Below are 54,509 nucleotides of genomic sequence, written 5' to 3' on the forward strand. Positions count from 1 at the left end.
AACAGCTTTGTCCAATTGATTCTGGTGTCCGGACGAACCGAAGAGGAGCTGATCCGATGTGCGCCGCGCACCGGCGAATCGATCCTGCTCTGATCGAGCAGCTCGGCACGGCGCCGCAGCACTTCGAGTTTTTCCAGGCTGTTCGAATGCTCGAACACTGGATGTCGTCCTCGGAAGGGCGGCGGCCGGCCGACCCTGTCTCGGAGCAAATCCGCTTTCGGAATTCCTTGTCGCTGGGGTTTGCGCCCAGCGACATTGAACACTTGGAGATGCCGGTCTCGGCTCCCGACGAAGATGCAAGCGCCGCGCCACCCCGTATCGAGCTGACACCGCGCTTTATCGGTTTGCTTGGCCTGCATGGTGGTTTGCCGATCCATTACTCCGAGCGACTTGCAAGTCTGGACCGGGCGCAGCGAGACGAGGGCGCGCATGCGTTTTTCGATCTACTGTCCAATCGTGCGGTGGGGCACTTCTACCGCGCCTGGAAGAAGTACCGCTTACCGATCCAGTATGAAACCGATCGAAAAAATCGTTTTCTGCCACTGATCCTCAGCCTGACGGGGCTCGGTTTTGATGCACTGCGCGATCGCCTGCACGACACGCCCGGATCGATTGATGACGAATCGGTTGCCCATTTTGCCGGCCTGTTGCGGCAACGTCCGCTCTCGGCGGCGGCGCTGCAATCGATGTTGTCGGATTACTTTCGCGTCCCGATCCGTATTGAGCAGTTTGTTGGCAAGTGGTACGCGTTGCCGCATGCACAGCGTTCTGTGCTGGGCGGCAAGAACGCTGCCCTGGGAAAATCCTGCCTGGTCGGCGAGCGCGTCTGGCAGCGCAACCTGCGTGTGCGTGTGCATATTGGCCCCCTGGCGCATGCGCGCTACCGGCAGTTTCTGCCCGACGGTGAGTTGGCGGCAGTGCTCGACAAACTCCTGACGCTGGCAACAGGCACGCAGTTTGAATACGAGATCCGCCCCGTGTTGCGCGCGGCGGATGTCCAGCCCGTCTGTCTCGGCGGCGCCCCGGGTGCCCGACTCGGATTCGACAGCTTCATGCTCACGCGTGCGGCCACGGAAGATCGCAGCGACACCGTATTTGAATTGCACGCCACCCATTGAACCTTACGACTCCCCACCGGTAAGCCATGAGTACCTCTCTCAAGACCCTGATCACCAAGCTCAATTCTCCCTGTCGAAAAGCCGCTGAACGCGCCGCCAGCATCTGCATGTCGCGCGGCCACTATGAGGTCGACCTTGAGCATCTATTCCTCAGTTTGCTGGAGCAAGCCGATTGCGATTTTGCGGTGATTGCGACGCGCTGTGGTGTCAGCCCGAGCGGGCTCGAACGCGATCTGACGAGCGAAATCAGTCGTTTCAAAACCGGCAACAGCCGCACGCCGGTGTTCTCGGCGCATGTGCCGAAGCTGCTCGAGCAGGCTTGGCTGATCGCCTCGCTGGATGCCCGGTTGCCGCGCATCCGTTCGGGCCATCTGTTGCTCGCTTTGCTGACCGACTCTGACCTTGCCCAACTCGCCGCGCGCGCCTCGACGCTTTTCAAGCGGATCAAGCTTGAGCAGCTCAAACACGATTTCGATGCCCTGACGGCCGGCTCGGCAGAGGCAAAAGAGGCCGCCAGCGCCGATGCCGGCGCGGATGAGGGCGCAGCGACGGAGGCCGATTCGACACCCGAGACCGCTGTCGTCAGCAAGACCCCCGCACTGGATCAATTCACCACCAATCTGACCCGGCGCGCGGCTGACGGGAAGATCGACCCGGTGATTGGGCGGGACGCAGAGATCCGTCAGTTGATTGACATCCTCATGCGTCGGCGCCAAAACAATCCCATTCTTACCGGCGAGGCCGGGGTCGGCAAAACCGCTGTGGTCGAGGGCATGGCGCTGCGCATTGCGCTCGGCGACGTCCCGCCGCCACTCAAAAACGTGAGCCTGCATGTGCTCGATCTCGGCTTGCTTCATGCGGGCGCCAGCGTCAAAGGCGAATTCGAGAACCGTCTCAAGAATGTGATCGACGAGGTCAAGCAGAGTCCGACGCCGGTCATCCTGTTCATCGACGAGGCGCACACCATGATCGGCGCGGGCGGTCAGAGCGGCCAGAACGACGCGGCCAATCTGCTCAAGCCGGCGCTGGCACGTGGCGAATTGCGCACCATTGCCGCCACGACCTGGGCGGAGTACAAAAAATATTTCGAAAAGGACGCGGCGCTTGCCCGGCGCTTTCAGGTGGTGAAGGTTGACGAACCCACCGAACCGCTGGCTGCCGCCATGTTGCGCGCCATGGTGCCCTTGATGGAGTCGCACTTCGGGGTGCGTGTGCTCGACGACGCGGTGACCGAGGCGGTCCGTCTGTCGCACCGATACATCAGCGCGCGGCAGTTGCCAGACAAGGCGGTGAGCGTGCTCGATACCGCTTGCGCCAAAGTCGCGCTGGGCCAGAGCGCCACGCCGGCGCTGATTGATGACGCGGAGAAGCGATTGCAGCGCGAGCGTGCTGAACTCACGGCGTTGGAACGCGAGGCCGCCACCCACACCGGCCACCAGTCTCGAATCGCCGAACTCGTGACTTCGATGGCGCAAATCGAAGCCGCGCTGACCGAACTGCGCGCCCGATGCGAGGAGGAGGGCGAGATCGTGTCGCGCTTGCTGGCGTTGCATCAGCAGCTTGAGCGTCGTGGCCAGTCTGATGCACTCGTTGAGGGTGAAGAGGACGACGTGGCATGTGCGGAGCTTGCGTCGCTGACGACCCGCTTGCGCACCCTGCAAGGCGACAGCCCGATGGTGCCGCTTCAAGTCGATGGCGTGGTAGTGGCCGAAATCGTATCCGCCTGGACGGGGATTCCCCTGGGCAAGATGCTCAAGAATGAGATCAATACGGTCCTGAATCTCAAATTGCTGCTCAACGCGCGGGTGATTGGGCAAGACCATGCGCTTGAAGCAATTGCGCAGCGGGTCCGCACCGCGCGGGCGAATCTGGATGATCCCAACAAACCGAAAGGCGTGTTTCTGTTCGTCGGTCCCTCGGGGGTGGGTAAAACCGAAACCGCGCTTGCGCTGGCCGATGTGCTCTACGGCGGCGAGCGCAAGTTGGTCACCATCAACATGAGCGAATACCAGGAGGCGCATTCGGTCTCCGGCCTCAAGGGCTCGCCACCGGGCTACGTCGGCTACGGCGAAGGCGGTGTGCTGACCGAAGCCGTGCGACGCAACCCCTACAGCGTCGTGTTGCTCGACGAAATCGAAAAAGCCCATCCCGACGTCCTCGAGCTCTTCTTTCAGGTGTTCGACAAGGGCGTTCTCGACGATGCCGAGGGGCGGGAGATCGACTTCCGCAACACCCTCATCATTCTCACCAGCAACGTCGGGTCCAGTCAGATCATGCAGGCCTGCCTCAACAAGACGGCGGCCGAACTGCCAAGTGCCGATGCGTTGGCGGAGGCCTTGCGCCCGGCGCTGTATACCGCGTTCAAGCCGGCCTTTTTGGGGCGCATGAAGGTCATTCCCTACTACCCGATTTCCGATGATGTCTTGCTCAGCATCATTCAGCTCAAGCTCGAGCGGATTCGTGATCGCGTCAGCGCCAACCACAAAGCGGTGTTCGGCTGGGACGCGAAGTTGGTGGATACCGTTCTGGCGCGGTGCACCGAGGTCGACTCTGGCGCGCGAAACGTCGATCACATTCTCAACGGGAGTTTGCTCCCCGAGATGGCCGAAGCCGTGCTCACCCGCATGGCCGACGGCGCGGCAATCGCCCGCATCAAGGTCAGCGCGACCAAGAGCGGCGACTTCCGCTACGCCATCAAATAGGGCGGCTTCACTTCGGAGGGCAACCCTCCGGTTCTTACCGGTCCTCAGATGCCGTGGTCATGCTGCAAGGGCCAGCTTTTGCTTCGGGGTGATGCCGCCAAGGGCCGTGCTGGGACGTTTGTGATTGCAGGTCCAGATTCATCGCGTTGCAGGCGCCTGGACTGGTGGGATGGATTCGAACAGAGAATGACTGAGCCAGTCTTGGCGCACGCTGCGGTTGATCGTTCGATGCTGGCGTTCTGCTGTGGGTTTCCGGAGCCAGGTCACGCGAGCCGGTCTGTGGCTCATGTGCTTGAGTGCTTTCTCGACAAGTGCGTCGGTCCGCCTCGCCCTGTGCATCTATCGGTTGCGAACAGCAGGGTTCGTGTTGCAAGCGCTAGCGCCGCGCCAGGTTTAGCCGTTCGTGGCGGCAAGCCATCGGAATCCCGACAGTAGATCGGATCTCGCCAAGCCGGTATGATCGGCGTTAATGACAAATAATTATTTATCGGCATCTCTCGCATCAGATGCCAGTGCCAACTTTGGCCGAATCGAATGGGTTCTTCAGGGGCTGATCATATTGAGTCTCCTGGCGTTTGCGCTGGAAACGCTGCCTGATCTGTCACCGCTTCAGTTGCAAGCGTTGCATGGCTTTGAAGTGTTTGCGACGGTGGTGTTCACGGTCGAGTATGTTGCGCGTGTCTGGCTGACGCGCCCGTGGCGGCGCTATGTGTTCAGCTTCTACGGTTTGATCGACATGCTCGCGATAGCGCCGTTCTACCTGTCGCTTGGGGTCGGGAGCGAGTCGCTGCGATCGCTCAGGCTGTTGCGTCTGTTTCGCATTCTCAAGCTGGCGCGCTACAACGTGGCGATGTTGCGCTTCTATCGCGCCCTGGTGATTGCGCGCGAGGAGTTGATCCTGTTTGGCGCCATGGCTTTGATTCTGTTGTATCTGGCGGGCGTGGGCGTGTATCAGTTTGAGCATGTCGCTCAGCCGGAGGCGTTTCGCTCGGTGTTTGATGGTTTGTGGTGGGCGCTGTGTACCTTGACGACGGTCGGCTACGGCGATGTGTATCCGGTTACCGCGGGCGGCAAGCTGTTCACTTTTGCGATTCTGGTGGTTGGTCTGGGGGTCATCGCCGTACCGGTGGGGTTGGTCGCATCGGCGCTGACGTTGGCGCGGGAGGAAATTGAACGCGCTACGGGGCAGGGAATGCAGAACCCGTCTGCCCGCCCAATGGTTAGCAGTGACGATTGATATCGATGGGCTAGATGCCCAAAAAACAAAAAAGCCCGCATTGGCGGGCTGTCTTGCGAGTGGTGGGCGGTACTGGGATCGAACCAGTGACCCCTGCCGTGTGAAGGCAGTGCTCTACCGCTGAGCTAACCGCCCACTCGAGAAGAGCGCGCATTTTAGGCGGCGTTTGGGCAGACGTCAAGTCGCCTGCGATCTTTCTGAATTGACGTAGAATACGCGCTCGATTTTCATTGCTTAGATCAGCCCATGGCCACCCCTGTTCGCACCCGTTTTGCCCCGAGCCCGACCGGCTTTCTTCACATTGGTGGTGCGCGCACTGCCTTGTTTTCATGGGCGTTTGCCCGGCATCACGGTGGTGAGTTCGTGCTGCGGATCGAGGATACCGACGTCGAGCGCTCGACGCCCGAGGCGGTCCAGGCGATTCTCGATGGCATGAAGTGGCTGGCGCTGGATTGGGACGAAGGCCCGTTCTACCAGATGCAGCGTATGGATCGCTATCGCGAAGTGGTGGCCGAACTGCTGGCCAAGGGCTTGGCTTATCCGTGTTATGCGAGCCCGGCGGAATTGGATGAGATGCGCGAGGCGCAGCGCGCCCGCGGCGAGAAGCCGCGCTACGACGGTCGTTGGCGTCCGGCGCCTGACAAGACCTTGCCTATGCCGCCGGCGGGTGTTGATCCTGTGATTCGCTTCTGCAATCCGACCGAAGGCGCGGTGGCGTGGGATGACCTCGTCAAGGGGCGCATCGAGATCGCCAACGCCGAGATGGATGACCTGATTATCGCGCGGCCGGACGGCACGCCGACCTATAACTTCTGCGTGGTGGTGGATGACTGGGACATGAAGATCACCCATGTCATTCGTGGTGATGACCATGTGAACAACACGCCGCGGCAGATCAATATTCTGCGCGCGCTGGGCGCGGAAGTGCCGGCCTATGCGCATCTGTCGATGATCCTGGGCGACGATGGCCAGAAGCTGTCGAAGCGCCATGGCGCGGTCAGCGTGATGCAGTATCACGAAGATGGTTATCTCACCGAGGCAGTCATCAACTATCTGGCCCGCCTGGGCTGGAGCCACGGTAACGACGAGGTGTTCTCGCGCGATCAAATGATCAATTGGTTCGATCTGGACCACATCACGCCGTCGGCGGCGCAGTTCAATACCGAGAAGCTCAACTGGCTGAACGCGCATTACATCAAGGCCACCGACGACAACGTGCTGGCAGCCGACACCGCCAGTCGCTTGGCGCGGCGTCAGGTCAATCCCGAAAATGGCCCGGCGCTTGATACGCTGGTGGCCTTGTACAAGGAGCGGGTGTCGACGCTGAACGAGTTGGCCGATGCGGTCGAGGCTTTTTATGTTGATGTGCGGCCATCGGAAGAATTGCTGAATCAGCACCTCAATGATGCCGCGCGCGCAGCCTTGGCTGATCTGGCCGGCGAGTTCGATGCGTGTGACTGGCAGCGCGAGGCAATCAGCGCGGCGATCAAGACGACCATGAAAGCCCACGGGCTCAAGATGCCTCAGGTGGCGATTCCCTTGCGGGTGTTGCTGGTGGGGCAGCCGCAGACGCCGGCGATTGACGCGGTGGTCGAGGCCATGGGGCGGGAGACCGTGATGGCGCGTTTGCGACGCTATCTTTGATGGCGTGTTGCGACAGAAACCCCGCTGAGGCGGGGTTTTTTATTGCTCCTGCTGGGCTTGACTGAGGTCGGTCTCGGCTTCGATCCAATAGCTTTGTTTGTGGCCTAGCGCTTCGAGGCGAATGCGTTCGCTGTCGGCTTGCGGGTAGCTGAGGTGGCGCAGCATCACGAAGCGCTTGCCGTTGTCGTCGAGCCGGCACAGGCGATAGATGGGTAGGGTCTGGCTGCGCTCGATGGCGTCGGGGACGGTGTCGCCAGACTGAAAGCCGGCGCGCTGGGCGAGCGTGTTGAGGTGCGACAGTCGGCCGTTGCGCCAGGTGTCCATGCCCTCGCCAATGCAGGCCGTGGTGTGGCCAACGGTGGCGGCGATGACGCCGACGCGCTCGATCACCGCCAAGGCGGCGATGCCGGCGTTGTGTTTGCCGACACCAGCATCGTTGAAGAACACCATGCGCGGTGGGTTGCCCTGCACGTAGTCGGCGGCGCTGAGGCCGCCGTGCGAGCCGCAGACGATGATCTGGCCACGATCATCGGGGCACAACTCGGCGATCGAGTCGAGGATGCGAACGTGGCCGAAGGGGAGGTCGATGCTTTGGCGCATGCCGTCGATTGTGGCGGAATTTTGCGTGCGCGTCTTCGGCCCGTTGCTGCGTTTAGAAGTTGGCCCGGCCGGATTCGGATAGACGACCGCCCTCGACTCGAACCCGATCCCCCGCCATCCAGGAGGGCGGCTCATCCTGATCGATGGTGCGCACGCTACCGTCGTTCATTTCCACCGTGATGCGATAGCGGGTGGTGGGCGTGACATTACGCTCGACGTTGTGGCCGGCGACGCCGCCGATCACTGCACCGGCGATGGTCGCCAGATCCTTGCCGCTGCCTTTGCCGACCTGGTTGCCGAGCAAACCGCCGACCACGCCACCGGCAATGGCACCGATACCGCTGCCTTTGCCGCGGCGGTCGAGGGTTTCAACCCGGGTGACGACACCGCAGTCGGGGCAGTAGCGTTCGACCGGCTGTACGACGGGGGATGGTTGCGGCGCCGGACGCGGCATTTGCGCGACCACTGGTGCTGGCACGGGTTTGGGCTTGACGACGACCGGGGCAGGCGCCGGCTTGGCGGCGGGTTCGATCACTTTAGTGGGCTCGGCGATCGCTTCATTTACCGGTGTCGGGTCGGCTTTGGGCATGGGCGAGACATCAGCAGGTGTCAGCACGGCGACCGGCGGCACCGGTTTTTCGGTGGTCAGCAGTTCCGGCTTGAGTGCCGCCTCGGAGCCAGGCAGCCAGCCCATGAAGGCGGCGGTGCCGGTCACGCAAAAAGCGGTGATGGCCGCGGCCATCAACCATTGCATGGGGTGAAGTGTTTTGCGCATGTTCGCGGTCCCGTCATTGAAAGTCATGCGCATTTAACGTGACAGCGCGTCGTGACGAGGACCGCGGAAAGAAAGCCTTACAAATGCGCCGTTCAGCCGTCGCTGGGGATACGATCGCGGCGTGCGCGCCGGAGCACGAAGCGGCCCGGGTCAATCGCATCCACCAGGTCGCGCTCCAGCGGCAGTGGGTCGCCATCGAGCTGGCTGGCCAGGGTTTCGGCGACGATGGTCGACCACACCAGGCCGCGCGCGCCAAAGCCTGAGATTGCATACAGGCCGGGCTCACGCACTACCTGCTCCAACGTGGCGTCGGCAGGATAACTGCCGGGTATGGCGATGGCGCCGATCATTGGCAGTCGGTCTGGTGAGGCGGGGCGAAAGCCGACGCGGCCGGCCATCGTGGTGTCATCGAGCGTGGTGCTGAAGCCCGGCAGGATGAAATCGAGCTTGGCCAGATTGTCGGCGTGTTCGCTTTCGCGTAGCGCGGGGTCATCGTCGTCGACAAGAAAAGTCGCGCCGGCACACCGCTGGCCGTCGATGGCTGGGCTCACATAGCCGAGCCGGCAGACCACGACTTTGGGCGCACTGCCTTCGGTGGCGGGCAAGTGGCTGACCTGGCCGCGGGCAGCGCGCACCGGCAGGGTTTGGGCGACGTCGAGGTGGCGGATGTCGGCGCCGTTGGCGAGAATCACACAGGCGGTTTCGGAGATCAACGCGTCGTTGGCGTCATGAAGCTGCCAGTATTCGGCGACGCGTGTCAGGCGGGCGACCGACGTGCCGTAGCGCACGGTCAGGGCGGTGCCTGCGGCGGCAATGTTGGCCGCGCACAGACTGGGCGGTTGTACCCAGCCGCTGCACGGAAACCACCAGCCGCCGGTAGCGAGTGGCCAGTCGGCCAGTGCGCTGGCTTCGGCCTGATCCACGTAGCGCAGGTAGTCGTCGGGCGGCCGCTGGCTATCGACGACGTCGCGCTGACGGGTTTCGTGTACGGGGTCGCGCGCCAGATGCAGCACGCCGGTGGGTGCCCAGCGCACCGCGTGGCCGGCGGCAGCCAAGGCGTTGAGATGGCGGATGCCGGCCAGCGTGCCGGCGCGGGTGAGGCGAGCCAGGCGGTTGTCGTCGAGACTCGGCAGCGGGCGCAAGACGCCGGCCAGATTGCCCGAGGCGCCTTGGCCGGGGCCGTTGGCGGCGTCGAGCAGTTGCACCGACCAGCCGCGTTTGACCAGGCGGTGTGCCAGTGAGGTGCCCGCCAGCCCGGCGCCGACGATGATCGCTTCGCGGGAGGGGTGCGCGGGGGGGCGTTCCGGCGCGCCAGCGATATGGCCGCGCAGCATTTCGCTCTTGCCGGTAAAGCCGCGCACCTTGTCGATACGGAAGCGCGCGTATTCCAGATGCTGACGGACTTCACGCGAGACTGACCAGGTGGCCAGGGTGGCCACCGGTGCAGCGAGCGCCGCGAGTTGGTGGCATATTTTTTCCGACCAGAGTTCGGGGTTTCGCGCGGGGGAGAAGCCGTCGAGGTAAAAGGCGTCGACGCGCGCGACGAGCTTGGCGAGCGCGGTGGAGGCGTCGCCGAATATCAAGGTGAGAGCGATGCGCCCGTCGTCGAGCCACAGGCGATGGATGCCGGGCGTGAGCGTGGGCCATTGTGTGCGCAGGCGCGCCGACAGCGCGGCGAATTCGGGCCAGCGTTGGTGCGCGGTGGCGAGATCGGTGGCGTTGAACGGGTGCTTTTCGATCGAGATGAAATGCAGGCGGTCACAGCGTTTCGGGTCGTCGCGCCAGGCTGCCCAGGTGGCGAGAAAATTCAGCCCGAGGCCAAAACCGGTTTCGAGAATGACGAAGCGCGACTTGCGCTGCCAGCGGTGCGGCAGCTGGTTGCCTTCGAGGAATACATGGCGGCTCTGACCGAGAGCGCCATGCTGAGTGTGATAGACGTCGTCAAACTGGCGCGAGAACGGCGTGCCGTCTTCGGCATATTCGAGCACCGCCGGGTCGATTTTCTCGTACATCAGTGAACAGTGGGCGGAACGTCGCTCGGCGTCGGCGTGGCAGCGTCGGGCAGGGGGAGCTTGTCGAGCGACAGATCCCACTCCGCCTTGGCGACGGTGCCACGGATCATGGCGCAGAGCGCCTGCATCAGGTTTTGATCGCAGTCGAAGCTGACCTGTCGGGCGCGGGTTTCGCCAAGCATGACGCGGCACAGCGGGCCTTCGATCGGCTCGAGCCGGCTCTCGGTGGCGAGCAGCGGTTCGGCGCCCAGCGGGTGACTGAGATTGTTGTCGTCGAAGGGGGCCTGGAAGCTGCCGGGTTCGGCGGCGTCCTTTGGCTTAGCCACGGGCATGCCCGGCGCCGCCTTCGCGAGATGGCTATTCAGCATGCGCTGCAGACCCGGCCACAGTGCCTTGATGAGTCGCCGGGTGAGCAGCACGTTGATGCCTTCGCGTTGCGCGGTGGCAATGCGCAGGAGCAGGCGATCTGCCCGCGCATCGTAGGCTACCTGAAGTTGCTGGATCTGCATCGTGCGCCGGCTTACTCCGGGCGCATCTGCGGAAACAGGATCACGTCACGAATGGCCGGGCTGTCGGTCAGCAGCATGACCAGACGGTCGATACCGATGCCGCAGCCGCCAGTGGGCGGCAGGCCGAATTCGAGCGCCCGGATGTAGTCGGCGTCGTAGTACATGGCTTCGTCGTCGCCGGCTTCTTTGGCTTCGGCCTGCGCGCGGAAGCGGGCCGCCTGGTCTTCCGGGTCGTTCAGCTCGGAGAAGCCGTTGGCAATTTCGCGGCCGACGATGAACAGCTCGAAGCGTTCCGTGACTTCCGGGTCGCTGTCGGAGGCGCGGGCCAGCGGGCTGACTTCGACCGGGTAGTCGATGATGTAGGTCGGCTCCCACAGCTCGGCTTCGGCGCAGGCTTCAAACAGCTGCAACTGCAGGCTGCCCAGACCGCCCGGTTTGACGCTCTCGCCGAAGGCATTGATCTTGGCCTTGAGCCATTCGGCGTCGGCCAGTTGCTCGACAGTGAAGCCCGGGTGGTATTTGCGGATGGCTTCGACGATGGTCAGGCGGTGGAAGGGCTTGGACAGGTCGAGCTCGCGGCCCTGATACTGGAAGACCTCGGTGCCCAGCGCTTCGCGCGCAGCGTGTCGGATGAGGCCTTCGGTGAAGTTCATCAGGCTTTGGTAGTTCGCGTAGGCCTCGTAGAACTCCATCATGGTGAATTCGGGGTTGTGACGCGGGCTGAGGCCTTCGTTGCGGAAGTTGCGATTGACCTCGAACACCTTCTCGAAACCGCCGACCACCAAGCGCTTGAGATAGAGCTCGGGGGCGATGCGCAGGAACAACTCCATGTCGAGCGCGTTGTGGTGGGTGGTGAAGGGCTTGGCCGAGGCGCCGCCGGGAATGGGGTGCATCATCGGCGTTTCGACCTCGAGGAAGCCGTGATTCATCATGTAGTTGCGGATCGACTGCACCATGCGGCTGCGTGCCACGAAGGTGAAGCGCGACTGCTCGTTCATGATCAGGTCGAGATAGCGCTGGCGGTATTTGGTTTCCTGGTCGGTCAGGCCGTGGAATTTTTCGGGCAGCGGGCGCAGGTTTTTGGACAGCAGGCGGATTTCGGCGCAATTGACGGTCAGCTCGCCAGTCTTGGTCTTGAACAGGGTGCCGACCGCGCCAACGATGTCACCGATATCCCAGTGCTTGAAATCGGCATGCACGTCTTCGCCGACGCCCTGATTGCTCACATACAGCTGAATACGACCGGAGAGATCCTGAATGGTGGCGAAGCTGGCTTTGCCCATGACGCGCTTGAGCATGATGCGGCCGGCCACGCGCACTTCGATCGGGGTCTGTTCGAGTTCTTCGCGGGTCTTTTCGCTGTATGTCTCGTCGAGTTTGCCGGCGGTGTTCTCGCGTGAGAAGTCGTTCGGGTAGGCGCGGCCGGATTCGCGCCACGTGCGCAGCTTTTCGCGGCGCTCGGCGATGAGGTGGTTTTCGTCGGCGGAAGGCGAGGCGTTTTGTTCTGACATGTGTGGCTCGTTTGAATGATGGCGAGTCCGGCGTTGCGTTGTTGCTATACGCGGGTGCCGAAAAACCGCAATTTTCTCATAACCGCCGCGAGAAGTCGCTCGCCAAGGGGCGTTCGTGCCCGGCGCCGGCGCATAAACCGTTTAATGATGGCGATTCGGTGCCGTAATACGAAAGACCTGTGGAAGACACGCATGCGAACACGGACTGGCGACTCTCTTCTGGCCTTGCTCAAGGCCGCGCAACATCTGACCTCACTGCATGTGAGAGAGACGCTGTTGCGCGCGTTCTGTGTTGGCGTCCAGCGCGCGCTGCGCGCAGAGCGTTGTGAGCTGCGGGTGCTAGGGCTGGGGCGTCGGCAGCTCAAAAGCATCGGCTGGTGCAACAAAGCGGGCGTTGGCGGCGATTGGGACGACGCTGCCGACGGCCTGGACGGTCAGGTGCAAGAGGGGTTTCTGGCGCAGGCGATCGACAATGGCGCGAATCTCACCCGAGCTCACGATTCGGATGGCTGGCGGATGGCGTTTCCGGTGTTGCACGCTGGTCGCGTCCGATGGATTCTCGATGTCCATGCCACCACGGCGATTGCCGCCGTCACCGTCGATGGCGTTCGGGCCTATGTTCATTGTTTTGAGCGCTTGATGGCGCACTGGGATTACGCCAATCTGGATACCTTGACCGGCTTGCTCAACCGCAAGACCTTCGATGAACAGTTTGACCAGTTGATTGCGGTCGCCGAGCGGGCACGGCGCCAGGACGGGGAGCGACGCGAAGATTCGGTGCTGCCCAGCCCAGCGTGGCTGGGGATTGTCGACATCGACCACTTCAAGCACATCAACGATACCTGGGGCCATCTGTTCGGCGACGAAGTCCTCATCCGCTTGGCTGATTGTATGCGCAGCGCGTTTCGCAGCTCCGACAAGCTGTTCCGTTTCGGTGGCGAGGAGTTCGTGGTGATGTTGCGCAATGTGCCGGCCGAGACCGTGACCAGTATTTTCGAGCGTTTCCGGATCGCGGTCGAAACGCATGATTTTCCGCAAGTCGGGACCGTCACCTGTTCGATCGGATTCGCCCAGGTTGATGACCGGCTGCCTCCCGCAGAACTGCTCGGTCGTGCCGATTCAGCGCTCTACTATGGCAAAGAGCATGGCCGGAACTGCGTCTGGGCCTACGAAGACCTGGTGGCAGCCGGCGAGCTGGTCTGCACCACAGCGACCAGTAGCGCGCAGCAAGACGCTGACGAATACTTCTGACCGGGCGGCGTCCGGCGGTCAGTCTCGCTGGCGCTGCAACACCCCGATCGGCGGTGCCCATTCTTCTGACGGCGGCTTCTTGCGCGTGACCAGCGTGAGCTGCGCCGGCGCAAATACATTGGCATTGTGCGTCACCGGCGTGGTGATCAGATATTGCGCGCGGGTCGCCCGCAGGAAGGCGCCGACGCGGTCGATGTTGGCCACATCCAGATGCGCGAAGGGCTCGTCGATGAAGACGAAGCCGCCCGGGCGGGTCTCGTCCATCAAGAGCGCAATCAGCAAAATCAACGACTTCATCACCTGCTGGCCGCCCGAGGCTTCGCCATCGTTCAGGCCGACCGCGCCCTTGCGGTCGAAGTCAAAGCGCACATCTAGGCCGGAGCGGTGCAGGGCGGTGTCATCGTTGTCCAGATGCGGTACCGGGCAGTCCACCTCGACATGCGCCAGTTCGCCCAGGGCTTTGAGGTTGCGGCTGTACTGGCGCACCGTGGCGCGCAGCTTGCCAATGTAGGCGCTGCGCGCTTCGTCGGTGTGGCGGCGTGCCGTGGCGCAGTAGCCCTGGCGGGCGGCGTAGTCGCGCTCGCGGCGGCCAAGGTCGTCAAGCAGACGGTCGCGCAGGGTGAGCACGGCGGGGTCTTGCACCCAGTCGCCTTGTTCAAGCCGCAGACGCAGGCGCTCGGATTCGGCACGCGCGCTGCGGGCATCGCCGTAGCGCTCGGTGAGTGCTTCGATGCCTTCGCCACGGCGCCATTCGGCGGGCATGCCGCGACGCAGCCGGCGCAGACGCTGCACGCGTTGGGCTTGTGATTGGCGACGTGGGCGGTCCTCGCTGTCGAGCAGGCCCAGACGTTGCTCGTGGGTGGCCAGTTCGCGGCGGCGGCGGTCGAGTTCGATCTGGATGCCGTTGAGCCGCTCGCCTATGCCGTCGAGCGTGGCCTGCAATTCGGTGCGCTCGGCGATGGCGTCGGTCAGCGCTTTTTTTGCCACCGGCAGGTCGGCCTCGGCCTCGGCAAAGGCTTGCGCGCGGGCGGCCAGTTGGGGTGCGGCGCTCAGGCCGAGTAGCTGACTGCGTAGGGTGTTGAGCCGGTCGCGCAGTGCGTCCATCTGCGGGCGCAGCGGGCTGAGCGCCTTGTCGAGCTCGCGCACATCGGCCGAGAGCGCATCGATGCGCGCCTGCCGTGCCAGCTCGCCAAAGTGGAATTCGCGCGGGCGGCCCAGGTGGCGGGCGCCGCGGCGCTCGCGGTGGTAGGCGTCGCGGGTGATCCACTCGGTATCGCGCGACAGGGCGCTGCCGGCGGCGGCGTCTTCGACGCGGGTGATGCGGTTCAGCAGGTCGGCCAGCCAGCGCGGCACGGGGCCGGCAAAGCGGACGACTTCGGCCAGCGTATCGCGCTGGGCCGGCGGGGCGTTTTCGCAGTCGGCCACGACGAAATGGCGGAAGCGCTCGCGCTCACCCAGCGCCCAGGCCTGATGACGATCGGCGGCGCGCTCGAGCAGCAACACGTGGCGATAGGGGCGCAGTACGGCTTCGATCGCGCCTTGCCAGGCGGCGTCGGTGATTTCGATGGATTCGCTGAGCGCGCTGTGTGCGATGCCGGCCTCGGTCAGTACGGCGCGGAAGGCGCGCACCTCGGGGTCGGAGGGCGGGCTGCTGCGCTCGTGGGCATGGGCGAGCGCGTCCTTGGCGGTTTCGAAACGGGCGACCAGCTCGCGTTCTTGTGCGCGCAGGGCCGTCAGCTCGGCTTCGACCGACTCGTGTTCGGCTTCGATGGCGACGGCGTCCTGACCCTCTTCGCGGGCCAGTAGCTCGCGCAGGGCGCTGCGCTCGGCCAACACACGTTCGAGATCGCGTACGCGGTCGTGGGCGCTCAGATGGCGTTGTTCGGTGTCCAGAAACTGGCTGCGGGCTTTGGCGCGGGCCTTTTCTTCGGCCAGACGCTCGGCGTCGACCTGGGCGATGCGCTGGCGGGCGGCCAGCAGGCCGGACTGGCGCTCGCGGCGCTCGCCATCCTGGGCGCGCAACTGGCTGCGTTCGGCACGGATGTCGCGGCGCAGCTCAAAGGCTTCGAGGCGCGGAATGATCTCGGCGTCGAGCGCCGAGCGTTCGTCGGTAATCTGCTTCCATTCCAGATAGCGGTCGGCTTCGAGGCGCTTGGCTTCAGCCTGGGCACGCAGGCGGTCGAGGTCGATCGACAGGCTGTCGAGCTCGCGCTCGGCGTTTTGCTGCTCTTCGCGCGCAACGTCGTAGTTGTCGAGCACTTCCTTGTCGCCAAAGACATCGAAGACCAGTTCGAGCAGGGCTTTGGGCGCGTATTCGCACAGCTTGTCGGTGTCGCCTTGTTCCAGCGCGAGCACTTTGGCGATGGCCGGGGTCAGGCCACCGGCGGCGAGGCGGCTTTGATAGTCGCGCAGGCCGATCCAGTCGTTGCTGGTGTCGAGCGCTTCAATTTCGATGTCGCCATCGACGATGGTGTAGTCGCGCGTCCATTCACCGCCCGCGCGGCGGATGCGGCAGGCCAGAGTGACCACGTCGTCGAGACAGGGGAAGAACGGCCGTCGGCCGGTGGCACCGGGCAGGTTGGCGACGGTGGCGCGAATCCAGGCGTGACTGCGGTTGGCGCGGCGCACATAGCGGCGGAAGTCGCGCTTGCCCGAGCAGCGCAGCGCAAACAGCGTGCGCAGGGCGTCGAGCAAGGTGGTCTTGCCTGAGCCGTTGGGGCCGACGATGGTGATGATCTGGGCGTCCAGCGGCAGCGTGAAGCGGCGCCAGAAGTCCCAGTGGACCAGTTCGATCTGTTTGATATGGAACATCGTTTTCGGCGTTGATCAGCGCAGGCTGCGGCCACAGCCGCCGTCGCGCATGCGTTGTTGGTAGCGCTGCTTGCTGTCGGTCAGGCGCTGGATGCGGCTGCGGTTGCCTTCGCGAGCGATGCTGGCGTTGAGCTTGGCGATGGCACTTTGATAGCGTGCGCAATTGCGGTCGCTTTGCACGGGTTGTGGACGATAGCTGCCGCTGCTGCTGTCATCGCCGCCGGCACGCGCGCTGCTCAGGGCGTGTGCTTGCGCTGAGGCGAGAACAACAAACAGTACGAAAAAGCTTTGGAAATAGCGTGTCATCAGAATATCTCGGAGCCGGGTTCAGGCATGTCGCCGTCGAATTCGTCTTCATCGTCGGCGCCGGCCAGGGCAAAGGCGTCGGCGGCGGGCGGCGGGTGGCCGGCGTCGGAGAGCACGCCGGCGAGGGTGCCGTGAATGATGCGGTCGGCCATCAGGCGGTAGTCGAGGGCGACGTCGAGCAGCGGGCCTTCAAGCAGCATGCCGCTGCGGCGCTCGATGAAGCCGAGGCGGGCGAGGCGGCCGAGCATGAAGTTGCGCACCTTGGTCTTGCCGCCCAGGCGCGGGCCGAAGTCGGCAATCAGCGAGGCTTCGGACACGCCGGCCGAGACCTCGGCGCCATGGGCGACAGGTTGCTCGGCGGCGAAGAGTTCTTCCTGACCTTCGTTGGCGAGGTTCTGGCGGGTCACCTGGCGTTCGCGCTTGGGCAGGATGATCAGTGCCCACAGCACCACCAGCAGCGCGATCTCGTCGCGGGTAAGCCCCATGTTGCTGGCCTGGTATTCGCGGCCGCTGCCGAAGGTGGGCTCGAGCGCGTCGGGGGTCAGGCCGACGGCCACATGGGCGGCGTAGGGGTTGTCGAGCAGGCGCAGGCCAACGCTGGCCAGTCGCTGGTCGATCTCGTGGCGGAAGGTTTCGTCGATGAGCGCGCGGCGCACCATCGGGTCTTTGCGTGGCAGCCAGCGCTGGGCAATGAGGCGCGCGGTGAGGGCGCGGATGTCGTGTTCCATGAGCGCGTCAGTCCGTGGTTTGGGGTCTCAGGCGGCGGATGCTGCCGGCGCTGATGCGAGCGATTTCGTGGTGGCCGACGTCGACCAGTGTGGCGTCGAACTCGACCTTGAGGGGCAGGCGCATGAAGGCGCCGATGGGGCCGTCGGCAGGGGCGCTGTCCTGACTGTCGGCCAGCAGGGCGAGCAGCGACAGGCGATAGGCCGCATGGCCGAAGCCGCCACCGGCGACCGCGTCGTGCAAGGTGGCGGGCTCGGTGTCGATAGCGTCGAGCCGGTCGGCAAAATGGGTGAGCAGGCGCAGGTCTTCTTCTTCGGGCGCGAGCGCGGTGGGGGCCGTGTCGGCGGCAGGCAGGGTGGTGTCGTCGGCTTCGCCACGCAGCAGATCGCACAGGGCGGTTTCGGCACGGTCGAGCAATTCGTGGCCGCCGGCGAGCAGCGGCATGTGCGGGGTGTCGGTGATGGCATCGAAGGCTAGCGCAGCCAGTGCATCCATGCTTTGCTGCCCGAGCCAGGCGGTGACATCGCTGGACGAAATGCCGGAGCTGCCGAGCGTGACGCGCTGGGTCTCGATCTTGTTGAGTGCGCGCTGGAAGGCGGCATCGACCCGCGCCAGACGGGATTGCGCCAGGCCGATGCGCTGGGCGATGCGGGCGACGTCAAAGGGCGCGTCGGCGTCTGAGAGCAGTGAGCGCAGGATGTCGGTGCCGCGATCGAGCCATTTGCCGTTGGCCGACAGCCGTCGGCGTGACTCGACGATGCGGAATTCCGAGCCCGAGGCGATGGCCTCTTCAAAGTGCAGGGTGAGGTCGTTGAGCTTGGACAGCAGATGGCCGAGCGCCTCGGCGTTGATGCTGTCGGTGGCTTGCAGGCCGGCGAGCTGGGCGGTGAGGAAGCCGAGTTCGGCGTCTTCGGACTCGCCAAAGCGCAGCAGCATGCCGAGTGCGGCCACGGCATTGCGGCCGGCGTCGGACAGGTGGTAAAGCCCGTCGTCGGCGTAGCTGATCAGGCCCGATTCGCGCAGGCGCTTGAGCGTGGTTTCGAGCTTGACCGGGTCGAGGTAGGCGAAGCGACGGCGCAGTGCGTCGGGTGACCAGCGCGGGTGATCGACATCATGGCCGACTTCGCGCAAGACAAGCAGGCGCAGCAAGACCTCCGCCTCACTGCCGCGAAACAGGGAGATGAAGGTGTCGATGACCGGCTGCGCCGCGGCGAGTGCCGAGAGTTCTGGCACATCGTCAACGGCGTAGCCTGGCGCGAGATAGTCTGCGAGGTCCTGATCGGTCATGCCGGTTTTGCGCTCAGTGTGTGCAGCGCCTTAAACGGCTTGCTTGAGGCTGGCCTCGATGAAGTCGTCCAGATCGCCGTCGAGCACGGCCTGGGTGTTGCCGACTTCGTAGTTGGTACGCAGATCCTTGATACGTGACTGGTCGAGCACGTAAGAGCGAATCTGGTGGCCCCAGCCGATGTCGCTCTTGGCGTCTTCGAGCGCCTGCGCCTCGCTCTGGCGCTTGCGCAGCTCCAGCTCGTAGAGCTTGGCCTTGAGCATCTTCCAGGCTTCGTCCTTGTTGCGGTGCTGCGAGCGGTCGTTCTGGCACTGCACGACAATGCCGGTCGGGTTGTGCGTCAGACGCACGGCCGAGTCGGTCTTGTTGATGTGCTGACCGCCCGCACCCGAGGCGCGGTAAGTGTCGGTACGCACATCGGCCGGGTTGATGTCGATCTCGATGGAATCGTCGATTTCCGGGTAGATCGACACCGAACAAAAGCTGGTGTGGCGGCGTGCGTTGGAGTCGAAGGGCGACTTGCGTACCAAGCGGTGAATGCCGTTTTCGGTGCGCAAAAAACCGAAGGCATACTCGCCCGTGACCTTGATGGTCGCGCTCTTGATGCCGGCCACTTCGCCGTCGGATTCTTCGAGCAGTTCGGTGGTGAAGCCCTTGCGCTCGCAATAGCGCAGATACATGCGTTCGAGCATGCCGGCCCAGTCCTGGGCTTCGGTGCCGCCGGCGCCGGCCTGGATATCGATGAAGCAGGCGTTCTCGTCCATGGGGCCGGAGAACATGCGACGGAATTCGAGGCCGCCCACGATCTCTTCGAGCGCCTTGGCGTCGGTCTCGATGGCTTCGAGCGTGTCATCGTCGCCTTCGGACTCGGCCATCTCGAACAGATCGATCAGGTCGCCCGACTGCTGGGCGACGTGTTGCAGCGTCACCACCACGCCTTCGAGCAGCTTCTTTTCCTTGCCCAGGGCCTGACCGCGCGCAGCGTCGTTCCAGACGGCGGGGTCTTCGAGGGCGATGTTAACTTCTTCTAGTTTTGAGGCTTTTTCATCGTAGTCAAAGATACCTCCGAAGTTCTTCCCCGCGGCGCTTCAAGTCCGCAAGGGCTTCGGCGATGTCGTTGATGCGTTCTGCGTCCATGGTCGGGGGCTCCGGCTGTTCAATGCAAACCGCGCATTATACAGGCAGCGCTCCCGCGATCGGCAGCTTACTGGGCAAGACTCGCGTAGGCGATGGGTGTGCCGTTCGGGTTGGTGATGGTGGCCAGTGCGCGATAAGCCTTGGCCTGTACGACATCGGGCAAGCGCACGAAATTGGCGTGATTGGCCAGTTCGTCGCCATGCATGAAGGCCCAGGTAAAAAAGCGTAGTGTGGCGAGGCCGGCGACGTCGTCCATGACCTTGGGCAGCAGCACGAAGGTGCCCATGGTGATCGGCCAACTTGCGCTGCCGCCCTGGTCGGTGAGTGTCTGAGTAAAGTCCCCCCGGCTGTGCCAGACGCTTGCATTGAGCGCGGCGCGGAAGCTGTCGATGCCTGGCGTGACAAAGTGTCCGGCGCGGTTCTTCATGTCGACCGTGCGCAGGCCGCCCTTGAGTACATAGGTGAAGTCCACATAGCCAATGGCGCCCGGCGTCGCCATGACCGTGCTGACCACGCCACCGCTGCCCTTGGCGGGGAGCACTTTGCCCGACCAGGCGATCAGCGTATTCGCGCCAAAGCGGCTCTGCCAGTCGGGGCTGACCTTGGCGAGATAGTCGGTGAAATTGTAGGTCGTACCCGAGCCGTCGCTGCGCGTGACCACGCGGATTTCCGATGCGGGCAGTTCGCCCTCGGGGTTGAGTCGGTGGATCGCGGGATCGTTCCAGTGGGTGATTTGCCCCATGAAAATCGCCGCCAGAGTCGGGCCGTCAAGTCGCAAGGCCGGCTTGAAGCCGGGCAGGTTGATGATCGGCGCGATACCACTGACTACGGTCGGAATGACGATCAGGCCATCTTTGGCCAGTACGTCTTGGGGTGGGGCGAGATCCGATGCGCCGAAATCGACCGCCCGTACCTGAATGGCATTGAGCCCTTTCGACGACCCGACGGGTGCGTAGTCGATGGCACTGCCGCCGCGTTTGGCAAAGGCCTCTGACCACGCCTGATACACCAGTTTGGCGGCGGAGGACCCCGCACCCCGAACGGTGTGTGTGTCGGCACGAAGTGGCACGCTGAAACTTAATAACAGTGATAAAAGGCAGGCGAGGGTGGTACGAAGGATCACGGTCATGGACTCATACGAAAGCGATACGAAGGGCGTGATTCTCGTAACACTTCGTGACAAATGCGTGACCGCGTCAGAAATTGCTTCTGCTCAGCGGACCGCAACGCCCTTGACGAGTGCCCATACGGCCATGCCGGGTTGCAGGGCGAGTCGTTGGCGTGAGTGCCGTGTGATGCGTGCCAGCAGCACCGCCTTGCCAACCCGCAGACGCACAAGGCAATGTGCCGGGTTCGGGTCGTCGTTGATGTCGACGATGTCCGCACGCAGATGATTGATTACGCTGCTGTCGGTGGGTGCGCTCATGGCGATTGCCACATCACGGGCAGCAATTCGGACGCGTGCGCTGACATCGATGGGCCGCGCTACCGTGCTGACCAGCAGTTCGCCGCCGTCGAAGGCGAGCCGGGTCAGGTGTTCGTGTGCAAGGTGCTCGACAACCCGCGCCTGCAGAACGACGCCGGCGTGCGCGCCATGCGCGAGCGGCAGGTCGCAGCGGGTGAGTATCGTGTTGGTTGGACCATCGGCAATCAGGCGACCTGCCGACATCAGCAACAGATGGTCGGCGAGGCGGGTGATTTCTTCGATTGAGTGGCTCACGTAGATGATCGGAATGCCGAGTCGCTCGGGGAGCTGCTCCAGTGTATCGAGAATGGCGTCGCGGCCGTCAGCATCTACCGCGGACAGCGGCTCGTCCATCAGCAGTAAGCGCGGCTGTGCCAGTAGTGCACGGGCGATGGCAACGCGTTGGCGCTCGCCACCAGACAGGTGCGACGGCAGGCGGTCGAGCAGGTGGCCGATGCCTAGCCAGTCCACGGCGTCGTGAAAGCCAATGGTTCGATCCGGAACCCGTGCTCGCGTCAGCCCGAAGCTGAGGTTCTCGCGGACATTCAAATGGGTAAATAGGCTCGCCTCCTGAAAAACATAGGCCAGCGGGCGTTGATGCGTTGGCAGGCGCCGCTTGTGGGTGTCGTCTTGCCAGCAGCTTGCGCCGAGGCGGATTTGGCCACGGCCAGTCGCTTCGAGCCCGGCAAGCATACGCAGGAGCGTGGTCTTGCCTGAGCCGGATGCACCAAACAAGGCCGTGACGCCTGTCGCGGGTAGCGTTGCGGCAGCCCGAATCTTCAGTTGGGGCAGGTCGAGCGCGAGATCAAAACACAGGGCGCTGTTGCCGCTCATCGTTGTGCCTGACGATCGTTGAGGGTGTGGAGCGCGAGCAACACCAGAAACGAGAAAACCAGCAAGCCACCCGCGAGCCAGTGCGCCTGCGTGTACTCCAGAGCCTCGACATGATCGTAGATCTGGATGGCGACGACACGTGTTTCGTTCGGGATATTGCCGCCGATCATCAGCACCACGCCGAATTCACCGACCGTGTGAGCGAAGCCGAGTACGGTGGCGGTCAGAAAGCCTGGGCGGGCCAGCGGGAAAACCACCGAGAAAAAGGCGTCGAGCGGCCGCGCTCCTAGGGTGGCGGCGACTTCCAGCGGGCGCGGGCCAATGGCGATAAAGGCATCGCGGATCGGCTGGACAACGAAGGGCAAAGAGTAAATCAGCGAGCCGATGACCAGCCCGGCAAAGGTAAAGGGCAGGGCGCCAAGGCCGATCTCGGAGGTCAGGCGACCAAGCGGGCCGTTAGGGCCCATCGCAACCAGCAAATAGAAACCGAGCACGGTCGGCGGCAGGATCAGCGGCAGGGCAACCAGCGCATTCACCGCGCCGCGCCATCGTGCGCGCGAATGCGCCAGCCACCACGCCAGCGGCGTGCCGAAGAGCAGCAGCAAGACGGTGGTGGTGAACGCCAGCCGGAGCGTGAGCCATATGGCATCGAGATCCGATGGGCTGAGGTATTGGCTCATTCCGTGTCGTAGCCGTGCTGGCGGATGATCCGCCGTGCCGCGTCGCTTTGCAGAAAGCGCATGAAGTCGTGTGCGGCGGGGTTGTCTTTTGCGCGTGACAAGACAATGGCGGCCTGCCGGATGGGGGGGTGCATGTCGGCGGGCACCCGCCAGCCTGATCCACGAATGAATTGGCCGTTTTGGCTGACTTGAGACCAGGCCACAAATCCGTACGCGGCGTTGCCTGTGGCAACGAACTGGAAGGTTTGCCCGATATTCTCACCTTGCACCAAGCGGGGTTTCAGCGTGTTGGTGAAGCCGAGCGCGGCGATGACTGCGGCAGCAGCGGTACCGTAAGGCGCGGTTTTCGGATTGGCGATCGCCACGCGCCCGCCGTCGGGAGATCGCAGTACGTCAGGGCTGATGTGTTGCGCGTCTTTTGCGCTCCAAAGCACCAGGCGCCCGATGGCGTAAACCAAACGACTTCCCTGAACGCCGAGTCCTTCGTCTTCGAGGCGCATCGGTCGATCTTCATCCGCGGACAAGAAGACATCAAACGGTGCGCTGCGCTGGATCTGGGCGTATAACTTGCCGGTCGAGCCGGTAGATGCGCGCATCTGGTGGCCGGTCGCCGCGGTAAATGCCGGGGCAATGGCTTCAATCGGTTTGATGAAATTCGAGGCGACCGCGACCGTGAGCTCACCGCCGTGTGCCAACGGTGCAATCAATAGCGACAGGATGGCGCATAGCGGGCGAACGGTTCTGGGCACGGTGGCTTCGGGTAATCGTTATTGTTGGCAAACGATAACGCATTTTGCCAAGCGGCGGATCAAATCCAGATCAACCCGTTTGTCGATAACGCATGGGGTGTTGCGAAAAACAGCTCCGCCAGCGGATGGGGTGATTGCTCAGTCAGCACCGAGCTTGCGTGTTGTTGCGATGCCGCTCAGGTCTTGTCCCGCATCAGGCGGCCTTTCTCGCGCTCCCACTCGCGGGCTTTTTCGGTCTCTCGCTTGTCGTGCTGCTTTTTGCCCTTGGCCAGGCCGACCGAGGCTTTGATCCGGCCTTTTGAGTAGTGCAAGTCCAGCGGCACCAGGGTGTAGCCGGCGCGCTCGACCTGGCCAATGAGGCGATCGATCTGCGCTGCATGGAGCAGCAGTTTGCGGGTACGGACCGGATCGGCATGGATGTGTGTCGAGGCCGAGGTGAGGGGCGTGATGTGCATGCCGAGAATGAAGATCGCACCATCGCGGATCAGCACATAGGCTTCCTTGATGTTGGCGCGGCCTGCGCGGATCGCCTTCACTTCCCAGCCCTCGAGTACGAGGCCGGCTTCGATCTTCTCTTCAATGAAGTAGTCGTGGAAAGCTTTGCGATTGTCGATGATGCTCATGACGTCCCGGTCGGCCATATCGGCCAGCATGCGGTAAAATCGGGCATTCTAGCAGTTCCGCTATCTTCCGCCCCGAACACATGGCCGCCGTCAAAAAAGTTGTCCTGATCGAATTCACCCCTGCCGAGATGTTCGCGCTCGTCGACCAGGTCGAGGACTATCCCAAGTTCTTGCCGTGGTGTGGCGGGACCGAGCTGATCGAGCGCAGCGATACGCTGACCGCCGCGACGCTGCATATCAACTACCACGGCATCAAGGCGCATTTTTCAACCGAGAACACCAAGCTGCCGCCGCGGGAGATGCACATCCGCCTCAAGGAAGGCCCGTTCGAACACCTTGACGGAGGCTGGGTCTTCACGCCGCTGGGCGATACCGCTTGCAAGGTCGAGTTCAGCCTCAACTACCAGTTTGCCAGCCGTTTGCTCGAGAAAGTGCTCGGGCCGGTCTTCAATCATATTGCCAACACCTTCGTCGACGCCTTCGTGAAGCGCGCCGGGCAGGTCTATCGGAGCACCTGATTTCATGGCTGAACAGATTTCCGTCGAAGTGGTGTACGCGCTGCGCGAGCGTCAGGATGTGGTGCGGGTCAAGGTGCCGGAAGGCGCGACGGCACAGGATGCAATCGAGGCTTCCGGTCTGCTGCAGAAATATCCCGAAATCGATTTGAGCGGCGCCAACAAGGTGGGGATCTACGCCAAGCTAGCGCCCCCGTCGAGCGTGTTGCGAGAGCGCGATCGCGTCGAAATCTATCGTCCCCTGATTGCCGATCCGAAAGAGGTGCGCCGCAAGCGGGCCAAAGAGGGCAAGGCCATGACGAAAGGCGGTGGCGACGACAAGACGTCGGCGGACGAAGCGCAGTAAGTCGGCCGGCAATAAACCTAGATTTAAAGAAAAGGCCCCGGGTTGTTGGGGCCTTTTCTTATTGGGTGCTCGGTGTGCGAATGGTCGGCAAGCTTACTCGCAGGCTCGTTTCATGACGTTTCGGCTGCGTTCCATTTCTTCGGCGCGACCGGCGTCGTCCAGCACTTCGCGCTCGCCGGCGTTGTTGATGCGTTGCACGCGCCCACCGCTTTCGAGCAGTTTGAGCTGGGCGCTGGCCTGTTCGCAGGCTTCTTTCTTGCGGCGTGCCTGCTCGGCTTCTTCGTTGGCCTTGGCGGTGTTTTCAGCCGCCTCGGCTTTGCGCTTGGAGAAGTCGGCATTTTTTTCGGCCCATGTGGTGGGGGCGTCGGCGGTGCTCTGTGCTGCGCCACCGGCCGGCGGTGTGCTGCTTGTGCGAGGACCGGTCCGGATGCCGGTTGCCTTGGCTTCTACGCCAGCCGGCGGCGTATCGGAAAAGTGGCGCTTTCCGTTGGCGTCAGTCCATTCATAGACCTGGCCGGCAAAAACGATGCTCGAAGCCAGTGTCAGGAGAAGTAGCGGTGAGTAGCGAAGTCGCATTGAGATCAAGCCTTGCAGGATTGAGTGTTCAATCGGTCAGGGCCAGCGCGAAAAGGCCTTGCGCCGATGGTCAATGTCATTGTAATCGGATCTGTGCCCTTGGGCGGAAACGAAATGGCTGTGCGGTGTGTCCATGGCATCAGCCCGCTTCGTCGGAGGCGTGGTCTGGTCAGTCGCGGAACGCCAAAAGCGCGAGTTTCCTACGCGGGACTCAACAGACTGTAGATCCATCTGTATAATACGGATTTGGTTGAAAGGATTATAGCCATGCGCGTGATTCAGAAGGCGCTGACGTTCGATGACGTCCTTCTTGTCCCCGCCCATTCCGACGTCCTCCCCAAGGATGTCAGCCTCCAAACGCAGCTGACCCGGAACGTTCGCTTGAACATTCCGCTGGTGTCGGCCGCCATGGATACGGTCACCGAAGCCCGGCTCGCGATTGCGCTCGCCCAGGAAGGCGGAATCGGCATTGTTCACAAGAATTTCTCGGCCAAGCAACAGGCGGCCGAGGTTGCCAAGGTCAAGCGGTTTGAGTCCGGCGTCCTGAAGGACCCGATCACGATTCCGTCCGACATGAGCGTCCGTGAGGTCGTTGCCCTGACGCGCCTCAACAAGTTCTCGGGCTTGCCGGTGGTCGATGATGGCAAGGTGGTGGGTATTGTCACCAACCGCGACCTGCGTTTCGAGATCAATCTGGATCAGCCGGTGTCGTCGATCATGACGCCGCGTGAGCGACTGATTACAGTGCCCGAGGGCGAAAGCCTCGAGGTGGCGCAGAAGCTGATGCACAAGCACCGACTTGAGCGTGTGCTGGTCATCAACGGCTCTGACGAGCTGCGCGGTCTGATCACCGTCAAGGACATGCTCAAGTCGACCGAGCACCCCAATGCCGCCAAGGATGAGCACGGCCGTTTGCGCTGTGGCGCCGCAGTGGGTGTGGGTGAAGGTACCGAAGAGCGGGTCGAGCGTCTGGCAGAGGCCGGCGTCGACGTCATCGTGGTGGATACCGCGCACGGTCACTCGCGAGGCGTGCTTGAGCGGATTCGCTGGGTGAAGAAGAACTTCCCGCACGTCGAGGTGATTGGCGGCAATATCGCCACGGGCGATGCCGCACTGGCCTTGCTGGACGCGGGTGTCGATGGTGTCAAGGTCGGCATCGGGCCGGGCTCGATCTGCACCACGCGCATCGTGGCCGGCGTGGGTGTGCCGCAGATCACTGCCATTTCCAATGTGTGCAAGGCGCTGGCCGGCACTGGCGTACCGATGATCGCCGACGGCGGCATCCGGTATTCCGGTGATATCGCCAAGGCGATCGCGGCCGGTGGCAATGCGGTGATGCTCGGTGGCTTGTTTGCTGGCACGGAAGAAGCGCCGGGTGAAACCGTGTTGTATCAGGGCCGCTCGTACAAGTCCTACCGCGGCATGGGTTCGCTGGGGGCGATGCAGCAGGGCTCTGCCGATCGTTACTTCCAGGACGCTTCGTCCAATACCGACAAGCTCGTGCCTGAGGGTATCGAAGGTCGGGTGCCTTACAAAGGCCCGGTGACCGCGGTGATCCACCAATTGATCGGTGGTTTGCGCGCCTCGATGGGTTATGTGGGCGCGGCGAGCATCCCCTTGATGTACGAGCGTGCACAGTTTGTCGAGATTACCTCGGCCGGTGTGCGTGAGTCGCATGTCCATGATGTGCAGATCACCAAGGAAGCGCCCAACTACCACGTGGATTGATCCGCATACCGTTTGCACAAGGCGGCTTCGGCCGCCTTTTTTCCATTTCCAGCTGAGCGAAAACCATGGCGCATCAGAAAATCCTCATCCTTGATTTCGGTTCCCAGTTCACCCAGTTGATCGCCCGTCGTGTGCGCGAACAACAGGTGTATTGCGAAATTCACCCCTGCGACGTGTCCGACGAGTTTCTGCGCAATTTTGGCGCGGACGGCATCATCCTCTCGGGTGGTCCGAATTCGGTGTACAGCGAGATCGAAAGCGCACCGCAGGCCGTATTCGAACTCGGCAAACCGGTGTTCGGCATCTGCTATGGCATGCAGACCATGGCCGCGCAACTCGGTGGCAAGGTCGAAAGCTCCGAAACCCGCGAGTTCGGCTATGCCGAGGTGCGCGCCCAGGGGCATTCGAAGCTGTTCGAGAACATCCAGGACCGCAGCAACGACCAAGGCCACGGCCTGCTGGATGTGTGGATGAGCCATGGCGACAAGGTGACCGAACTGCCACCGGGTTTTCGCCTGATCGGCAGCAACGCATCCACGCCGATTGCGGCAATGGCAGACGAAGAGCGCGGCTTCTATGGCGTGCAGTTTCACCCCGAAGTGACTCACACCCTCAAGGGCAAGGACATCATCACCCGCTTTGTGCACGACATCTGCGGTTGCGGTCATGACTGGAACATGCCCGACTACGTGGCCGAAGCCGTCGCGGCCATCCGCGAGCAGGTGGGTGATGAGGAAGTGATTCTCGGTTTGTCGGGCGGTGTGGATTCTTCCGTGGCGGCTGCGCTGATTCACCGTGCGATCGGTGACCAGCTGACCTGCGTGTTTGTCGACAACGGTTTGCTGCGTCTGAACGAGGCCGAGCAGGTGATGCTTACCTTTGGCCGTAACCTGGGCGTCAAGGTCATCCATGTGGATGCGACCGAGCAGTTCCTCGGCCATCTCGTGGGCGTGAGTGACCCGGAGCAGAAGCGCAAGATCATCGGTCGAGAGTTTGTTGAGGTTTTTCAGGCGCAAGCCGAGAAGCTGCCCAAGGCGCGCTGGCTGGCGCAGGGTACCATTTACCCTGACGTGATCGAATCGGCCGGCGGCAAGAACAAGAAGGCCCACACCATCAAGAGCCACCACAACGTCGGTGGCCTGCCCGAGACGCTCAACCTGAAGCTGCTTGAGCCGCTGCGCGAGCTGTTCAAGGATGAGGTGCGTGAGCTGGGCATTGCCCTGGGCCTGCCGCACGACATGGTTTACCGCCACCCCTTCCCGGGGCCGGGCCTGGGCGTACGCATCCTTGGTGAGGTCAAGAAGGAATTCGCCGACCTGCTGCGTCGTGCCGATGCCATCTTCATTGACGAGCTGCGCGCTGCCGACTGGTACGAAAAGACCTCCCAGGCCTTTGCCGTCTTCCTGCCGGTCAAGAGTGTCGGCGTGATGGGCGACGGCCGCACCTACGAGTATGTGGTTGCCTTGCGTGCCGTGCAGACGCAGGATTTTATGACGGCATTGTGGGCCGAATTGCCGCATACGCTGCTGGCGCGGGTCAGCAACAGGATCATCAACGAAGTGCGCGGCATCAACCGGGTGGTGTACGACATCTCCGGCAAACCGCCAGCGACGATCGAGTGGGAGTGAACTGACGAAGCCTGGCGCCTGAAAACGCCAGGCTTTTTTCTCACTTGCAGCAAGATTCTTCAAGCATTTTGGTTTGCGGGGCCTTTGCGCCCAAACACCTTCCTCCCGCGCGGGCAAATTTGCCGAATGCATGTGGCTACGAGTCGGCCCATGTGATCAGCGTCAACCGCTCGCCCCAGTCTGCAACTCCCACCCCTAGCGATTCATGGCCACGACAGGTGGTTCTGGCAGGGGCGTCGATCGCTGTGTGCGCCAGCAGACAGACGATGATGCGCTCTCGACCTAAGCTCCAGCAATCTAAGCCGGCATGGGCGAACTGCGAGCCACATCTGCAGCAAGAATATTGATGTGCTGCCTGTGTTCATACATCGACCGACTGTCTGCGAGAACTGACGAGGCACTATCCAAGAGACCATGAATATCGCTGCCATTTCAGATGCCGTTTGCGGGGCGCCCGATGCGCCTTCCCCCGAGACGCCGGATGAAGCAAAAACACCGGTTTCCCCGGCAACGGCGCGGAATAATGTCAGTGCATCCGGTGTCCCGCCTGCAACGGTGATTCGGCAACTGGTGGACGCAGGTGGCGTGTCGCTGGCGATATTGTCAACAGTCGCCGTGGTTTTTGCGTTGAGCTGGGCGCAGAGCTTTGTTATTTCACTGCTGCTTGGCATTCTCTTCGCGTACACGTTGAATCCACTGGTCGTGTGGTTCGAGCGTTTCAGGATCCCCCGTGTTTTCAGCGCCAGCATCGTCATGACAGGCGTTGTCGGTACATTACTGCTTGGCTCCTACGCCTTGCAGGGGCAGGTGCAGAAGATCCTGGCTCAGTTGCCTGAAACCACCAGCCGCTTTTCCGCCGGGCTGGCCAGCATGGGCAAGGGGCAGCAAGAGAACATGCAGAACGTTCAGGCCGCCGCGACCGAGATGGAAAAGGCGACTTCCCAGATGACCGGCATTGCGCCGAAAGCTCGTGCCACCCATGTCGTCATCGATCCGCCGGCCTTCAAACTCAATGACTATCTCTGGGCGGGTTCCAAAGGAGTATTGGGCTTTGCAGGTCAGGCGATCATGGTGGTGTTCCTGGTCTATTTTTTGTTGTTGTCGGCGGACACATTCAAGCGAAAACTGGTGCGGCTCACCGGACCGTCCCTGTCGCGCAGGAAGATCACGGTTAACATCCTTGACGATATAAATAAATCCATCCAGAGCTATATGTTCATGCTGCTGACCACCAATATGCTGGTCGCGCTGCTCGCGTGGCTCGCATTCCGCTGGATTGGGCTGGAAAATGCCGGGGCCTGGGCCGTTGCGGCGGGCTTGCTGCATCTCATTCCGTATTTTGGCCCGGCCGTGACGGCTACGGCGACCGGCATGGCGGCCTTTATACAGTTTGGTGACCTTTCAACGGTACTGCTGGTCGCGGGCGGGTCACTGGCGATTGCGACAGCCGTTGGCACCTTCGTCACGACCTGGATGACCGGAAAGATCGCGAAAATGAATACCGCCGCAATATTCATTTCATTGTTGTTCTGGGGGTGGCTGTGGGGCGTCTGGGGCATGCTGCTCAGCATCCCGATCATCGTTATCGTGAAAGTGGTGTCCCAGAACGTCGTGCAATTGCAACCGGTGGCCGAGCTGCTGGGCGAATAGGTGGTATTTGCGGGCGAATATTTTGCAGAGATGGAGTGGCGTTCAGGATTGAGTGCAGTTCGAATGTTTCGATCTGCAGATTGCTGTCAAGGAGTTCACCATGGCGACTGAAACACAGGAAGCGCGCGACCAGCTGATCGAGGATTTCCAGAAGGTCATTGACGATGCGGAAGAACTGCTCAAGTTAACCGCGAATGAGACCGGTGGAAAAATCGTTGCTGTTCGAGATCGGGCCGAAGAAAATTTACGTGAGGTCCGGCGCAAACTCAATGCGTTGGAGGACGATGTCCTGGTCAAGGCCAAGGCGGCGGCCAAGGCGACTGGGCAGCTTGTGCAAGAAAATCCGTGGCAGGCGGTGGCGATTGCCGGCGCCCTCGGACTACTGCTCGGCATGTTGAGCGGTCGGCGCTAAGCACGTGGCAGACAGCGACAGCAATTCCGAATCGACCACGCCCCGATCGCCGGGGCTATTGGCGTCGCTGCAGCGGCTGTTGGCAAGCGCCGCAGAGGTGCTGCGTACTCGGATGGAAATTCTCTCCACGGAGCTGGAAGAGGAGGGGGGCAGAATCCGGGAGTTGCTTCTCCTCCAGCAAGTGGCCTTGTTTTTCCTCGGCCTTGGCGTGCTGCTTGCGACGTCATTCGTTCTGATGGCGTTCTGGGACGATCATCGATTGGTGGCACTGGGGGTATTCGCTGCGCTCTATCTGAGCGCCGGCGTCGGTGCTGCATGGTTTCTGCGCCGCAAGCTGAAGCACCATCCACGGTTGTTTAACGCGAGCCTGAGCGAACTGCGCAAAGACCGTGAACGGCTGAGCCCGCGACCATGAGCGCACGGAAAGACGATCTGCGCCGCCGCCGTGAGAAGCTGGTGGGGCAGGCGGCGGCGCAGCGCGACGAGATGTCCTCGATCGCAGCGGATCTGCAATCGACGTTTCGATGGGCGGATAGAGGTTTTGCGGTCGGTCAGGTGCTGCGCAGCCATCCGGCACTGGCCATGGCGGCGGGCTCGTTGCTGGTGCGTGTGTCCAGATCCCATTGGTTGGTCAGGGTCGGCCAGGTGTTTACAGCTTGGGAATTATTCAGCATCGTGCGCAAGCGGTGGACGCGAATATAACTTCAGGAAGGCGTGGCCTTCCTGTGGGGGGCGACTCCCGAGGTGTTTCGGTGGCAGCACAATCACCGTGTTTTGTGCAAATGGCACCGGCCTGAAGTCAACGCGGTTGCAGTGAGATGGCCGCAGAAAGCGGAAGCCCGCGATGTCGTCGAAGACCTCGGCCTTGAAGTGGTAGAGATCCCGCGCAAGGGGGGGGGCACACCGTCGCGTGTGCCCCGCTCAACGATGCATTCATATTCCGACAGTCGGTTGGGCGGTGGCGAGCGCCAGAGACAATGCCTGCTCCGGAATGGCGATCTCCTCGGATGGACGGGCGTGCAACTCGTCGTTGAGGGCGAAACGTTGCGGATGGTTGGCAGGGATGGCCATGGTCACGAGGCGATGGTTTCAGCCTTGGCCGGTTGCCGAATGGGGCAACCGGCCGTCGCTTACTTGACGCGCATGTCGTCCTTGACGGACTTCACGCCGCTGACGCCACGTGCGACCTCGATCGCCTTGTCGGCAGCCGCCCGGGTACTCACGAACCCGCTCAGTTGCACCACGCCCTTGAATGTTTCGACGTTGATTTCAGCCGATTTCAGCATGCCGTCGTTGAAGATGGCCGCCTTGACTTTTGAGGTGATGACGCTGTCGTCCATGTATTCACCCATGCCCTCCTGCCTGCTGGTGGAGGCACAGCCGACGGCTGTCACCAGTGTCACTGCCAGAAAAGCGGCCGATAGGTACTTGCCAAATGATTTCATGGTGATTCTCTCCAGAGGCAAATGGAACGGCTTGTTTCGTATCGAAAATGGCCAACTCAGGGGCCTGTTCGCGACGCCGTTGGTCAGGACATCCCGGTTCGCGGCAAGCGTTCATCGAACGCCTCCGCGGCTTGTGTCGAAACCTGTAGGCAGCATAGCCACGCCGGCCGACGGAATCGGTACGCTGGCGCACACAAGGCTGCACCAGCGCGCCGCAGAGCCGCCTGCAGCGGGTTTTCCGAGGCAGGGCGAAACGCGTCATCTGTGTGTGCCAGCGTACTGAACCGCCGTGGCAAGGCGCGTAGCTTTGGCGTCGATGCCGTCAATCGCGCGAGAGCTGCGATTCGGTCATCCAATCCGTGGAGGTCTTGCTATGAACAGCATCATTTATATCGTTGGGCTGGTCGTCGTCGTCCTGGCCGTATTGTCGTTTTTCGGCTTTCGATAAGACGTCGAAATCGCCGCAAGGCGTTTCAGAATTCACCCTGGATGTCGCATCGACATCCAGGACAAAATCCATGCTCTGGATGAACGACATGGCACAAGCCGGCGGCCCGGGCGAGACGGCGGCTGTCGAGCCATGCATGTCGTTCACGAAGGAGCACGATCACATTGACGGTATTGCCGATGGCCACTACCGGGCTTGTCGCCGGCTGCGTTGCCTACGATCGTCCGCAGGTGGACGGCGGGCACCATCGGGACCGCTCATCTGGGTGGACCGGCCGGATCGCGACGATCACCAGGGCGGTGCTGCTGATCGGTGGGACCGGCGTCCGAACGATCACAACGGCTGCCGAGCGCCTCCGCGCGGTCAAACCCCGTATTCGGGCGGTGTGGCGCCTTATTCGCGCTCACAGTCCTGCAAACCATGCACCTGTTGATCGAGCGATAGCGCGAACTCCTTCGCGGGCACGGGATATCCGAACAGATAGCCTTGGGCTTCGTCGCAGTGCTGCGCCAGGAGGAAGGCGAGTTGCTCTTGCGTCTCAACGCCCTCCGCAATGACGCGCCGCTTGAGCTTGATGCCCATGCCGATGACCGCGGAAACGATGCTCGCATCGTCGCCATCGCTGACAATGTCGCGCACGAAGGATTGGTCGATCTTCAGCGTGTCGATGGGGAACTGTTTCAAGTAACTCAGGCTGGAATAGCCAGTACCGAAATCGTCGATGACAAGCGCGATGCCCATGCGCTTGAGGGCGCGCAGCACTGCCATGGACGACTCGGCATTGTGCATGAGCAGCGATTCGGTCAACTCGACCTGCACGAACCGGGGCGGCACACCGGTTTCTTTCAGCGTCCGCGCGAAGCTCGTCAGAAAGTCCTTGTGCCTGAACTCGACCGCCGAGATGTTCACCGCCACCGGCACGGCGTGCCAGCCATTTGCTAGCCAGGTCTGGATTTGCTGGCAAGCTTCCCGGAGCACCCAGCGGCCGATGGGAACGATGAGGCCGCATTCTTCCGCAATCGCCACAAACTGATCGGGAAAGACGAGGCCGAGCTCAGGATCGCGCCAGCGAATCAGCGCTTCGGCCCCGGTCATTTTTCCTGAGACGAGATCCATCTTCGGTTGGTAGTACAACTCGAATTCGTCGTGCTTGAGGGCGCGGTGCAGCCGGCTCTCGACGGCCAGTCGGCGCACGACACGGGCGTTCATTTCGGCGGTGAAAAACTGATGGTTGTTCCGCCCCTTGCTCTTGGCGTGGTACATGGCGGTATCGGCGCTCTGCATCATGGTATCGACGTCGATTCCGTCGACCGGATAGATACCAATGCCAATGCTTGGGGTGACATGCAGTTCGTGCTCACCAACAAGGAAGGGCGCGGCCAGGGAGGTCAGGATTTTTTCGGCAACCCAGACCGTATCCTCGGGTTGATCGATTTCCGGCAGCAGAATCAGAAATTCGTCGCCCCCCAGGCGGCCCACGGTATCGGTGGCGCGCACACATCGGGACAGACGTTCGGCCACGGCCTTGAGCAATTGATCGCCAACGCCGTGGCCCAATGAGTCGTTGATGTTCTTGAAGTGATCCAGATCGATGAAGAGCAGGGCCGCCTGAGCGTGATGCCGGTGGGCCAGGCCGATCGCCTGGGATATCCGTTCGGTCAGCAATACCCGATTGGGGAGGCCGGTGAGAAAATCGTGCTGCGCCAGATGGGCCAGCTTGATCGTCGCCGCCTGGGATTTGCTGACATCGTGAAATACGATCACGGCGCCCGCCACCTGACCGTCGCGGTTGTGGATCGGCGCGGCGGAATCCTCGATAGCCGATTCGGTGCCGTCGCGGCGGATCAACAGGCAATTCGCGGCAAGGCCCACGGTACGGTCCTCCGAGATGGCGCGCTGTGCCGGATTGGGCGCGATCTGACGGGTCGTGCCGTCAACGATCCGGAAGACCTCGGCCAACGGGCGACCCAGCGCATCCGCCAGCGGCCAGCCGGTCATGGTCTCCGCGGCCGAATTCAGGTAGGTCACGTTCCCCAGCATGTTGGTGCTCAGTACGGCGTCGCCGATGGAATTGAGCGTGACCTGAGCGCGCTCCCGCTCGGTGAACAGATCGTCCTCCGCTGCGCGCAGCACCGCTTCGGTCGCTTTTCGCTGACTGATGTCTTCCACGGTTTCCACATGCCCGAGGCACATCGCGCCGTCTTGCGTGACGGCACGGTTGAGACGGGTCCAAACAACGCTTCCGTCCCCGCGCACGAAACGCGCCTCCGCCTGGAAGGGGGTCTGATTCCGTAACGCGTCATGCCACTGGGCGAGCACGCCCGGGCGATCGTCCGGGTGGATAGCCATGCTCCAGTCCGTTCCGTGAGTCTCGCCAAAGTTCAGGCCAGAGATCTTGTGATAGGCGGGATTGGTGTAGATGCATGCCCCCTGATCGTCCGACACGAAGATGCCCAAGGGAGATGCTTCGCTGATCGATCGAAAACGCGCCTCGCTGAGATGCAGCGCTTCCTGGCTCGCCCGGTGTGCGACAAGCGTCGCCAGGGCGGGGAGAAATCGGTCGGCGTCGGCATCGTCGTGGGTGATACGCCCTTGGGTGCCATCGCCGACGACCCGCCATTCAATGCCGCCTTCGTGCTCTGCGCTGAAGCGCACAATCAGCGCATGCGGCGTCGCCTGTCTCAAGGCGGCGACACTCTGATGCCGATCCGGCAGTGCGCTGTCGAGCACGATCACGTCGAATCCGTCCTGATTCAGCCGGGCAAGGGCATCTGCCACCCCCGTTACCCGCTCAACCCGATAGGCGGTGCGATCCGCCGCCGTCAGCGCCAGAGGCATCGTTTCGGCGGCGCAGCGGTCATGCTCGACGAGAAGGAGCCGGAGCGGGGCCGGTTTCACGGCTCAGGGTGTCCGGAGTGTTCCGCGTGCGCCCTCAGCCGGAGCGTGTCGCGCATCGGGCGTCGCTGCACGCCCGTCCGAAGAGCAGCCTCGGTCGCGTGTCTGAGGCCAAGGCGCAGGAAACGTATACGCCCATCCCGGCCGGCTGTGCCCAAACACTCGATCGGCAGTGGCGCATTGTTGGCGATGGCCCCGCCTCTGAACGACACCCGGCTCTGTGCAAAGATGTCGCGGCTCATGTCATGTGTCCTCTCGTCCGATTGTGTTCATCACACAGGCCTCCGCATACCACCGTCGGTGGCTCGGGTGGCGAGGCGATCCTGCGCCGCCGGGAGATCGGAACTCGCGACGGCTTGTATAGGCTAAAGGTGCCATCCGCGAAGATCTGTGCGGTGTCGAACAGAATCCGGGCGGTAACGGCAAGCTTGTTCGATGCGGGGCGCGGTATGCTGTAGGCAGCGGCCCGCTCAATGTCTCGCTGGTCTGTACGAAAGCGCACATACATGGCCTGTCCGGCCTGTTTAAAGTAAAACACGGCGGAAGCCTGGAATGGCTGTCGTTCCGACACGGGCTTTCGCACATTGCTGTGTTTGGAGAACACCCGTGCCTGAAATCCAAGACCCGCGCCAGAATCACCTTCTTGCCGCTTTGCCGGTTGAAGACCGCGAGCGCCTTTTCTCCAAGCTGGAAGAGACCCCGATGCCGCTGGGGCACGTCCTGTACGAATCCGGCGCGCAAATGCGCCATATCTATTTTCCGACCACGGCCATCGTGTCCCTGCTGTATGTGATGGAAGACGGCGCGTCTGCCGAGATCGCCGTGGTCGGCAACGAGGGGGTCGTCGGGGTATCCCTCTTCATGGGCGGCGAAACCACGCCCAGCCGGGCCGTGGTGCAAAGCGCCGGCCTTGCCTACCGTTTGCCGGGGCAGTTGCTCAAGGACGAATTCCTGCGCGCCGGGCCGATGCAGCGCCTGCTGCTGCGCTATACCCAGGCCCTGATCACGCAGATGGCCCAGACGGCCGTGTGCAACCGGCATCACTCCCTGGACCAACAGTTCTGCCGTTGGCTGTTGCTGTCTCTCGACCGTCTGCCCACCAACGAGTTGGTCATGACCCAGGAGCTGATCGCCAACATGCTCGGCGTGCGCCGCGAGGGGGTCACCGAGGCCGCCGGCAACGTGCAGCGGGCGGGTCTGATCGAATACCGCCGGGGCCACATCACGGTGCTGGATCGTGCCGGTCTGGAAGCACGGGCCTGTGAGTGCTACGCGGTGGTGAAGAAGGAGTTCGACCGGCTGTTGCCCTATACAGACTAGCGGCACTGTATGGCAACTTATCCATTCCGGGCTTTCCCCGTGGACAGGAGGGACGCCCCGGGGCCACCAAGCCCGCAGGGTGAGCATCCGTCAAAGCAGCCCAGGCTTCTGGCCGCACGGGAGGCGGAAACCGGCAGCCCCGGTCGCGGCCGCTAGGCGAAATCGCACCCCGGTAGCGGTACCCGTGGGGCGCGGCGCATCGATTACTTCTTGTCGTCGCCCTTGGCGGCATCCTGGATGGCGTCGCCGGCCTTTTCGATCTGTTGTCCGGTTTTTTCCATCGCCTTGTCGACTTCCTTGCCGGCCCGTTCCATCGGGCCTTCGTCCTTCTGGCAGCCGGACAATGCGACGAGCAACGCACCCATGAGCAAGGCTGCGCCAGTGTGTCTTTTAAGTTTCATCATCATGTAGTTCCTCGTGATCCCCTTGGCGCGAAGCCAAGATCCAGGGCAATTCTGTTGACGTTGAGCGTGTTCATATCGTTCCTTCATGGGTGAGCCTGGGCGTGCCGCATCGGTAGGTCGAGCCGGACAAACACGTGTCATCGCCCGGGGCGCGCTGCGTTCATCGATTTCGCATTGCTCCGGGCCTGCGGGCTCCGATGAAACGAGCTTAGGGATCCGTCCCCCCATTGTCCGTCTGCTGCCGTACAGAGCCAGGGTTGTCCGTTGCCCGCAGGCATCCGATGCTGAACGGCACCCTGTCACCCGGGCTCGCCAGTCGGTAATCGCGCCGCTCCTCGCCGGCGAGCGGCACCCGATCCTCGCCGATTGCCGGCGAGCTCATATCACGGTGCTCGAACGACCGGGGCTGGAGCGCCGCGCCTGCGAGAGCGACGCGGTGGTCATGAAGGCGTTCGATCGCCCGCGTCCCTTGCGGAGCGCAGCCCATTTGCCCACGGATCGCCCCTTCTGTGCGCCAGCGTCCAGACGTCGGCGCCTGAGCGCGTTCAAGCTGCGAAGACAATCATTCAGGAGCACCGCCATGCCCCCGGCCAATCGCCTGCTCTCAGCCTTGCCTTCCAAGGATCGTCGGCGGTTCTTGTCGGGCTGCGAGTCGGTGGGGCTCGCATTTGGAGACGTTCTGACCGAGCCAGGCGATCCCATTCGTCATGTCTATTTTCCGACCCAGTCCTTCATTTCCCTGGTTATGCCCGTCAGCGGCCATTCGGGCCTGGAGGTGGGTCTGGTCGGCGATGAAGGCATGCTCGGGATTTCGCTGAGCCTCGGCGTGGATCGCTCTTCCTTCCATGCCGTGGTGCAGGGCGAGGGCATGGCCTTGCGTCTGGATGCGGCGCGGTTTTGCCACGAGTTGGCGCTCAGCTCGGCGCTCCAGGGCATCCTCAAGCACTATATCGCGGTGGTCCTTGGCCAGCTGGCGCAAACGGCAGCCTGCGCCCGTTTCCATGTGGTCGAGGCGCGTCTCGCCCGCTGGCTCTTGATGAGCGGTGACCGTGCCCATTCGCCAACATTCCATGTCACTCATGAATTTCTCGCCTATATGCTCGGCGTGCGCCGCGTCGGTGTGACCAAGGCGGCATCCTCGCTGCAGGCGCGCGGGTTGATCGGCTATCGGCGTGGCGATGTCACGATCGTCGATCGGCCGGCGCTGGAATCCGTGTGCTGCGGGTGCTATGCCGCCGACAACACTGTCTATGCCAAGGTGATGGGTTAGCGGGGCGGGGCTCGGCTAGGACACTTCGTCCGTAGTCACCTGGAATTGCTTCAGGGTATTGGGGCCGAACGTGTTGCTGAGGGCCACGTCGGCCGCGTCGCGGCCACGGGCGATCAGCACCCGCCCGATGCGCGGCATGTTGTTGCGCGCATCGAAGGTGTACCAGTGCCCGTCGAGATAGGCCTCGAACCAGCCGGCGAAGTCCATCGGGCCGTAGGGCGGCGGCATGCCGATATCCCCAAGGTAGCCCGTGCAGTAACGGGCGGGAATATTCATGCAGCGACAGAAGGCGATGGCCAGATGGGCGTAGTCGCGGCAGACGCCGGCTTTCTCGTGGTAGGCCTCCCACGCCGTCTTGGTTGAGCACGCGTGTTCATAGCCGAACGCGATGTGGTGGTGAACGAAATCGCAGATCGCCTGGACGCGCGCCCATCCCGGCGGTGACGTGTGAAACAGCGCCCAGGCGGTTTCCGACAGGCGATCGGTCTCGCAGTAGCGGCTTCCCAGGAGAAACAGCAGGGTCTCGTCGGGCAGCGTTTCCACCGGTGTCTGTCTCGCCTCGGGAACAATGCTGTCGGGCAGGCCCGTATCGTTCACCAGGGCATCGGTAGACAGTTTGAGCAGGCCCTTGGGCGCGATGATACGACTGCACCAGTTGCCGAAGCTGTCGCGATAGGCGGTGATCGGGACCGGCGGATCGGCAATCAGATGGTCCGGCCTGATGATGTCCGACACGCGCGAGTAGTGCACGCTCAAGCTCAGGATCATGGGCGTTGGTTGAGGGCATTCGTAGATCAGTTCGTAGCCAATGCGAATCTTCATGGGGGTGCTCCTGCGTTGCGCCGGCACGGCCCGGTGGTCGGTGCTGACAATGAGGGGAAGGGGGAGGGGGGCTGCGGATTGGACGCGGTATCGGGCCCGGGGCGGCCGAGGGCCTGGCGCAGGGCGTCGATGATCACCTGTCGCAGCCGGGCCCATGCGCGGGCATTGCCGGCGACGTGTTTCTGGTTGATTTCCAGCTCGATCGCCAAATAGGTGTCGGGCGGCAGCGCGCGGCGAAGGTGACGGGCCAGCCCGTCGTTTTTGCCGGCGTAAGGGTAGTTGCGGCGAACGACGAGTGCCGGGGCACATTGCTTGAGGGCCATTTTCCAGCGCTCGCAAAACTGCGCTTCGCCAGGCCGGGCCGGATCGTAGAGCAGCCCGATGTCGGCATGGCGCACTTTGCCGTTCAATTCCGGGGTGAAGCTGTGTGACGCGAGGTGGATCACCCGGCCGTGGTCGGCGATCCCTTGCCTGACGCGGTGCTCGACCTCGTGCCGGTACGGCAGGTAGTGCTGGCGCAATATGTCCTGTCGCACGCTGGCCGGTGCGCTTCGGATCTGTGCCAGATGGAGATGAGGATGGTCGACAGAGCGATTCAGGTCGACCAGCAGGCGGCTCACCGTGGCAAACACCAGCGGGGCGTCGAATACGGCGGCCAGTTCTCGCGCCATGCGCAGGGCGCCTGCGTCGTAGCCGCGGTGGGTTGCCAGCACGGCCTGGTGAGCCACAAAGAAGTGACGATAGCGCGCGGGAATCCGGTTGCCGCCATGCTCGCAGCTGATCACCAGCCGCGCGTTTGTCTCATGGTCATGGTCCGCGCTGCGCAGAATGGGGGGCGTGCTCATCGAGCGCCCTACCAGTCCAGGTCGGGCAGGTCTCGGAACACTTGGCGCGTGCCCTCGCTCCATTGCTTGCCGAGCGCACCGAAGTACGCATCTCCGACATCGAAGCGGCGACGCATCCGGACTTCGAGACTGTCGCGCTCGTAGCAGAGCAGATCGATGGGCATGCCGACGGACAGGTTGCTTTGCATCGTGGAATCGAAAGACACCAGGGCGCACTTTGCCGCCTCGTTGAGCGGGGTGGCCGGGGTAATGACCCAGTCGATGATCGGCTTCCCGTACTTGGTTTCGCCCGTTTGAAGATAGGGCGTCTCCTGGCCGGCCTCGATGAAGTTGCCTTCAGCGTAGATCCGGAAGAGACGTGGCGGCTCGCCCACGATCTGGCCGCCGAGAATGAACGAGGCGTTGAAACCGACATCGCTTTCCGCCAGATGCTGGCCATCGCGTCGATCCACCTCTCGCATGGCATCCGACACCAGCATCGCCGTGTCGAACATGGACTCGGCCTGCCACAGGCTGCCGTCGGCCGAGCGGGCGGCGCGCTGCTTGAGCAGACCGATGACCGCCTGGGTGCCTGCCAGGTTGCCGGAGCTGAGGAGCACAATCACCCGGTCGCCGGGGCGCTCGAACACGCTCATCTTGCTGAAGCAGGCGAAGTTGTCGACCCCGGCGTGGGTGCGCGAGTCGGACGCGAGAATCAATCCGCTGTCGAGCTGGATGCCGACGCAGTAGGTCATGACGGTGCCTCGATGCGCGAAGAGCGCTCAGACCAAGGTGTTGATGGCGCGTTTGACGGCGTCGTCGACAAGCTGTCGGTCGGCTTGGGATTCGCCGAGGATGGCGTCCCAGTACAGTCGAAGATAGGCGGAGCGGTGGCCCGTTTTCAGGACCAGGGTTTGTATGCCGCGCTGCTGGCCGAAACCGTAGTCGGAATCGTAGCCGAGCAGATCGTGCAGGCCGGCCTCCCAGATACCGGCCTGGACAGCGTCGATGATGGACGCCATGCGCCGATGAAATTCATTTGCCATTTCGATGGTGAATTGCTTCTTGTCCATGCCGCCTTGTCGGTGATTTGCATGAGAACGCCTCGCCCGGCCACGTATGTTGGCGGATGGGCGTTGCTGATCGTGTTGGCCCAGCTTGCTCCCTCGGACGGCACCGTTCTATGCGCTGGCGCACATAGGCAGGAGTATTTGTTCAAGCGGATGACCCGGTGCGTTGGAGTGCTCGCGTGGCGCGCCCCCACGGGCCTGCGCTTGGTTGCGGCGTGGATGAACCCGGGATGAACGGAGGATTCAGGAGTCGTTCAGCGCCTCGCCGGCATAGTGCAGCCATCGACCACACACCGGAGCTCGCCATGACGACCACCTGCTTCAAATCCCTCTCCGCGCTTGCACTCGTTGCCTTGCTGGCAGGGCAGGCCCACGCGGCAACACCGCGGACCGAAACCTGCGAGCAGATCCGTGCCCGGATCCAGGCGCAGGTCGGCGACCGGGCCAAACCGGATACGACCATGCTGGATACGCTGTCCGAGCACCCCGATTGCGCGTTTACGGCGGCGGAGGTGTTCCGCGCGGCCTTTGGAGATCGGCCGATGCCGGTCCAGACCCACCGGCGAGATCGCCGTGACCGAAACGATGACGACGATTGATCGGGCGCCGGCCCGCAAAGCCGATGCGCGTTACGATACGGTAATGCCGCGGGCGATTTGCCGGCCGGCGAACCTCTCGGAGAATGGCGATGGCAACGCCCTTGATCGGCGCGATCCTGCAATGGGCCGGGCGCCTGCGGTTTCCGCAGGTGTTCGCGCTGACCGCCACGCTCTTCATCGTCGACCTGTTGGTGCCCGATCCGTTACCGTTTGCCGACGAGTTGCTGTTCGGCTTGCTCACCGTGCTGTTCGGCCTGTGGCGCAAAGGGCGGCGCTGAGCGGACGGGGGGCTTACTTGTCGATGCTGCCCAGCGTGAAGTAGAAGCGCGCGCCGCGATTGATTTCGCCTTCGGCCCATACCCGACCGCCATGACGCTGGATGATGCGCGATACCGTGGCCAGGCCAATGCCGGTGCCTTCGAAGTCGCGATCGGTATGCAGGCGCTGGAAGGGGCCGAACAGTTTGTCGGCATAGCGCATGTCGAAGCCGGCGCCGTTGTCTTCAACGCAGAAAACGGCCTCTTTGTTCTCCTTGAAACTGAAGAAGCGGAGCTCGGCGTCGGCGACTTTGGCGGTAAATTTCCAGGCGTTGCCGAGCAGGTTCTCAATAGCGATATGCAGCAGTTTGGCGTCGGCAAAAAGCGTCATGCCGGGGTCGATATGGATGCTGACCTGGCGGGTGGGTTTGGCTTGCGCGAGGGTTTCGACTACCTGTTCGGCCATGGCACTCAAATCGATGGCATTGCGGTTGAGCGGTCGCCGCGACACGTGGGACAGCTCCAGCAAGTCGTCGATGAGATCGCTCATGCGTGCGACGGCGGCGAGCATGCGCTCGAACAGGACATGCGCTTCCTGAGTGAAGGCCTCGCGGTAGTCGTCACGAATAATGCGGGCATAGCCGTCGATGGCGCGCAGGGGCGAACGCAGGTCGTGTGACACGGAGTAGCTGAAGGTCTCCAGCTCCTTGACGGCCGCCGCCAGCTGAGCGGTGCGGTCGGTGACGCGGCTTTCGAGTTCCCGGTTGAGATTGCGCATCTGCTGCTCGGCGTTTTTGCGTTCCGAAATGTCGGTGGTGATGCACAGCAGTTGATCGACATCGTGCAGCGTGACGCGCCGGGCCAGAAAGCTGACCGGCAGATGCCGACCGTCGCGCGATTCGACCTGGGTTTCGGCCCAGGCAGCGCCTTCGTCGTAGGCACGCTCAAGGCGTTGCTGTATGACCGGGCGGTCTTCGGCGATGATGAGGTCGGTGAGCGCCAGTGCGCCCAGGTCGTCCGCGGTATAGCCCGTGATACGGCATAGATAAGGATTGAGCAGGGTCAGGCTGCCATCGCGTTGTGCGACGCATAGCCCGACCGGCAGGCTGTCGACCAAGGTGCGGGAGAAGGCCAGTTCGTTGGTGAGTTGCATCTCGGCGCGTTTGCGGGCGGTGATGTCGCCCATCGAGCCGACCATGCGGTAGGCGTTGCCCTGTTCGTCGCGTTGGGCGATGCCGCGCGAGCGGAACCAGCGGTAGCTGCCGTCGTGGGTGGCCATGCGGAACTCCAGCTCGAAGTGCTGGGTTTCGCCTTTGAGATGAGCCACCATGCGCAGGTAATACACATCCCGGTCGTCCGGGTGCATGCGGGCCAACCAGGCGTCACTGGTGGTGCGCAGCGATTCGGCCGCTTCGCCCAGCAGCGCCATGAGGCGGGACGACAGGAAGAGCTCCATGGTGAGCGGATTCCAGTCCCACAGGCCCTCATTGGTGCCGCGCATGGCGAGCGCGTAGCGGGTTTCGCTCTCGCGTAACTTGCGCTCGGCATCGTAGCGGGCGGTGTAGTCCTCAACGATGCCGACCCCGCCGACGACATTGCCCGGGGTGTCGAACACGGGTGCGGTGCGAATGGAAAAGCGAATGTCCCGTGCGCTCTCCCGGTCGTGATACGGGCCTTCGTACCGGCCTTGGTGCCCTTCGAGCGCAGCGCGCACCGCCGGGAGAACGGACTCATCGGCGAGGGTTTTCAGGTCCAGCCCGATCAATTGTTCGGCGCTGCGTTCGAGGATGTCGGAGAAGCGCGAATTGACGAAGGTGATGTGGTGCTCGCGGTCGAAGTGGAAGATGCCGACCGGCGAGCTCTCGACCAGGGTTCGATAGCGGGCTTCGCTCTCGTTGAGCCGGCGCAACGATTCGCTGCTGGCACGTTCGTCGCGCAGTACGATCACCACCCCGACAGGGGCGGGGTCGCCGGCCATCTGGATGGGCGCCGTGCTGTCGAGCACCGGGATGCGACACCCGTTTCGCGCGATCAACATCATCGCTTCAGGGCAGCGCATGACGACGCCGGTTTTCAGGACGGCGTCGACAGGCAGCGCTGCGGGCCGATGGTCGACGGTGGGGGCGAAGGTGAGCACCTCGCTGAGGCGGCGGCCGACGGCTTCGGCCTCTTGCCATCCGGTCAGCGCGGTGGCGCCGGGATTGAACAGCGTGATTCGGCCTTCAACATCGGTGGCCAAGACCGCGTCGCCGATGGCGCGCAGGGTGACGAGAACACGTTGTTCGGCGGTTTTGGTTTCGGTGATTTCAATGGCGGCGCCAGTGGTATGGCAAACACGCCCGCTGTCATCGCGTACCAGACGAACCGAGTCACGCAGCCAGCGGGTTTGCCCTTGGGCATCGCGCAGGCGGTATTCGAGCTCGATGTCGCATGGGCCGGTCGGTGTCTCGCTCAGGGCGGTGCGAATGCGCGAGCGGATGTGTGCCGCGTCGGCAGGCGGAATGCGGGCTTGAATATGCGACCAGCCGCCGTCGTCGGTCAGTACCGCTGGCGCCTGGCCGACCAAGGCTTCGACGTTGGGGGAAATATAATCGTAGGCTTTTCGGCGCAGGTCGAGGCGGTAGAGGATATGCCCACGGCAGGCGAGCGCTTCATCAACGTCCCTGGCCAGGGTGTCGGCGCGCGCTGCTTGAACGGTGTTGGGTCCGGATGACTCGGTCGTGGCCGACGCGCTGGCGCCGCGTTGTGGATCGGGTCGCAGCCAATGCCACGAGATCGCGACGGGCAGCAGCGTCAAGGCGACACCCGCTGCGTGCGGCAGCAGGATCTGGGCGACGAGCCACAGCCCCCATACAAGACCGAGCACGACGAATGGATTGAATGGCGCGAAGGTTTTCAATGCGTCTATACCGTGGACACATGCCAAAGTGGTTCAGTGTAGCCTCGCAGGCGCGGATGCGCGGGCGGCACTATGAGTAAAATGACGAACTATTTGGGGCGAACTTGAGCAATGCATGACGAAGCGTACATGGCGATGGCAATGGATCTGGCCCGTCAGGCAGCCGACGCGGGTGAGGTGCCGGTCGGTGCGATCGTCGTCTGTCAGGGCGAAGTGGTCGGTCGCGGCTTCAATCAGCCGATCGGTCGGCATGATCCCACCGCACACGCCGAAGTGGTCGCCTTGCGCGACGCCGCCGCGCGCGTGGGCAACTATCGCCTGCCGGGCTGCGAGCTGTTTGTGACGCTGGAACCCTGCATGATGTGCGCGGGCGCGATGATGCATGCGCGCATCGGCCGTATCGTTTATGGCGCGCGCGATCCCAAAACCGGCGTCGCGGGCAGCGTGCTCGATCTGTTCGAAGAGACCCGTCTCAATCACCATGCACGCATCGAAGGCGGCGTGCTGGCGGATGAGTGCAGTCGCATGTTGTCCGAATTTTTTGCGCTGCGCCGTGTCATGGCCCGGCAGAAGGCGTGAGATGAAACTCGTCATCGACCTGGCCAGCCAGACCATGAGGCTGCACGACGCAGACGGGACGGTGCTGCGCCGCTACCGGGTGTCCACTGCGCTTAACGGTCCGGGCGAGTGCAAGGACTCTGGCTGCACACCACGCGGGCGTCATCGAATCCGGGCGCGCATCGGTGGCGACTTGCCGATCCGTTCGGTGTTTGTCGGGCGCCGCCCGACGGGTGAAATCTGGTCGGACGCCTTGTCGGCGGCGCAGCCGGCGCGGGACTGGATTCTGAGCCGGATTCTGTGGTTGTCGGGGCTCGAGCCGGGATGCAACCGCCTTGGCGAGGTCGACAGCATGCAGCGCTACATCTATATCCATGGCACGCCCGATTCCGAGCCGATGGGCGAGCCGCGCTCGCACGGCTGCATCCGGATGCGCAATCGCGATGTGGTGGAACTGTTTGAATTGGTCGATACGTCGACCGAGGTGGATATTCGATGAAACTCGACGTACTGGACTGGTCGGCCGCACAGGCGCGCGTCATGCCGCTGCGCGAGGCGGTGTTTGTGGTCGAGCAAGGCGTGCCGGCAAGTATTGAGCGGGACGCCTTGGATGTGGTGTCGCGCCATGCTGCTTTGTATGGCGCGGATGATGAGGTGATCGCCACCGGGCGCCTGCTGCCGGATGGTCATATCGGGCGCATGGCGGTCGCCGCCGCGCATCGGGGCTCGGGTCTGGGGAGCCAGGTGCTCACCGCTTTGATGGCCGAGGCTGCGCGCCTCGGGATGGCCGAGGTGTGCCTGAACGCGCAAACGCATGCTTGCGATTTTTACCGTCGCCATGGTTTTGTCGAAGCCGGCGAGGTGTTCATGGAGGCAGGTTTGCCGCATGTGAGCATGCGGCGGGTCTTGCGCCCGGCGTGAGCTTCTAGGCGATATCGAACTGCTCGTCAGTCCGGCCATCTGGCGAGCCATCGGTGTGCCAGCGCGCTTCCACAAAGCGCATCTGCCCGGTCGCCGAGCGCATCACGATGCTGGTGCAACGGGTGCCGTAACCGGGGGCGCGAATAAAGCAACTCGACAGCATCCGCTCCCACGCTAGCGGCACGCCGGTGTCTGGCAGTGCGGCGTCCGGCGCCGGGCGATCATCGCGCAGGATGTTGATCAAAGTATCGATGTCAGGCTCGGTGCGAAGGGCTGCTTCCAGCCCCCGGCGGGCGGCCAGGGCCTTTGGCCAGGGCGTGTCGAGCAAATGATTGCTCAGGGTATGAACGCCGGGCGGCAGCGTATGGCTTTGACCTGTGACGCTCTCGACCGCGACCAGTGCGTCGCCGTCGGACACCAGCAGATTGAAGGGGTTGTAGTCTTCGCGCTCGGCGACGACCTGCGCGCCGAAGGCTGCCGCAGACTGGTCGTTTGTGGCCGCGCGCACCACGAGGTCACCCCGGCTGCGCGCATCCGCACGATTTTGTTTGGGGTCGCGATAGTTGGTCAGCGCGGCGAAGCGCCCATCGCGGCCCACGCCAAGCCAGGTGCCTCCGCCGCGCAGGTCGCGACCGGCGAGTAAACCGGGAGGGTCCGGCCACCAGTGTGCCGGGGCCGCGGGGCGGTCAAAAAACTCATCACGATTGGCAATGACGATCAGCGGATAGTCGGGGTGTTGTTGCCAGGCGATGGCGATCAGGCACATAAAATAAAGCGCTCCACATGGCGTTCGCCGTCGAGGCAAGCCATCAGGCCGGCGGCGTCGACAGCCGCATCGAGCGTGACGAGGAACGGATCCGCGTCGGGGATATTCCGATACACCTCCATCCAGGTGAGCGCATCGTCAGCACGCTGATGCAGCGTGCCGGTGACGCCGCTGGAAGCGGCCATCGTATCGAGTACCGCGGCCGCGGCAGCCCGGGCCTCAGTCAGACGAGGCCGGGCCACCCGGTAATACACGTACAGATCCGTCATGCGTCCCGTTGGGCCACATCGAGCGCATAGGGCAGGGTGGCCAGGCGCAGTTTGGGGCCGTCGACGGCGCCGAGGTGGATTTCACCGCCATCGGCTGCCTGCATCTGCATCACTGCCAGGGCCTCAAAGCCGCCATTGGGCGACGGCACCACCGTCACCAGCTTGCCGACGGCCTGGCTTTCAAAGGCCGGTGCGTAGAGTTCGTCGCCGATGTTCGGCGCGGCGCTGGCGGGGGCGGTCAGGCGGTACATGCGCTTCTTGAGCTTGCCCAGATACTGGGTGCGCGCCACGATCTCCTGCCCCGGATAGCAGCCTTTCTGGAAGTTCACGCCACCGATCAGCTCGTAGTTGAGCATCTGCGCGACGAAGTCGTCTTGCGTCAGTTCGGTGATCACCGGAATGCCGGCCTGCACGTCGAGCCACTGCCAGGCCTGCGTCGCCGCCGGTACCACGCCGGCAGCGCCGAGTGCGCCCCAGACGTCGCCGAGTCGATCGACCGGTGCATCGACGAGCGCGCGCCGCGCATCCAGACGGATGACCGTGACGCCATCGCGGCTGGCGGTGCGCATTGGCGCGGCTGGCACGGGCAGTTTGGCGGCGCCGAGCCGGTCCGACAGCATCGCGCTGCTCAGGCCGACCAGCGCGCGTTCTGGCTGGGCATTGCTCAGTTTGACCTTGCTGCGCAACACATACATCGACAGCTTCTTGAGCAGGGCCGGATGCAGGTCGGCCGACAGCGCGAGGCGGTAGCCGGCCTCGCCATGCCACAGCAAGATGCTCGCCAGCATGCGCCCCTTGGGGCTGTTGAAGCTGGTCCAGTGGGCGGCATCGGGCCCGAGCTTTTTGACGTCGTTCGAAAACAGGTTGTGCAGGAACACCGTGGCGTCATCGCCGACAGCGTCGATCAGGCCCAGGTGCGTCATTGGCACCATGACGTCGCCGTCACGTGCGCGCACCACATCGACCGACGGCTTGGCGCTGCAAACGACAGTGCCGTCGAGGTGGAGATCGGTACTTGTGAGAAGTTGAGTCCAGTGGTCCATGGTGGTCTGCATACGCTCGGTGCGGGAATGAATGCGATATTATAGGGCGCACTGCGCGTCGGCATCTTTCCGCCGCGCTTTTCCTTTCTGATGTGCTTGAAAAGTCGGGGCTGCAATGCCCGGACAGACGTGAATGAAAAAACGCCTGATCCTGTTGGCCTTGATGTTGCCGGTGCTGGTCATCGCCGCCGCTGCCGCATCTCTTGTCTGGTTGATTGACCAACCCTTGACTGTCGCGAACGAGCGCGTCGAAGTCCAGATTCCCCGCGGCGCCAGCATGCGCCAGGCGGCAAACGCCGTGGCCGATGCCGGCGTGTCGGTCAGCCCCTCGACCCTGTACTGGTTTGCCCGTGTCGGCGGTCACGCCAATCGGATCAAGGCCGGCAGCTACGCTTTCGAGAACGGCGTCTCGCCCCGGCAGATTGTCGAAAAACTGGTGCGCGGCGATGTGCTGCTGCAAAGCCTGGCCTTGATCGAGGGGTGGTCATTCCGCCAGGTCAGGGCACTGCTCGACGGGCATGCCGATCTGGCGCACGACAGCAAGGGCATGGATGAGGGCGAGTTGCTGCGCCAGATTGGCGCCTCCGAGGCGCATCCCGAAGGTTTGTTTTTTCCCGACACCTACCACTTCGAGCGCGGCACCTCCGACCTCGATTTGCTGCGTCAGGCCTATGGCCAGATGCAATCGCGCCTGAACGACCTGTGGTCGAAGCGGGCCGAAGGCCTGCCGCTCAAGTCGCCCTACGAGGCCTTGATTCTGGCCTCGATTATTGAAAAGGAAACCGGGCAGGGCGCCGATCGACCCCTGATTTCTTCGGTGTTCATCAACCGCTTGCGCGTCGGCATGCTCTTGCAGACCGATCCGACCGTGATCTACGGCATGGGTGAAAAATTCGACGGCAATCTGCGCCGGCGCGACCTTGAAACCGACACGCCCTACAACACCTATACCCGTGCCGGTTTGCCGCCCACACCCATTGCCATGCCCGGCGGCGCAGCCATTGAAGCGGCGCTCAACCCCGCCGAGTCCGACTTCTACTACTTTGTGGCGCGTGGCGACGGCAGTTCGGAGTTCTCGAAAAATCTGGCGCAACACAATCGGGCGGTGCGCGAGTTTCAACTTTCACAGAAAAGGAAAGGTTCATGAGTGGTGCCAGCGCGCCAGGGCGGTTTCTTACGTTTGAAGGCATCGACGGCGCGGGCAAGAGCAGCCAGATCGCCGGTGCCTGCGCCTGGCTCGACGCGCGCGGTATCTCGCTGGAGCAGACCCGTGAGCCCGGTGGCACGCCACTTGGCGAGCAGTTGCGTGGCTTGCTGCTGCATGAAGCCATGCATATTGAAACTGAAGCCATGCTGATGTTCGCCGCGCGTCGCGAACATCTGGCGCAGCGAATTGCGCCGGCACTGACGGCCGGGCGCTGGGTGGTGTCGGATCGTTTCAGCGATGCCACGTACGCGTATCAGGTCGGCGGGCGGGGGTTGGATGCGGCGAAATTCGCCGCGCTTGAGGCCTGGGTTCATCCGGATTTTCAACCCGATCTGACCTTCCTGTTCGACCTCGATCCGGCTATTGCGGCTGCCCGCGTGGCCAGCGCCGGTGCGGCGCCCGATCGGTTCGAGCGCGAGCAGCGCGATTTCTTTGAGCGTGTGCGCGCGGCCTATCTCGTGCGCGCGGCGGCGGCGCCCGAGCGCTTCTGCGTGATCGATGCCAGCCGACCGCCGGCCGACATCGCCGCCAAGATCGGCGCCACGCTTGCCGAGCGCTTTTTCACATGATTCATACCTGGCATACCGCACTGTGGCATCGCCTCGTCGCCACCGATGCGCGCCGGGCGCATGCCATTTTGCTTGCCGGTTTGCCGGGGCAGGGTAAGCGCGTGTTCGCCGAGGCCTATGCCGCGCATGTGCTCTGTTCCGCACCTGGCGTCGATGGCTTTGCCTGCGATGTGTGCACCGGCTGCCGGCTACGGCTGTCGGGCAATCACCCTGACCTGCGGCGCCTGATTCCCGAGGCCGACCAGGCTGAACCGGTCGAGACGACCTCGTCCAGCAAGACCAAACCCTCGACCCAGATCGTGATCGAGCAGGTGCGCCAGTTGCGCGAACAGCTCACCGTCACCGGCCATCAATCCGGCGACCGGGTAGTGATCATCGATCCGCCGGAAGCCATGAACGGCAACACCGCCAATGCCTTGCTCAAGCTGCTCGAAGAGCCGCCCGAGCACACGGTGTTCGTGCTGGTGTCGTCGGCGCCACGCCGTCTGCTGCCCACCATCCGCAGTCGCTGCCAGCAGTGGGACTTCGGCCGCCCCGACGTCGAGGCCGCGCAAGCCTGGCTGAAGGACACCATGGGCAGCGCCGACACCCAGTTGCTGGCGCTGACCGGCGGCATGCCTTTGGCCGCAGCACAACTCGCCGGCAACGACGGCGCGGCCATGCGCCAGCGCTTTGTCGATGATGTGAGTCGAATCGGCCGCAGGGACCCGCTCATGCTCGCCGGCGACTGGGACGCCTGGCTGCGCAGCAAGGAAGCGGTCGCGGCCGATTTTGATCTCCCACGACTGGCGGACTGGATGCTGCGGTGGGTGTGGGATCTGAGTTCCACTGTGCTTGGTGGGCAGGCGCGTTACTTCCCCGATTGCCAGGCGCAGTTTGATCGCTGTTCAGCCGGTGCCGATCGTGCCGTTATGCTCGACTGTTACAATGCCATGGTGCAGATTCGGCGGGTCATCAAGCACCCGTTGAACGCCCGGCTTTTGATTGAAGACATGTTGCTGCGGTACGCCCGTGCCGTCAGCAGGCCCGGAGGCCGTTCATGAACAAACCCGCTGCTGGCGCCCGTCCCGGCGTCCTTTCACTGAACATCAACTCCAAGTCGGCGCTGTATGCCGCGTATATGCCGTTTCTGAAAAACGGCGGCATTTTCATTCCGACCACGCGCGACTACAAGCTCGGCGACGAAGTGTTCATGCTGTTGCAATTGATGGACGACCCGGCCAAGCATGCCGTCGCCGGCAAGGTGGTGTGGATTACGCCGCATGGCGTACAAGGCGGCAAGACGCAGGGCGCCGGCGTGCATTTTTCCGACGACGACGCCAGCAAGCTGCTGCGCGGACGCATCGAAAGCATTCTGGCCGGCCACCTCGGCTCCAACCGCCCCACGCATACGCTCTGACCCATGTTTGTTGATTCTCACTGCCACCTGGATTTCCCCGAACTCATCGAGCGCAAGGACGAGATCCTCGCGCTGATGGCGCAGAACACGGTCGATCAGGCCTTGTGTGTCAGCGTCAAACTCGAAACCTTTCCGCGCGTGCTGGCGCTGGCCGAGGCCTACCCGCATCTGTATGCGTCAGTCGGTGTGCACCCAGACAACAATGACTGTGAAGAGCCCGATGTCGCCCGTTTGTTGGCGCTCGCGGCGCATCCGCGCGTGGTGGCCATTGGCGAAACCGGGCTGGACTACTATTGGCACAAAGACAAACCCGAGTGGCAGCGCGAGCGTTTCCGGACGCATATCCGGGCGGCCAATGCCTGCAACAAGCCGCTGATCATTCACACTCGCGACTCTGCCGAGGACACCTTGCGCCTGATGCGCGAGGAGAACGCGTCGGTGCCGGGCGGCGTGATGCATTGTTTTACAGAAACCCAGGCAGTGGCCGAAGCGGCACTCGATCTGGGCTTTTACATCTCCTTCTCCGGTATCGTCACCTTCAAGAACGCCAAGGCTTTGAAGGAAGTCGCGCGTTATGTGCCGTTGGACCGGATGCTGATCGAAACCGACGCGCCCTACCTTGCGCCGGTGCCACATCGCGGAAAGCAGAATGAACCCGGCTTCGTCAAACATGTCGCAGAACACATCGCCGAGTTGCGCGATGTCCCGGTCGAAACGATTGCACGGCAGACGACCGAGAATTTCAGAACACTGTTCAAGATTGTGTGAGGCGACATGCTCCTTTTTAAACGCGCGGCCCTGGGCCTGACGCTGCTTTTCTCGATGGCCGCCCAGTCGGCGCTGGCCGGCGCCTACGATGATTCCATCAACGCGGCACGCATGGGCGATACCGGCGAGCTGACCGAGTTGCTGCGTCAGGGGCTGGAGGCCGACACCGTCGATGCGAGTGGCAATACCTTGCTGATGCTCGCCGCCCGCGAAGGCCAGTTGGAAGCGGTAGACCTGCTGCTGCGCAGCGGCGCCCGTGCGGGCAAGCGCAATCCGGCCGGCGACAGCGCGATGATGATGGCTGTGCTCAAGGGGTATCAGCCGATTGTCGAGCGTCTCCTCGCCGCCGGCGCGCCGATCAATCACGATGGCTGGACGCCGCTGATCTACGCTGCTTTTCAGGGGCAGACCGATATCGCGCGCTTGCTGATTGAGCGCGGTGCCGATATCAATCAGCGCGCGCCCAATCTGGCAACGCCCTTGATGTTTGCCGCGCGCAATGGCCATATCGAGATCGTGAAGCTGCTGCTCGATCGTGGCGCGGACACCAACGTGGTGAATGACCAGAATCGCACCGCGCACAGCTGGGCGCTGGAGAACGGCAATACCGACATTGCCGAACTGCTCGAGCGTCGCGTGCCTTCCGTTTTGAAAGTCGCCCCGGCGCAGGCAAAGCCGAAGCCTGCGGGCGGCACGCTGCGCGTAGTGATCGAGTAAGCTGGGTCGCACCGCTGTTGCGGTGCTGCCTGACACCTCAGGCGCTGTTGTCCGAGGGCTCGGCCTGATCGCGCAGCAGCGGGCGTAGCCCATCAAAAGGGCCATCCAGCGCTGCATTGGCGGCCTTTTCCATGGCGCGATACTGGCGCAGCACTTCATGGCCCGTGGCCGATACCTCCGCGCCACCGCCACGCTTCCCTCCCGTTACCGTGAGCACCACCGGCTGCCGAAAGCAGCGATTCATCGCGTCGACCAAGGCCCAGGCGCGAGTGTAGGACATACCCATTTCGCGCGCCGCGGCCGAGATCGAGCCATGACGGCCGATGGCTTCGAGCAGGGTGGCTTTGCCGGGTCCGAGCGCGATTTTGTCATCGAGCATGATGCGGACTTGGTGACGGAGGCGGGCGGTCATGGCGGCGGTCCTCAGGCGGGTTCGATGTGCTCGATCATCAGCTGTACCGAGCTGACGCCATTGTATTCATTCACCGATAGCCGATAGGCCGCGTGAATCGAAGCTGGCACCGGCTCGGCGTAGTTGAAGAAAATGGCTTCGAAGCGGGTGTTGTTCTTGCGCAGCGCCAGCTTGAGGTGGCGGTCCTTGAGCAGGCGCTGGTTGTCGACTTCGAACACATCGTCGAACACCGGCGCCGGGAAGCTCTGCCCCCATATCGCGTTTTCGAGATGGCGGGCGGTCTCGAGCGTCATGTAGCCGGTTTCGAGCGGGCCGTCGGTGTCGACCCGGCGGGTGAGATCGGCCGGGTCGATCATGGCCTTCACCACCGCCTCGAAGGCGGCAGAGAAGCGTTCGAAGTCTTCGGCGCGAATCGTCAGGCCGGCGGCCATGGCGTGGCCGCCGAATTTGAGAATCAGGTCGGGCATCTGCTTGCTGACCAGATCGAGTGCGTCGCGCAGATGCAGGCCGGCAATCGAGCGGCCCGAGCCTTTGATCTGGCCGTCGTCACCCGGCGCGAAGGCCACCACCGGCCGGTGGAATTTCTCCTTGATACGCCCTGCAACGATGCCGATCACGCCTTGATGCCAGCTCGGCTCAAACAAGGTGATGCTGGCACGCTCGCCCGGATCGAAACTGTCGAGGGTGAGCATGGCGTCGGACTGCATGTCGGCCTCGATGCTGCGGCGCTCGCGGTTGAGGCGGTCGAGCTCCTGCGCAATATTCATCGCGCGGGCAATGTCATCGGTGATCAGGCA

At 63.0% G+C, this 54,509-nt stretch carries 58 protein-coding genes, 1 tRNA gene and 1 pseudogene (2 of these 60 running past the window's edge); 27 read left to right on the plus strand and 33 right to left on the minus strand.

Features of this window, described 5'->3' with window-relative positions:
* The 3 genes in view from tssF to tssH are tightly spaced (at most 26 nt apart) and all read left to right on the plus strand, a layout consistent with a single transcriptional unit that may run on beyond the window.
* Nucleotides 1-93, plus strand: the 3' portion of a protein-coding gene (gene tssF, locus FHP91_RS16525; protein ID WP_144310610.1) for a type VI secretion system baseplate subunit TssF. 1,746 nt of this gene lie to the left of the window's left edge; only the last 93 of its 1,839 coding nucleotides appear in the window; its start codon lies beyond the left edge, outside the window; its stop codon occupies nt 91-93.
* Nucleotides 57-1,118, plus strand: coding sequence for a type VI secretion system baseplate subunit TssG (gene tssG / locus FHP91_RS16530; protein ID WP_144310611.1), 1,062 nt, complete (start codon nt 57-59; stop codon nt 1,116-1,118). The genes tssF and tssG overlap by 37 nt, the downstream gene beginning before the upstream one ends.
* A 26-nt stretch (nt 1,119-1,144) precedes the next feature.
* Entirely contained in the window at nt 1,145-3,820 is a 2,676-nt protein-coding gene (tssH, locus tag FHP91_RS16535) for a type VI secretion system ATPase TssH (protein ID WP_144310612.1), read from the plus strand.
* 57 nt (nt 3,821-3,877) lie between these two features.
* Here the strand turns inward: tssH and FHP91_RS21500 are convergent.
* A pseudogene (locus FHP91_RS21500) lies at nt 3,878-4,074 on the minus strand (integrase core domain-containing protein); the annotation flags it as partial.
* A 215-nt stretch (nt 4,075-4,289) separates the two neighbouring features.
* Between FHP91_RS21500 and FHP91_RS16540 the strand changes: the two are divergent.
* Nucleotides 4,290-5,057 carry an ion transporter gene (locus tag FHP91_RS16540; RefSeq protein WP_144310613.1) on the plus strand — a complete coding sequence of 256 codons (768 nt, stop codon included), beginning with the start codon at nt 4,290-4,292 and terminating at the stop codon, nt 5,055-5,057.
* 60 nt (nt 5,058-5,117) lie between these two features.
* On the opposite strand, the gene FHP91_RS16545 is transcribed toward FHP91_RS16540, so the two are convergent.
* A tRNA-Val gene (locus tag FHP91_RS16545) sits at nt 5,118-5,192 on the minus strand.
* 111 nt (nt 5,193-5,303) lie between these two features.
* On the opposite strand from FHP91_RS16545, the gene gltX reads away from it, so the two are divergent.
* A complete protein-coding gene (gltX, locus tag FHP91_RS16550; protein WP_144310614.1) occupies nt 5,304-6,701 on the plus strand; it encodes a glutamate--tRNA ligase in 1,398 nt (465 codons plus the stop codon).
* A gap of 39 nt (nt 6,702-6,740) precedes the next feature.
* On the opposite strand, the gene FHP91_RS16555 is transcribed toward gltX, so the two are convergent.
* The 5 genes from FHP91_RS16555 to lysS form a co-directional block, all read right to left on the minus strand.
* Nucleotides 6,741-7,301, minus strand: a complete 561-nt coding sequence (locus FHP91_RS16555; protein ID WP_144310615.1) for a hypothetical protein — start codon at nt 7,299-7,301, stop codon at nt 6,741-6,743.
* 52 nt (nt 7,302-7,353) lie between these two features.
* Nucleotides 7,354-8,076 carry an outer membrane lipoprotein gene (locus FHP91_RS21650; protein ID WP_186301591.1) on the minus strand — a complete coding sequence of 241 codons (723 nt, stop codon included), beginning with the start codon at nt 8,074-8,076 and terminating at the stop codon, nt 7,354-7,356.
* A gap of 92 nt (nt 8,077-8,168) precedes the next feature.
* On the minus strand, nt 8,169-10,088 hold the full coding sequence (gene mnmC, locus FHP91_RS16565; protein ID WP_144310617.1) for a bifunctional tRNA (5-methylaminomethyl-2-thiouridine)(34)-methyltransferase MnmD/FAD-dependent 5-carboxymethylaminomethyl-2-thiouridine(34) oxidoreductase MnmC: 1,920 nt from the start codon (nt 10,086-10,088) through the stop codon (nt 8,169-8,171).
* On the minus strand, nt 10,088-10,597 hold the full coding sequence (locus FHP91_RS16570; protein ID WP_144310618.1) for a hypothetical protein: 510 nt from the start codon (nt 10,595-10,597) through the stop codon (nt 10,088-10,090). The genes mnmC and FHP91_RS16570 overlap by 1 nt, the downstream gene beginning before the upstream one ends.
* Before the next feature lie 11 nt (nt 10,598-10,608).
* The gene (gene lysS / locus FHP91_RS16575) at nt 10,609-12,108 is read right to left on the minus strand and encodes a lysine--tRNA ligase (RefSeq protein ID WP_144310619.1); all 1,500 of its coding nucleotides are present in this window, start codon (nt 12,106-12,108) and stop codon (nt 10,609-10,611) included.
* A 192-nt stretch (nt 12,109-12,300) separates the two neighbouring features.
* Here lysS and FHP91_RS16580 point away from each other — a divergent pair, with 192 nt between their 5' ends.
* Nucleotides 12,301-13,359, plus strand: coding sequence for a GGDEF domain-containing protein (locus tag FHP91_RS16580; RefSeq protein ID WP_186301592.1), 1,059 nt, complete (start codon nt 12,301-12,303; stop codon nt 13,357-13,359).
* A gap of 18 nt (nt 13,360-13,377) precedes the next feature.
* On the opposite strand, the gene FHP91_RS16585 is transcribed toward FHP91_RS16580, so the two are convergent.
* The 10 genes from FHP91_RS16585 to smpB all read right to left on the minus strand — a co-directional run bounded on the left by FHP91_RS16585 (nt 13,378) and on the right by smpB (nt 23,975).
* Complete coding sequence (locus FHP91_RS16585; protein WP_144310621.1) at nt 13,378-16,170, minus strand: AAA family ATPase; 2,793 nt, start codon at nt 16,168-16,170, stop codon at nt 13,378-13,380.
* Between the two features lie 15 nt (nt 16,171-16,185).
* A complete protein-coding gene (locus FHP91_RS16590) occupies nt 16,186-16,476 on the minus strand; it encodes a hypothetical protein (RefSeq protein WP_144310622.1) in 291 nt (96 codons plus the stop codon).
* Complete coding sequence (locus FHP91_RS16595) at nt 16,476-17,204, minus strand: hypothetical protein (protein ID WP_144310623.1); 729 nt, start codon at nt 17,202-17,204, stop codon at nt 16,476-16,478. Before FHP91_RS16595 ends, FHP91_RS16590 begins: the two co-directional genes overlap by 1 nt.
* 7 nt (nt 17,205-17,211) lie before the next feature.
* Complete coding sequence (locus FHP91_RS16600; protein WP_144310624.1) at nt 17,212-18,489, minus strand: hypothetical protein; 1,278 nt, start codon at nt 18,487-18,489, stop codon at nt 17,212-17,214.
* Nucleotides 18,490-18,519: 30 nt separating this feature from the next.
* A protein-coding gene (gene prfB / locus FHP91_RS16605) for a peptide chain release factor 2 (RefSeq protein ID WP_144310625.1) occupies nt 18,520-19,624 on the minus strand; the annotation gives its coding sequence in 2 pieces (ribosomal slippage) (nt 18,520-19,542 and nt 19,544-19,624; 1,104 coding nt in all).
* A gap of 67 nt (nt 19,625-19,691) precedes the next feature.
* A complete protein-coding gene (pstS, locus tag FHP91_RS16610) occupies nt 19,692-20,747 on the minus strand; it encodes a phosphate ABC transporter substrate-binding protein PstS (protein WP_222105231.1) in 1,056 nt (351 codons plus the stop codon).
* Between the two features lie 90 nt (nt 20,748-20,837).
* The gene (modC, locus tag FHP91_RS16615) at nt 20,838-21,923 is read right to left on the minus strand and encodes a molybdenum ABC transporter ATP-binding protein (protein WP_144310627.1); all 1,086 of its coding nucleotides are present in this window, start codon (nt 21,921-21,923) and stop codon (nt 20,838-20,840) included.
* On the minus strand, nt 21,920-22,603 hold the full coding sequence (gene modB, locus FHP91_RS16620) for a molybdate ABC transporter permease subunit (RefSeq protein WP_144310628.1): 684 nt from the start codon (nt 22,601-22,603) through the stop codon (nt 21,920-21,922). The genes modC and modB overlap by 4 nt, the downstream gene beginning before the upstream one ends.
* Nucleotides 22,600-23,310: a molybdate ABC transporter substrate-binding protein gene (modA, locus tag FHP91_RS16625; RefSeq protein WP_246116343.1), complete on the minus strand. Its 711-nt coding sequence runs from the start codon at nt 23,308-23,310 to the stop codon at nt 22,600-22,602. The genes modB and modA overlap by 4 nt, the downstream gene beginning before the upstream one ends.
* 218 nt (nt 23,311-23,528) lie before the next feature.
* Nucleotides 23,529-23,975 (minus strand): SsrA-binding protein SmpB, encoded by a 447-nt coding sequence (smpB, locus tag FHP91_RS16630; RefSeq protein WP_144310714.1) that lies wholly within the window; start codon nt 23,973-23,975, stop codon nt 23,529-23,531.
* A gap of 80 nt (nt 23,976-24,055) precedes the next feature.
* On the opposite strand from smpB, the gene FHP91_RS16635 reads away from it, so the two are divergent.
* Both FHP91_RS16635 and FHP91_RS16640 read left to right on the plus strand, forming a co-directional pair.
* The gene (locus FHP91_RS16635; RefSeq protein ID WP_144310630.1) at nt 24,056-24,493 is read left to right on the plus strand and encodes a type II toxin-antitoxin system RatA family toxin; all 438 of its coding nucleotides are present in this window, start codon (nt 24,056-24,058) and stop codon (nt 24,491-24,493) included.
* A 4-nt stretch (nt 24,494-24,497) separates the two neighbouring features.
* Nucleotides 24,498-24,836 (plus strand): RnfH family protein, encoded by a 339-nt coding sequence (locus FHP91_RS16640; protein WP_144310631.1) that lies wholly within the window; start codon nt 24,498-24,500, stop codon nt 24,834-24,836.
* Nucleotides 24,837-24,929: 93 nt separating this feature from the next.
* On the opposite strand, the gene FHP91_RS16645 is transcribed toward FHP91_RS16640, so the two are convergent.
* A complete protein-coding gene (locus tag FHP91_RS16645; protein WP_144310632.1) occupies nt 24,930-25,412 on the minus strand; it encodes a DUF4124 domain-containing protein in 483 nt (160 codons plus the stop codon).
* Between the two features lie 267 nt (nt 25,413-25,679).
* Between FHP91_RS16645 and guaB the strand changes: the two genes are divergently transcribed.
* The 6 genes from guaB to FHP91_RS16675 all read left to right on the plus strand — a co-directional run bounded on the left by guaB (nt 25,680) and on the right by FHP91_RS16675 (nt 31,532).
* A complete protein-coding gene (guaB, locus tag FHP91_RS16650) occupies nt 25,680-27,140 on the plus strand; it encodes an IMP dehydrogenase (RefSeq protein ID WP_144310633.1) in 1,461 nt (486 codons plus the stop codon).
* A 65-nt stretch (nt 27,141-27,205) separates the two neighbouring features.
* Nucleotides 27,206-28,768 (plus strand): glutamine-hydrolyzing GMP synthase, encoded by a 1,563-nt coding sequence (gene guaA, locus FHP91_RS16655; protein ID WP_144178399.1) that lies wholly within the window; start codon nt 27,206-27,208, stop codon nt 28,766-28,768.
* 414 nt (nt 28,769-29,182) lie between these two features.
* The gene (locus FHP91_RS16660) at nt 29,183-30,418 is read left to right on the plus strand and encodes an AI-2E family transporter (protein ID WP_144310634.1); all 1,236 of its coding nucleotides are present in this window, start codon (nt 29,183-29,185) and stop codon (nt 30,416-30,418) included.
* A 100-nt stretch (nt 30,419-30,518) separates the two neighbouring features.
* Complete coding sequence (locus FHP91_RS16665; protein ID WP_144310635.1) at nt 30,519-30,830, plus strand: DUF883 family protein; 312 nt, start codon at nt 30,519-30,521, stop codon at nt 30,828-30,830.
* A 4-nt stretch (nt 30,831-30,834) separates the two neighbouring features.
* On the plus strand, nt 30,835-31,245 hold the full coding sequence (locus FHP91_RS16670; RefSeq protein ID WP_144310636.1) for a phage holin family protein: 411 nt from the start codon (nt 30,835-30,837) through the stop codon (nt 31,243-31,245).
* Nucleotides 31,242-31,532, plus strand: a complete 291-nt coding sequence (locus tag FHP91_RS16675; RefSeq protein ID WP_144310637.1) for a YqjK family protein — start codon at nt 31,242-31,244, stop codon at nt 31,530-31,532. The genes FHP91_RS16670 and FHP91_RS16675 overlap by 4 nt, the downstream gene beginning before the upstream one ends.
* A 231-nt stretch (nt 31,533-31,763) precedes the next feature.
* On the opposite strand, the gene FHP91_RS16680 is transcribed toward FHP91_RS16675, so the two are convergent.
* The 4 genes from FHP91_RS16680 to FHP91_RS16690 all read right to left on the minus strand — a co-directional run bounded on the left by FHP91_RS16680 (nt 31,764) and on the right by FHP91_RS16690 (nt 35,621).
* Nucleotides 31,764-31,901, minus strand: coding sequence for a DUF3422 family protein (locus FHP91_RS16680; protein WP_144310715.1), 138 nt, complete (start codon nt 31,899-31,901; stop codon nt 31,764-31,766).
* Between the two features lie 59 nt (nt 31,902-31,960).
* Nucleotides 31,961-32,275 (minus strand): BON domain-containing protein, encoded by a 315-nt coding sequence (locus tag FHP91_RS16685; protein WP_144310638.1) that lies wholly within the window; start codon nt 32,273-32,275, stop codon nt 31,961-31,963.
* Between the two features lie 322 nt (nt 32,276-32,597).
* Nucleotides 32,598-32,870, minus strand: coding sequence for a hypothetical protein (locus FHP91_RS21185; protein WP_186301593.1), 273 nt, complete (start codon nt 32,868-32,870; stop codon nt 32,598-32,600).
* 246 nt (nt 32,871-33,116) lie between these two features.
* On the minus strand, nt 33,117-35,621 hold the full coding sequence (locus tag FHP91_RS16690; protein WP_246116344.1) for an EAL domain-containing protein: 2,505 nt from the start codon (nt 35,619-35,621) through the stop codon (nt 33,117-33,119).
* Nucleotides 35,622-36,224: 603 nt separating this feature from the next.
* On the opposite strand from FHP91_RS16690, the gene FHP91_RS16695 reads away from it, so the two are divergent.
* Nucleotides 36,225-36,938 carry a Crp/Fnr family transcriptional regulator gene (locus FHP91_RS16695; protein WP_246116345.1) on the plus strand — a complete coding sequence of 238 codons (714 nt, stop codon included), beginning with the start codon at nt 36,225-36,227 and terminating at the stop codon, nt 36,936-36,938.
* Between the two features lie 203 nt (nt 36,939-37,141).
* On the opposite strand, the gene FHP91_RS16700 is transcribed toward FHP91_RS16695, so the two are convergent.
* The gene (locus FHP91_RS16700) at nt 37,142-37,345 is read right to left on the minus strand and encodes a hypothetical protein (protein WP_222105233.1); all 204 of its coding nucleotides are present in this window, start codon (nt 37,343-37,345) and stop codon (nt 37,142-37,144) included.
* A gap of 577 nt (nt 37,346-37,922) precedes the next feature.
* Between FHP91_RS16700 and FHP91_RS16705 the strand changes: the two genes are divergently transcribed.
* On the plus strand, nt 37,923-38,612 hold the full coding sequence (locus tag FHP91_RS16705; RefSeq protein WP_144310640.1) for a Crp/Fnr family transcriptional regulator: 690 nt from the start codon (nt 37,923-37,925) through the stop codon (nt 38,610-38,612).
* A gap of 15 nt (nt 38,613-38,627) precedes the next feature.
* Here the strand turns inward: FHP91_RS16705 and FHP91_RS16710 are convergent, their stop codons facing one another.
* From FHP91_RS16710 to FHP91_RS16725, 4 genes are read right to left on the minus strand one after another with little or no spacing between them, the layout of a single operon-like run.
* Nucleotides 38,628-39,434: a transglutaminase-like domain-containing protein gene (locus FHP91_RS16710; protein ID WP_144310641.1), complete on the minus strand. Its 807-nt coding sequence runs from the start codon at nt 39,432-39,434 to the stop codon at nt 38,628-38,630.
* A complete protein-coding gene (locus tag FHP91_RS16715; RefSeq protein ID WP_144310642.1) occupies nt 39,431-40,279 on the minus strand; it encodes an N-formylglutamate amidohydrolase in 849 nt (282 codons plus the stop codon). The genes FHP91_RS16710 and FHP91_RS16715 overlap by 4 nt, the downstream gene beginning before the upstream one ends.
* A gap of 8 nt (nt 40,280-40,287) precedes the next feature.
* Complete coding sequence (locus FHP91_RS16720) at nt 40,288-41,013, minus strand: peptidase (RefSeq protein WP_144310643.1); 726 nt, start codon at nt 41,011-41,013, stop codon at nt 40,288-40,290.
* Between the two features lie 27 nt (nt 41,014-41,040).
* The gene (locus FHP91_RS16725; RefSeq protein WP_144310644.1) at nt 41,041-41,331 is read right to left on the minus strand and encodes a hypothetical protein; all 291 of its coding nucleotides are present in this window, start codon (nt 41,329-41,331) and stop codon (nt 41,041-41,043) included.
* Nucleotides 41,332-41,633: 302 nt separating this feature from the next.
* Here FHP91_RS16725 and FHP91_RS16730 point away from each other — a divergent pair, with 302 nt between their 5' ends.
* Together FHP91_RS16730 and FHP91_RS16735 are read left to right on the plus strand one after the other, a co-directional pair.
* Nucleotides 41,634-41,927, plus strand: a complete 294-nt coding sequence (locus tag FHP91_RS16730; protein WP_144310645.1) for a hypothetical protein — start codon at nt 41,634-41,636, stop codon at nt 41,925-41,927.
* 89 nt (nt 41,928-42,016) lie between these two features.
* Nucleotides 42,017-42,205, plus strand: coding sequence for a DUF6116 family protein (locus FHP91_RS16735; protein WP_144310646.1), 189 nt, complete (start codon nt 42,017-42,019; stop codon nt 42,203-42,205).
* A gap of 13 nt (nt 42,206-42,218) precedes the next feature.
* On the opposite strand, the gene FHP91_RS16740 is transcribed toward FHP91_RS16735, so the two are convergent.
* On the minus strand, nt 42,219-45,083 hold the full coding sequence (locus tag FHP91_RS16740) for a PAS domain S-box protein (RefSeq protein WP_186301594.1): 2,865 nt from the start codon (nt 45,081-45,083) through the stop codon (nt 42,219-42,221).
* Between the two features lie 111 nt (nt 45,084-45,194).
* Here FHP91_RS16740 and tadA point away from each other — a divergent pair, with 111 nt between their 5' ends.
* From tadA to FHP91_RS16755, 3 genes are read left to right on the plus strand one after another with little or no spacing between them, the layout of a single operon-like run.
* Entirely contained in the window at nt 45,195-45,662 is a 468-nt protein-coding gene (gene tadA, locus FHP91_RS16745; protein WP_144310648.1) for a tRNA adenosine(34) deaminase TadA, read from the plus strand.
* 1 nt (nt 45,663) lies between these two features.
* The gene (locus FHP91_RS16750; RefSeq protein ID WP_144310649.1) at nt 45,664-46,140 is read left to right on the plus strand and encodes a L,D-transpeptidase; all 477 of its coding nucleotides are present in this window, start codon (nt 45,664-45,666) and stop codon (nt 46,138-46,140) included.
* Complete coding sequence (locus FHP91_RS16755) at nt 46,137-46,562, plus strand: GNAT family N-acetyltransferase (protein ID WP_144310650.1); 426 nt, start codon at nt 46,137-46,139, stop codon at nt 46,560-46,562. The genes FHP91_RS16750 and FHP91_RS16755 overlap by 4 nt, the downstream gene beginning before the upstream one ends.
* A gap of 4 nt (nt 46,563-46,566) precedes the next feature.
* Here FHP91_RS16755 and FHP91_RS16760 read toward each other — a convergent pair whose 3' ends face one another.
* From FHP91_RS16760 to ygfZ, 3 genes are read right to left on the minus strand one after another with little or no spacing between them, the layout of a single operon-like run.
* The gene (locus FHP91_RS16760; RefSeq protein WP_144310651.1) at nt 46,567-47,328 is read right to left on the minus strand and encodes an NRDE family protein; all 762 of its coding nucleotides are present in this window, start codon (nt 47,326-47,328) and stop codon (nt 46,567-46,569) included.
* Nucleotides 47,319-47,597, minus strand: a complete 279-nt coding sequence (locus FHP91_RS16765; RefSeq protein WP_144310652.1) for a DUF4936 family protein — start codon at nt 47,595-47,597, stop codon at nt 47,319-47,321. Before FHP91_RS16765 ends, FHP91_RS16760 begins: the two co-directional genes overlap by 10 nt.
* On the minus strand, nt 47,594-48,640 hold the full coding sequence (gene ygfZ, locus FHP91_RS16770) for a CAF17-like 4Fe-4S cluster assembly/insertion protein YgfZ (protein ID WP_246116346.1): 1,047 nt from the start codon (nt 48,638-48,640) through the stop codon (nt 47,594-47,596). The genes FHP91_RS16765 and ygfZ overlap by 4 nt, the downstream gene beginning before the upstream one ends.
* 133 nt (nt 48,641-48,773) lie before the next feature.
* Between ygfZ and mltG the strand changes: the two genes are divergently transcribed.
* The 6 genes from mltG to FHP91_RS16800 are packed head-to-tail and all read left to right on the plus strand — an operon-like array spanning nt 48,774 to nt 53,300.
* Nucleotides 48,774-49,787, plus strand: a complete 1,014-nt coding sequence (mltG, locus tag FHP91_RS16775) for an endolytic transglycosylase MltG (protein ID WP_144310654.1) — start codon at nt 48,774-48,776, stop codon at nt 49,785-49,787.
* Nucleotides 49,784-50,416: a dTMP kinase gene (tmk, locus tag FHP91_RS16780; protein ID WP_144310655.1), complete on the plus strand. Its 633-nt coding sequence runs from the start codon at nt 49,784-49,786 to the stop codon at nt 50,414-50,416. Before mltG ends, tmk begins: the two co-directional genes overlap by 4 nt.
* Nucleotides 50,413-51,459 (plus strand): DNA polymerase III subunit delta', encoded by a 1,047-nt coding sequence (holB, locus tag FHP91_RS16785; protein ID WP_144310656.1) that lies wholly within the window; start codon nt 50,413-50,415, stop codon nt 51,457-51,459. Before tmk ends, holB begins: the two co-directional genes overlap by 4 nt.
* Nucleotides 51,456-51,815: a PilZ domain-containing protein gene (locus tag FHP91_RS16790; RefSeq protein WP_144310657.1), complete on the plus strand. Its 360-nt coding sequence runs from the start codon at nt 51,456-51,458 to the stop codon at nt 51,813-51,815. Before holB ends, FHP91_RS16790 begins: the two co-directional genes overlap by 4 nt.
* Nucleotides 51,816-51,818: 3 nt before the next feature.
* Nucleotides 51,819-52,583: a TatD family hydrolase gene (locus tag FHP91_RS16795; protein ID WP_144310658.1), complete on the plus strand. Its 765-nt coding sequence runs from the start codon at nt 51,819-51,821 to the stop codon at nt 52,581-52,583.
* A gap of 6 nt (nt 52,584-52,589) precedes the next feature.
* The gene (locus FHP91_RS16800) at nt 52,590-53,300 is read left to right on the plus strand and encodes an ankyrin repeat domain-containing protein (RefSeq protein WP_144310659.1); all 711 of its coding nucleotides are present in this window, start codon (nt 52,590-52,592) and stop codon (nt 53,298-53,300) included.
* A gap of 37 nt (nt 53,301-53,337) precedes the next feature.
* Here the strand turns inward: FHP91_RS16800 and FHP91_RS16805 are convergent, their stop codons facing one another.
* Complete coding sequence (locus FHP91_RS16805; RefSeq protein ID WP_144310660.1) at nt 53,338-53,712, minus strand: winged helix-turn-helix domain-containing protein; 375 nt, start codon at nt 53,710-53,712, stop codon at nt 53,338-53,340.
* Nucleotides 53,713-53,723: 11 nt separating this feature from the next.
* Nucleotides 53,724-54,509 carry the end of a single-stranded-DNA-specific exonuclease RecJ gene (gene recJ / locus FHP91_RS16810; protein ID WP_144310661.1) on the minus strand. It continues 906 nt past the right edge of the window, so the window shows 786 of its 1,692 coding nt (coding positions 907-1,692); the start codon falls outside the window, past its right edge; its stop codon occupies nt 53,724-53,726.

This window comes from Denitromonas halophila, assembly GCF_007625155.1.
In the GTDB taxonomy this organism is placed as follows: Bacteria; Pseudomonadota; Gammaproteobacteria; order Burkholderiales; family Rhodocyclaceae; genus Nitrogeniibacter; species Nitrogeniibacter halophilus.

What these genes read in the sequence shown, in the direction of transcription:
- tmk (WP_144310655.1), top strand. Translation starts at nt 49,784, where the DNA reads ATGAGTGGTGCCAGCGCGCCAGGGCGGTTTCTTACGTTTGAAGGCATC.
- modC (WP_144310627.1), bottom strand. Translation starts at nt 21,923, where the DNA reads ATGAGCGGCAACAGCGCCCTGTGTTTTGATCTCGCGCTCGACCTGCCC.
- FHP91_RS16805 (WP_144310660.1), bottom strand. Translation starts at nt 53,712, where the DNA reads ATGACCGCCCGCCTCCGTCACCAAGTCCGCATCATGCTCGATGACAAA.
- FHP91_RS16585 (WP_144310621.1), bottom strand. Translation starts at nt 16,170, where the DNA reads ATGTTCCATATCAAACAGATCGAACTGGTCCACTGGGACTTCTGGCGC.
- modB (WP_144310628.1), bottom strand. Translation starts at nt 22,603, where the DNA reads ATGAGCCAATACCTCAGCCCATCGGATCTCGATGCCATATGGCTCACG.
- FHP91_RS16555 (WP_144310615.1), bottom strand. Translation starts at nt 7,301, where the DNA reads ATGCGCCAAAGCATCGACCTCCCCTTCGGCCACGTTCGCATCCTCGAC.
- FHP91_RS16735 (WP_144310646.1), top strand. Translation starts at nt 42,017, where the DNA reads ATGGCAACGCCCTTGATCGGCGCGATCCTGCAATGGGCCGGGCGCCTG.
- FHP91_RS16600 (WP_144310624.1), bottom strand. Translation starts at nt 18,489, where the DNA reads ATGACCGATCAGGACCTCGCAGACTATCTCGCGCCAGGCTACGCCGTT.
- FHP91_RS16660 (WP_144310634.1), top strand. Translation starts at nt 29,183, where the DNA reads ATGAATATCGCTGCCATTTCAGATGCCGTTTGCGGGGCGCCCGATGCG.
- FHP91_RS16790 (WP_144310657.1), top strand. Translation starts at nt 51,456, where the DNA reads ATGAACAAACCCGCTGCTGGCGCCCGTCCCGGCGTCCTTTCACTGAAC.
- FHP91_RS16725 (WP_144310644.1), bottom strand. Translation starts at nt 41,331, where the DNA reads ATGGACAAGAAGCAATTCACCATCGAAATGGCAAATGAATTTCATCGG.
- FHP91_RS16755 (WP_144310650.1), top strand. Translation starts at nt 46,137, where the DNA reads ATGAAACTCGACGTACTGGACTGGTCGGCCGCACAGGCGCGCGTCATG.
- mltG (WP_144310654.1), top strand. Translation starts at nt 48,774, where the DNA reads ATGAAAAAACGCCTGATCCTGTTGGCCTTGATGTTGCCGGTGCTGGTC.
- FHP91_RS16800 (WP_144310659.1), top strand. Translation starts at nt 52,590, where the DNA reads ATGCTCCTTTTTAAACGCGCGGCCCTGGGCCTGACGCTGCTTTTCTCG.
- guaA (WP_144178399.1), top strand. Translation starts at nt 27,206, where the DNA reads ATGGCGCATCAGAAAATCCTCATCCTTGATTTCGGTTCCCAGTTCACC.
- FHP91_RS16750 (WP_144310649.1), top strand. Translation starts at nt 45,664, where the DNA reads ATGAAACTCGTCATCGACCTGGCCAGCCAGACCATGAGGCTGCACGAC.
- FHP91_RS16685 (WP_144310638.1), bottom strand. Translation starts at nt 32,275, where the DNA reads ATGAAATCATTTGGCAAGTACCTATCGGCCGCTTTTCTGGCAGTGACA.
- FHP91_RS16760 (WP_144310651.1), bottom strand. Translation starts at nt 47,328, where the DNA reads ATGTGCCTGATCGCCATCGCCTGGCAACAACACCCCGACTATCCGCTG.
- FHP91_RS16720 (WP_144310643.1), bottom strand. Translation starts at nt 41,013, where the DNA reads ATGACCTACTGCGTCGGCATCCAGCTCGACAGCGGATTGATTCTCGCG.
- FHP91_RS16540 (WP_144310613.1), top strand. Translation starts at nt 4,290, where the DNA reads ATGACAAATAATTATTTATCGGCATCTCTCGCATCAGATGCCAGTGCC.
- FHP91_RS16665 (WP_144310635.1), top strand. Translation starts at nt 30,519, where the DNA reads ATGGCGACTGAAACACAGGAAGCGCGCGACCAGCTGATCGAGGATTTC.
- FHP91_RS16570 (WP_144310618.1), bottom strand. Translation starts at nt 10,597, where the DNA reads ATGCAGATCCAGCAACTTCAGGTAGCCTACGATGCGCGGGCAGATCGC.
- FHP91_RS16675 (WP_144310637.1), top strand. Translation starts at nt 31,242, where the DNA reads ATGAGCGCACGGAAAGACGATCTGCGCCGCCGCCGTGAGAAGCTGGTG.
- holB (WP_144310656.1), top strand. Translation starts at nt 50,413, where the DNA reads ATGATTCATACCTGGCATACCGCACTGTGGCATCGCCTCGTCGCCACC.
- FHP91_RS16590 (WP_144310622.1), bottom strand. Translation starts at nt 16,476, where the DNA reads ATGACACGCTATTTCCAAAGCTTTTTCGTACTGTTTGTTGTTCTCGCC.
- tssG (WP_144310611.1), top strand. Translation starts at nt 57, where the DNA reads ATGTGCGCCGCGCACCGGCGAATCGATCCTGCTCTGATCGAGCAGCTC.
- mnmC (WP_144310617.1), bottom strand. Translation starts at nt 10,088, where the DNA reads ATGTACGAGAAAATCGACCCGGCGGTGCTCGAATATGCCGAAGACGGC.
- FHP91_RS16640 (WP_144310631.1), top strand. Translation starts at nt 24,498, where the DNA reads ATGGCTGAACAGATTTCCGTCGAAGTGGTGTACGCGCTGCGCGAGCGT.
- FHP91_RS16730 (WP_144310645.1), top strand. Translation starts at nt 41,634, where the DNA reads ATGACGACCACCTGCTTCAAATCCCTCTCCGCGCTTGCACTCGTTGCC.
- FHP91_RS16765 (WP_144310652.1), bottom strand. Translation starts at nt 47,597, where the DNA reads ATGACGGATCTGTACGTGTATTACCGGGTGGCCCGGCCTCGTCTGACT.
- tadA (WP_144310648.1), top strand. Translation starts at nt 45,195, where the DNA reads ATGCATGACGAAGCGTACATGGCGATGGCAATGGATCTGGCCCGTCAG.
- FHP91_RS16795 (WP_144310658.1), top strand. Translation starts at nt 51,819, where the DNA reads ATGTTTGTTGATTCTCACTGCCACCTGGATTTCCCCGAACTCATCGAG.
- FHP91_RS16595 (WP_144310623.1), bottom strand. Translation starts at nt 17,204, where the DNA reads ATGGAACACGACATCCGCGCCCTCACCGCGCGCCTCATTGCCCAGCGC.
- FHP91_RS16635 (WP_144310630.1), top strand. Translation starts at nt 24,056, where the DNA reads ATGGCCGCCGTCAAAAAAGTTGTCCTGATCGAATTCACCCCTGCCGAG.
- gltX (WP_144310614.1), top strand. Translation starts at nt 5,304, where the DNA reads ATGGCCACCCCTGTTCGCACCCGTTTTGCCCCGAGCCCGACCGGCTTT.
- lysS (WP_144310619.1), bottom strand. Translation starts at nt 12,108, where the DNA reads ATGTCAGAACAAAACGCCTCGCCTTCCGCCGACGAAAACCACCTCATC.
- FHP91_RS16710 (WP_144310641.1), bottom strand. Translation starts at nt 39,434, where the DNA reads ATGAAGATTCGCATTGGCTACGAACTGATCTACGAATGCCCTCAACCA.
- FHP91_RS16680 (WP_144310715.1), bottom strand. Translation starts at nt 31,901, where the DNA reads ATGGCCATCCCTGCCAACCATCCGCAACGTTTCGCCCTCAACGACGAG.
- FHP91_RS16715 (WP_144310642.1), bottom strand. Translation starts at nt 40,279, where the DNA reads ATGAGCACGCCCCCCATTCTGCGCAGCGCGGACCATGACCATGAGACA.
- FHP91_RS16580 (WP_186301592.1), top strand. Translation starts at nt 12,301, where the DNA reads ATGCGAACACGGACTGGCGACTCTCTTCTGGCCTTGCTCAAGGCCGCG.
- FHP91_RS16705 (WP_144310640.1), top strand. Translation starts at nt 37,923, where the DNA reads ATGCCCCCGGCCAATCGCCTGCTCTCAGCCTTGCCTTCCAAGGATCGT.
- ygfZ (WP_246116346.1), bottom strand. Translation starts at nt 48,640, where the DNA reads ATGGACCACTGGACTCAACTTCTCACAAGTACCGATCTCCACCTCGAC.
- guaB (WP_144310633.1), top strand. Translation starts at nt 25,680, where the DNA reads ATGCGCGTGATTCAGAAGGCGCTGACGTTCGATGACGTCCTTCTTGTC.
- tssH (WP_144310612.1), top strand. Translation starts at nt 1,145, where the DNA reads ATGAGTACCTCTCTCAAGACCCTGATCACCAAGCTCAATTCTCCCTGT.
- FHP91_RS21650 (WP_186301591.1), bottom strand. Translation starts at nt 8,076, where the DNA reads ATGCGCAAAACACTTCACCCCATGCAATGGTTGATGGCCGCGGCCATC.
- FHP91_RS16645 (WP_144310632.1), bottom strand. Translation starts at nt 25,412, where the DNA reads ATGCGACTTCGCTACTCACCGCTACTTCTCCTGACACTGGCTTCGAGC.
- smpB (WP_144310714.1), bottom strand. Translation starts at nt 23,975, where the DNA reads ATGAGCATCATCGACAATCGCAAAGCTTTCCACGACTACTTCATTGAA.
- FHP91_RS16700 (WP_222105233.1), bottom strand. Translation starts at nt 37,345, where the DNA reads ATGATGATGAAACTTAAAAGACACACTGGCGCAGCCTTGCTCATGGGT.